This window comes from Pseudomonas sp. C32, from assembly GCF_030417915.1.
In the GTDB taxonomy this organism is placed as follows: domain Bacteria; phylum Pseudomonadota; class Gammaproteobacteria; order Pseudomonadales; family Pseudomonadaceae; genus Aquipseudomonas.
This window is the reverse complement of the sequence record NZ_JAUHUK010000030.1, coordinates 1-54,731: the sequence shown is the minus strand read 5'-3', so window position 1 is coordinate 54,731 and position 54,731 is coordinate 1. Positions and strand designations below refer to the sequence as shown.

Below are 54,731 nucleotides of genomic sequence, written 5' to 3'. Positions count from 1 at the left end.
GGCTTGGCCTTCATTGCCCTATCTGTAATGTTGGCCATGCACTTACTCTTGGTAGTGAATTGGTAGTGAATTGAGATGCGCTTTAGGGGGATGTTAACGGATGCCAATGGACAGTGTAAGCAAGTAAAGTCAATAAATACGGGGTTTTAGGCAAGTGTCTTGGATCTTGAAGGACGTTGCTGGATTATAAATCACCTTTATGGGGGGCTAGGGGTAGAGTGTTCGAATCACTCCGTCCCGACCATATAATTCAAAGGGTTGCGAGATTTTATCTCGCGACCCTTTTTTATTTTTTATCGTTTTTACCCCTACAAAACGACTGGCTCTGGGTGGAATCTTTGGCTGATACAAAGTGTGAGTTCACGCCGTTTTTGGCCCTTTTTCGCGCTGCCTTTGGCACCAATCCTGTTTGATAATTCTCTTCCTTTCTCAGCTTTTTCGCATGTCAGATAGCCTTGGAAAGCGCACTGTTTCCGGGCGATTAGGGCGTTTTTCCTCAGGGCTCCGCGGCGCTAAACCCTGGAAGCTCAGTTCCGATTCTTCGTTCTTAAAGGTCACCATCCTAAATCAGCGAAACCGGCTGTACGTCACGCGGGCCGTGCCTTTGAAGACAAACGGAAGCAGCGAAAGCCGGACTTCCGATTGTGCGCTAGGGAAACGGAACAGAGCGCGGGGAGGGCGCATCCTATTCGAATTGATTGCTGACGGGCTGTGGGCCTTCTGACGACCCTTTGATCACAAGGCCCAGGGGCCGATTTGGAATCAAACCATCGCGTCCGAGAGCCTGACCTATACCTCCAAATTCGACGTTTTTGGGCCCCAACCGCAGTGCCAAACAGACCGCAAATTCACCCGACTTCTTGCTGTTTTGGTGACAAACCATTTTGCAGGTAGTTGGCACCGATTGAGTGCCGCTGAACCCTCGAAAGATCCGTCGGCCGCGGCTTCTAGCGGTCAGCTCGGAATCTCTTGCAAGGTCCTGGTCGGTGCCAAATCCGCTGCTAACTCACAGGACAACGGCATTGAGCGGCGCCGCTACTGCGGTGTGTACCGGACGCTGGTTGTCGACCTGGACGCCCAGGCCAACTCCACGTATTACCTCACCGGCCTGACCGGGGATGATATTTCGGTGGGTATTGCGGACTTTTTCAAGCAAACGCTGTCTTCTGGGCCGGCAGCCAAAAAATGTCGCGCTCATATCGTTGAGACACCCTACGACAATCTTCACCTCATCACTGCCAGCCACGAGCTTTCGGATTTACAGCCCAAGCTGGAAGCGAAGTTCAAGATAAACAAGCTGCGCCGGCTGTTGGATGACATTTCACAAGACTACGACCGGATTTACATCGATACGCCGCCGGCGATGAATTTCTATGCGTTCAGTGCGCTCATCGCCGCCGATGCGGTTTTGATTCCATTTGATTGCGATACCTTCGCTCGCCAAGCGTTGTACCAGGTGCTGGCACAGGAAACCGAACTTCAGGCTGACCATAATGAATCACTGGCCGTTGAAGGAATTGTCATCAATCACTACGTCAGCACCACTGGCGTTCACCGCAATCTGGTCGAGGAACTCATCGGGGAAGGGCTGCCGATTCTTCCGGTGTATCTCAGCAGCTCGGTCAAGATGCGTGAATCTCATGAGCGGTGCTTGCCCTTGATCTACCTCGACAGGCATCACAAGCTGACAGGCCAGTTCGTTGATCTCTTGCATGTGCTGGAGGCGGCAACTGAGTGAACGCTACTGTTACGGCCGGCGGCTGCCGAGAATTGAAAGATCTGGAAATAATGCATTCTATCGACTTGAAGGTGGGCGATCAAAACGCTGCTTAACTGAACAGGGCGTTTTCTCGGATCACTGTTCGAGCGAGGAGAAAGAAATGGCTGACAAAATTCGGGTGCTGTTTGTCTGCGCTAAAAATGACGTCCGTTCGTTGCTGGCCGAGGCTATGCTTCGCCACACTGACTCTTCAAGCTTCGAAGCTTTCAGCGCTGGCCTTGAGCCCGGTGAGGTTGATCCTCGAACCGTAGAATCTCTCGAACATATCGGCATAGAGACCAACGGTCTGCGTAGCAAATCGATTAATGAATTTGACGGGCAGCAGTTTCACTACGTGATCACACTGTGTGATAAATCCTCGGAAGACGCTTCACGGATGCCGTCCTCCGGTGAGGTGATCGTGTGGTGTTTTGAGGACCCGACGACCAGTGAGAAACATGAGCCTTTCCGCCATGCACTCCAAGAGATTCACGACCGCATCAAAATGTTTGTCACAGTGAAGACAAGGCAGTGAGCTTGGATTCAGTGAAAACGACTACAAACTGTTGTTAGACTTGCATTCCAATGACCGCTATTGGCATGTGGATTCAAGCGGCCAGCAGCGGACTGAATGAGTTTCTCGATTCACTTTGAAGGAAAGCTTGCGCTCACTCATAAAACTTACCAGCAAGCAAAATTGCTGCACAACGCAGCCATACGTTTAGCTTTTGCTACTGGCGGTCGCTCCAGTAGCCGCTGCATCAAAAAACGTATCCACAGATCCATTTTCCGATCCCCGGCGCCTGGTCCATAGGGAGATAATGACATCGTCTGCTCCAAGATACGCTCACTGGTAAAATCAGAACCAAGAGCTCCGATAAACCCGATGAACGATTGCTCATTGTTTACACCTTCCAACAACTTATAGGTACAGACTGGAAAAAAAACAATGGTGATCCCATGAGCTGTCTTATTTGTGCAGGTGTCGCTGAACGCATTCGGTGCCGTGGCCCGTGGGAGGAAAGAGATTGTCCCGCCTGTGGCCACTATCGAGTTTCCGATGCGCTCGTGTTGGCACTGATGGAGCAGGGGCAAATTTTTGATGTGAGCAAAACAAGGATTTGGCTGGCCAGTAAACGCAAGGAAGTAGCCATTCCATCTATTGAGATCGACCAAGCGCTTTTGGTGCCATGAAGTGTCTATTGTCTAAAGCTGACTGCCCTCGCTTGCATTCGCCTTTATATCCGTGAGTTACGCGTCGTAGTAAGTCACGTTCTGGACGCTCGAATCACGTGGATATATAGACTCAGTGAGCTGTACCTTCTAGCTCTTTCGATATGTAGTCAGCGAAGGCACAATGCCTATCCTTTTTTGGCTGGCCTTGCAGGAGGCCTTGAAATGATCAAAACGCCGTACTACCTCATCGACAAACAGAAGCTGCTGGTCAACATGCAGAAGATCGCCTATGTGCGCGAGCAGTCGGGGGCCAAGGCCCTGCTGGCGCTCAAGTGCTTCGCGACCTGGTCGGTGTTCGACCTGATGCAACAATACATGGACGGCACCACCTCGTCGTCCCTGTACGAGCTCAAGCTCGGTCGTCAGAAGTTCGAAGGCGAGACCCACGCCTACAGCGTGGCTTGGGCCGATGACGAGATCGAAGAGATGCTCGACAACAGCGACAAGATCATCTTCAACTCCATCAGCCAGCTGCAACGCTTTGCCGAGCGCTCGCAAGGCAAGGTCCGCGGCCTGCGGGTCAACCCGCAAGTAAGCAGCTCCGACTACCTGCTGGCCGACCCGGCGCGCCCGTTCAGCCGGCTGGGCGAGTGGGACCCGGTGAAGATCGAAGGCGTGATCGATCAGATCTCTGGCTTCATGTTCCACAACAACTGTGAGAACGGCGATTTCGGCCTGTTCGACCAAATGCTGTGCACCATCGAAGAACGCTTCGGCGAGCTGCTGCACAAGGTCAACTGGGTGAGCCTGGGCGGCGGCATTCACTTCACCGGCGAAGGCTACGCGCTGGACGCGTTCTGCGCGCGGCTCAAGGCCTTCTCGCAAAAATATGGCGTGCAGGTTTACCTGGAGCCGGGCGAAGCGGCGATCACTAACAGTGCCTCGCTGGAAGTGACCGTGCTCGACACCCTGTACAATGGCAAGCACCTGGCGGTGGTGGACAGCTCCATCGAAGCCCACTTGCTGGACCTGCTGATCTACCGCCTCAACGCCAAATTGGCGCCGAGCGACGGCGAGCATACCTACATGGTGTGCGGCAAGTCGTGCCTGGCCGGGGACATCTTCGGCGAGTATCAGTTTGATAAACCGCTGGCCATCGGCGACCGCCTGTCGTTCGTCGATACCGCGGGCTACACCATGGTCAAGAAGAACTGGTTCAACGGCCTGAAAATGCCGTCCATCGCAGTGAAACAACTCGACGGTACCGTCGAGGTGGTTCGTCAATTCGATTTTGAAGACTATCTGTCCAGCCTTTCCTGAAACGGACAGATAAAGGAGAAGTAAAGCAATTGAAAAAGAACGTTCTTATCATTGGTGCAGGAGGTGTCGCCAAGGTGGTGGCCCACAAGTGCGCGCAGCACAACGACGAACTTGGTCGTATCGCTATCGCGTCGCGCAACATCTCCAAATGCCAGGCCATCATCGACAGCGTCAAGGCTAAGGGCAGCCTCAAACAGCCCGCCGAAATCCAGGCATTCTCGCTGAACGCCCTGGATGTCGAAGCGACCAAGGCGCTGATCCGCGAAACCGGATCGCAGATCGTCATCAACGTCGGTTCCGCTTTCCTAAACATGTCGGTGCTGCGCGCCTGCATCGATGCCGGCGTGGCCTATCTGGACACCGCCATTCACGAAGAACCGGGCAAAATCTGCGAGACGCCGCCCTGGTATGGCAACTACGAGTGGAACCACCTGCAGGAATGCCAAGAGAAGAACATCACCGCCATTCTCGGTGTGGGCTTCGACCCGGGTGTGGTCAACGCCTATGCGGCGCTGGCACAACAACAGTATTTCGACCGCATTGATTCGATCGACATTCTCGACGTCAATGCCGGCTCCCATGGCAAGTATTTCGCCACCAATTTCGACCCGGAAATCAATTTCCGCGAGTTCACCGGACAGGTCTGGAGCTGGCAGAACAGTCAGTGGACCAGCAACACTATGTTCGAGGTCAAGCGTACTGATGACCTGCCGGTCGTAGGCGCGCAGAACCTGTACCTGACCGGCCACGATGAAGTGCACTCGCTGTCGAAAAACCTCGACGTGCCCAACGTGCGTTTCTGGATGAGCTTCGGCGAGCACTACATCAATGTGTTCACCGTACTCAGGAACCTTGGCTTGCTCTCCGAGCAACCGGTCAAGACCGCCGAAGGCCTGGAAGTCGTGCCGCTGAAAGTGGTCAAGGCCGTGCTGCCTGACCCGAGCTCGCTGGCGCCTGGCTACACTGGCAAGACCTGCATCGGCGACCTGATCAAGGGCACCAAAGATGGGCAGCCGCGCGAGGTGTTCATCTACAACGTGGCCGACCATGAAGAAGCCTACGCAGAAACCGACAGCCAAGGCATTTCCTATACGGCTGGCGTGCCGCCAGTGGCTGCAGCGCTGCTGGTCGCCCGCGGCGAGTGGGACGTGCAACGCATGGCCAACGTCGAAGAGCTGCCGGCTATGCCGTTCCTCAGGGCGCTGGACGTGATGGGCCTGCCGACCCGCATCAAGGATGAGAATGGAGACCGCCCCTGGAGCGGTAACGCCGAAGGCTCGTAACATACAACTGAGCTTCATTGCCTGCTGCAAAAACGCCGCTCAATAAGCGGCGTTTTTGTTTGTACGTGACTTTTTTGAATACGCCGAAGAGAGCTCACAACCTATGCTTTTGTTCCGGCTCTTCGTACTGGAGCGGCATCTAACACCGTTCTTAAAAACTGTAGATACAGGCAGAAGGCCAAAGACTGCCTAATGCTGACTGGTTTTTTTCATCGATTCCAATTGAGCTCAACTACGCCCAGTGTGAATTGGTGATCGCTCAGCGAGCGATCTAAATATTTCAGATGTACTAAAAATCAGGAGGAAAAAACTTCCGAGCGTTGTTGCGCTGGCGCCTTGTGTCTGAGCGGTTGCTGCCAAGCTAGCTGCGCCTGGAGTTCAGCTACTGCATCCAAGACTCTCTGTGCCCAGCGCTCGTCTTCCGGATGTACGACAACCACGCGAAAACCGTGGTCATGACCTTCAATCTGCACACCTTCGGAATCATCGACATGCAAGTCGATATCGAATGCTGGCGGAAATTTCGAAGGGGAGTTCGACAGCCCATGCATCGTCAGGGCATGGTTATGCCGCACACTGTTGACCACGCCGTCGACGCGGATACCGTAAAGTAATAGCCAACGCCGGATGTAGGAAGGCGTGCGACCCGATGACGTGTAGACCCAGATACTGCAGCCCTGGCGACGTAACTCTCGGGTCAGGGAGCGTGTTCCGATACGCAACGGCTCACCCAGCCAACGGTGGACACAGGCCGGCAGCTGGTTTTTCTCTACTGCGCACTGGTGGAGTTGGCAGGCCAGCGTGTCATCGATATCGAACGAAATCCGTATGCGCGGACGCCTGAACACGGGCATCGGGATGGCACACTGGATGGCTTGCCATACACGGCTGCCGAAAGTTCGGCATTTAGCGAGCATTGGATGCCAGCTCATCAACGGCCTTCCTGATGGACGGGCAAGGGCTTGTCTTTGAGAAAAAACTTCATTGGATCAGGCGCCTGTTCTTCCAGGAAGGCTGCATATTTTTTCTTGATCTTGGGCAGTTCGTACAGCGCCTTGATTCCATGCTTGGCGGAGTTGCGTATGACTGAGGATGGGTTGAAATAGCCCTCGGCGTTTTCCAGCGTCAGCACGAACGGCGGTAAACCTGCGCGCATGAGCAAATAGCTGACGATGAGCGACCCACTGCGGTTGTTGCCTTCTATGAACAATTGCGGCTTGCTCAGGATGCGCACGTACACACCCGCGGCACGCTTCCAGACTGATTCACTGCGATACGCGCTGTACCAATTGAACAAGTCTTTGATTCCACCCTCCACGTTGTTGAAGAAGTGTTCCTCGGTGGCAGCAAGGTGTTGAGCGAATTCCAGCCGGCGCGCCGGGTCTCGACCGCACAGGACCGTGGCATTGATCTCCAGCATCAGATTCAACTGCTGAAGATCAAACAGGTCGACGCCACGTGCAATGTAGTCGTCAATCAGGGCATAGCCATCAAGCACGTTCTGAAGCACTTCGTCCGTCAAGGGATCTCGTGGCTCGGTGAAGTGCCTGCTGAGCTCAGCAAAACGACTTTGCACCTCACGCAGCGCACGTTCAATCGCAGACAAATCAAGACGACGCTTTGCAGACATTGGCAATCCTGATGAAAGAGGGGTGGGAAGGTAAAACGACCAAATGCATGCCAATGTCGTTTGGCCCTTGGCTGCATTCGGTCTGACCGGACGGTTTTTGCCTAGCTGAATTTTCCGCTGATGTAATCGCTGGTCATTTGCTCGCGCGGATTGTCGAATATCTGGGCCGTGGGACCCATCTCAACCAGATAGCCGGTACGCGTGCCCTGTGAAATATCCACCGAGAAAAATGCCGTCGTGTCAGCGACACGGATCGCCTGCTGCATATTGTGGGTGACCAGAGCGATGGTGTAATCCTTCTTCAACTCGACCATCAATTCCTCGACGCGGCGGGTGGCAATCGGGTCGAGTGCCGAGCACGGCTCATCCAGCAACAGGACTTCCGGTTCGGTGGCGATGGCGCGGGCGATACAGAGTCGTTGCTGCTGGCCCCCTGAGAGGGACAGACCGCTGACCTTGAGCTTGTCCTTGACTTCATCCCACAGCGCGGCGCCCTGCAGGGCGTGCTTGACGCGGTCGCCCAGATCGCCCTGGTAGCGATTGAGGCGTAGGCCAAAAGCGACGTTATCGAAGATGCTCATCGAGAACGGGTTTGGTTGTTGAAACACCATCCCGATATAGCGGCGCACGACCACGGGATCAACGCCCTTGCCATAAACGTCTTGCCCGAGGAAATGCACATGACCCTCGAAGCGAAAGCCTTTGACTAGGTCATTCATCCGGTTGAGGCTGCGCAGTACGGTACTCTTTCCGCAGCCCGAAGGACCGATGAATCCGGTGATCTTGTTTTTTTCGATCGGCACATGGCTGTCACGCACCGCCATGAAATTGCCGTAGAAAATCTTGTCCAGCTTGCAGTCCATGACCACAGGGACCTGTGTCTCGAGCGGGGCAACTTTTTGCGCAGATAATACATTCACACTATGTGCTCCCATTCTTAAAACTTTGGCTTGCCGAAGATTCGGCTGACGATATTCACGATCAGCACGATCATCACCAACACCAGCGAGGCCGCCCATGCGAGCTCAAGCTGATTGTCGAACGGCATGCCGGAGAAGTTGTAGATCAGTACGGCGAGCGATGCGGTCGGATTCATCACCGCCAGGCTGCCGTCGTGGTAGATCCAGTAATTGCTGAACAGGGCGGTAAACAACAGCGGCGCGGTTTCGCCGGCTGCACGGGCCACCGCCAGCATCACGCCGGTCAGGATCGCTGGCAGGCCGGTAGGCAGTACGATTTTCCAGATCACCTGCGATCGGGTGCAGCCCATACCGTAGGCAGCATCCTTCATGATCTTGGGCACCATCCTCATCGATTCTTCAGCCGTCAGCACAACGATGGGCAGCATCAATACTGCCAGCGCCACGCCACCTGCCGGTGCCGAGTAGGTGCCCGTGGTCATCACCACCAGGGCGTAGGCAAAAACCCCCGCCAAAATCGAAGGCAATCCGGTGAGCATCTTGGCGGCAAAGCGCGCGGCGTTGGCCAGCTTGCTGTCCGGCCCAAGCTCAGCCAGAAAGATGGCCGCCATGATGCCGACCGGAACCGCGATGGCAGCGGCGATACCGACCATAACGAAGGTGCCTGCCATCGCGTTGCCGAAGCCGCCACCCGTCTCGAAGCCGGTCGGCGGCAGTTCGGTGAACACCTCTACGCTGAGGCGGGCACCACCACGTGTGATCAGCATGTAGAGCACGGAAATCAGGGGCACGCTGGCCAGCAGGGCGCCAGCCCAGACCAGCGTAGTTAACACCAGGCTGCGCAGGGCGCGTCCTTCAAACTTGCGCTGCAGACTGGGCAAAGCGGCTGTCGAAGAAGTGATGTCAGTCATCATTTAGTACCACGCTGGGCATAGACCATGATCATGGAGCCGATGACGTTCACGATCAGGGTGATCAGCATCAGGACCAGTGCTGCATACATCAACACCTCGATCTCGGTCGGTCCCGCCTCGGGGAAGTTCAGCGCCAACAAGGCCGCGAGCGTGTTGGCGGGTGCAAACAGAGAAAGGGAAATGTTGTTCGAGTTGCCTACCAACATGGCCAGGGCCATCGTTTCACCCAAGGCCCGACCCAGACCCAGCACCAGCGAGCCAAAAATGCCGGTGGCAGCGGAGGGCACCATGACCTTGAGAATCGCTTCCCAGTGGGTGGTTCCCATGCCATAGGCCGCCTGCTTGGTTTTCATCGGAACGCCGGTGAGGGCATCCTGCGAAACAGCGGCAATGGTCGGCAGAATCATGATGGCAAGCACCAGCGCGGCAGGTAACAGCCCCGGGCCACTCAAGGTCGTGCCGAAAAAGGGGATCCAGCCAAGTTCACTGTTCAGCCAATCCGTGAGGGGACGAATGGCCGGGATCACCACGTAGATGCCCCACAGGCCATAAACGACGCTGGGAATGGCCGCGAGCAATTCGACAATGGTGCGAAAAACGGCCGCCAGTTTCGCGGGCAGGAAATCCTGGGTCAGGAAAATCGCCATGCTGACGCCGAAAAAGCCTGCGATCATCAAGGCGATGAAGGCGCTGTAGAGCGTGCCCCAAATGGCCGGCAGGATGCCGTACTTGCCCTGGTTCACGTCCCACACGGTTCCCAAAAGGACGTCAAAACCGTGTTTCTCCATGCCTGGAAGTGCTTTGCGTCCCACCTCGAACACCAAGGCAAAGACCAGCGCCAGAACGAGAACCACACCGATGCGCGCCAGTGCGCGGAAGGTGCGATCAACCAGAAAATCCTTTGCAGACGGTGGACGGCAGGCGGAATCCGGATTGACCGGTACGACAAATGGCTTGTTCATGGGCTATTCCGGCGTAGGGGAGAACGCTCTCGGCGAGGCTGGAAGCACACGCCGAGAGGTCTCGCGAGCGTCACTGGATGTTGGCGGAAGCTTTGCGAACCTGATCGACGACCGATTGCGGCAGGGGGATGTAGCCCATCGAATCGGCGATTTTCTGACCTTCAGTCAGGCTGTACTCAACCATTTCACGCATGGCTTTGGCCTTGGCCGGGCTTTCGTTCTGCTTGCGGAAGATCATCCAGGTGTAGGAAGTGATCGGGTAGGACTTGGCGCCATCCGGATCAGGCAGCCAGGCCACCAGGCTTTCAGGCATCTTCACCGCAGCCAGAGCTTCGGCACCGCTCTCGGCATTCGGCACAACGTAGTGACCGGCCTTGTTCTGCAATTGGGCAAAGTCGACCTTGGCCAACTTGGCGAAGCCGTACTCGATGTAGCCAATGGCGCCCGGGGTCTGACGTACGGTAGCGGTCACGCCATCGTTTTTAGGCGATTTGATGAATTTGTCGCTGGCTGGCCAGTTGACGGTGTTGCCTTCACCTAACTCCTGCTTGAACGCCGGGTTGATTGCCGCCAAGTGCTTGGTGAATACCGCGGTGGTGCCGCTGGAATCTGCACGCACGACAACGGTGATCGGTGTAGCAGGCAGTTTCAGCTCCGGGTTGGCCGCGACGATCTGCGGGTCATTCCATTGGGTGATCTTGCCCAGGAAGATGTTGGAGTAAACATCGCGTGGCAATTTCAGCCCTTTAGGACTGCCTGGCAGGTTATAGGCCAGGACGATTTCACCCGCTGTCATCGGCAGCAACTGCGCGCCTTCGGCAACCTTGGCGATGTCCTCGTCTTTCATCGCCGAGTCGCTGGCGGCGAAATCGACCGTTTTGTTCAAAAAGTCCTGCACACCTGCACCGCTGCCCTTGGATTGATAATCCACGGTGACGCCAGCGGTTTTCTTGCTGAAATCCTTGAACCAAGTGAGGTAAATCGGAGCCGGAAAACTGGCGCCGGAACCTGTCAGTCGAACGCTTTCAGCAGCGAAAGACACTGAGGTTGCACAAAGAGAAACCGTAATGGCGAGCGCAACAGACTTCATCAAATTTTTCATCGAAGGAACTCCTTGTGATAGCGGGCTCCGAAACTCTGCAACAATCTTGTTACGCCTTTATGAAAGTCCGATGGCACAAGATCTCGCTGATTGACTTGTCTGCCAGCTCGATATCGCCTTGCACCCGTAGCCGCCCTTGATACGGGCCTGCTTTGAAGCAAAAGTTTTTGTAATTACTTCGTAACCAAGTACGACTAACACTGAGTCAGGCCCTTCCCGACGCGAGTTGCTCCTATGCTATCAACCGAAGACACACTGATACAGCGCATCCGCCGCGAGCTGCTTGATCACAGTGACGAAGAGCTGGAACTGGAATTATCCGAAGACGGCACTGACCTGAATGCTCTGTTCGATGAGCAGGTAGAGGAAGGAAGTGAGAAGGAAGCTCGAAGAGTTTATTTCAGCGAACTATTCCGCCTGCAAGGCGAATTGGTGAAGCTGCAAAGCTGGGTGGTAAAGACAGGCCACAAAGTAGTCATTCTGTTCGAAGGTCGTGATGCCGCGGGCAAAGGTGGTGTCATCAAGCGCATTACCCAACGGCTCAATCCTCGCGTGTGTCGAGTTGCCGCGTTGCCTGCACCCAATGACCGCGAACGTACTCAGTGGTACTTCCAGCGCTACGTCTCACACCTGCCGGCAGCGGGTGAGATCGTGCTCTTCGACCGTAGTTGGTACAATCGCGCAGGCGTCGAACAGGTGATGGGTTTTTGCAACGCCGATCAGTACGAAGAGTTCTTCCGCACTGTGCCAGAGTTCGAAAGAATGCTTGCACGCTCCGGCATTCAGCTAATCAAATATTGGTTCTCCATTTCCGACCAGGAACAGCACCTGCGCTTTCTCAGTCGCATTCACGACCCGCTCAAGCAGTGGAAACTCAGCCCAATGGATCTGGAGTCCCGTCGGCGCTGGGAAGCCTATACCAAGGCCAAGGAAGTAATGCTGGAACGCACCCACATCGCCGAAGCGCCATGGTGGGTGGTGCAAGCCGATGATAAGAAGAAAGCAAGACTTAACTGCATCCACCACCTGCTCGGGCAGATGCCCTATGAAGAAGTAGAGTTACCGGTGATCGAACTACCGCAACGCGTAAGACAGGAGGATTACTCCCGCAGTCCGACGCCACCGGAACTCATCGTTCCTCAAGTCTATTAAAGAGAGGCTGGAGCGAGGCGCCCTTCGATTGGAGAGCAGCATTTTTTCGCATGTCAGATGGTCTTGCCTGACGCCTTGTTTTCGGGCCGTTAGGGCGTTTTCCCTCACTCGCTCCGCGACGCTAAACCCTGGAAGCAGACCCAGCGCGACAGCCGTATCGCAATGATTTACGAGGGTTCTGACCGTAACTAGCCTTTTGGACGTGACGTTTAAGGAAAGCTGAAGACGATTTTGGAGTAAAAAATCCACAGATAAAAGGCATTGAAATAAATACTCCAGTGATTTACTCTCGTCCCTAGTTGTACGAGATCAACCGCTGTTAGCACCTAAAAAACAAACAATCGGGAGCAAACATGAAAGCGAAAGTGATGTTGGGATTGTTCATGACCGCCGCAGTTGCACTGCCAGCCTGGGCCGCGGACTGGACCGTAGGTGCTAACGTGGGCAACGTGCCTTGGGAATTTCAGGATTCCAAAGGTGAGTTTGTCGGCTTCGAAGTTGATGTCGTAAAAGAGGTCGCCAAACGAGCCGGAAAAAGCGTCGAGTTCGTCAATATTCCCTTCAACGGCCTGTTCAGTGCCGTGCAATCGAAGCGTGTTGACATCGCTATCTCATCCATCACCATCACCCCGAAACGCCTGGAATCGGTTGCCTTCGCACAGCCTTACTTTGACAGTGATCAGTCCCTCACCGCACTGACCACGTCCAAGGTCAAGAGCCTGACCGACATGAACGGCAAAGTGGTTGGCGTCGATACCGGCTCGACCGGCGACATGTGGATCGGCCAACACAAGGACGAATACAAGTTCGCCGATGTCTCGCGATACGAAGGGCTTTCGCCAGCGATGCTTGACCTGGCGTCCGGGCGCATCGATGGCTACCTCAGCGATATTCCGGCGCTGCTCTACTACATCAAGGACAAGCCGCAATACACCATCGTCGCGCGTATTCCCACCGGTGAACGTTACTCGCTGATGCACGCCAAAGGCTGGGCAATGACTGATCAGGTCAACGACATCATCAGCAAGATGAAAGAAGACGGCACACTTGGAAAGATCCACAAACAGTGGTTTGGCACCGAAGCCGATAAGGATTCGAGCACCATGAAAGTGACCGCGGTCCTCAAGTAAGCCCTGCCGATGCTGCATGTAAGTGGCGACACCTGTTCGCCACTTGTAATGACCGAGGTATCCCATGGATCTTTTGCAGACATTTTTTAACTGGAACGTACTCGTCGAGTCGCTTCCGCTGATGATGCGCGGTCTGGGCGTGACCATTGTGCTGGGGGTGGTGAGTATTGCCCTGGGCTTGGTGGGCGGGCTTTTGCTGGCGTTGCTGCGGTTGTACTCCTACGCACCTGTTCGAGCACTTGCGCGCATCTACATCGATATCATGCGCTCCATTCCGTTGCTGGTTTTGCTGGTGCTGATCTATTACGCGCTGCCTTTTGTCGGCATTCGACTGTCGTCTTTTGCTGCTGCTGCCAGTGCACTCTCTTTGGTCTCATGCGCCTACAGTGCGGAGATTTTTCGTTCGGGCATCGAAGCCATTCCCCGTGGCCAGTTCGAAGCATCGGCTTCTCAGGGCATGAGCTTTTTCAACACCATGCGCGACGTCGTTTTGCCGCAGGCCATTCGCATCGTAATGCCGCCCATGACCAGCAATTGCATCAACGTCATGAAAGACACCGCGCTTGCCTCGGTGGTTGCGATGCCTGACTTGCTAAAGCAGGCCACCCAGGCTCAGGCACTGGCGGCCAACCCGACACCGCTGGTAGGGGCTGCCTTGCTGTACCTGTTGCTGCTGTTGCCGTTGGTGCAGATGGTCAGCTGGGTTGAGCGGCGTAATGCCTCTGGAGGAAAAACTGCATGAGCACGTTGATCGACATTGAAAAACTCGACAAGTACTACGGCAACTTCAAGGCGTTAAGCGATATCAACCTGCAGGTTGAAGAGGGTGAAGTGGTGGTCATTCTTGGCCCGTCAGGTTCGGGAAAATCGACCTTGATTCGCTGCATCAATCTGCTTGAAGACTACCAACAAGGCGATATTCGTGTAGGGGGTGAGCGGGTTGAAAACGGTCCGCGACTGAGCGCCATCCGTAGTGAAGTGGGCATGGTGTTTCAGAGTTTCAACCTCTATCCGCACCTCACTGTGCTCGACAATGTGTCGCTGGCGCCGATCCGTGTTCGCGGGTTGAGTCGGCGTGACGCGCACGCCAGGGCCAAGGAGCTATTGGTGAAGGTCGGTATGGGCGATCACGCGCACAAATACCCGAGCCAATTGTCTGGCGGCCAACAGCAGCGTGTTGCTATTGCCCGCACCATGGCCATGGAACCTCGCGCAATTCTATTCGACGAACCGACGTCGGCACTGGACCCGGAAATGGTTGGCGAGGTCCTCGATGTCATGCAGAACCTTGCTCGCTCCGGCGTCACGATGGTCGTGGTCACTCACGAAATGGGCTTTGCCCGTCGGGTCGCCGACCGGGTGATCTTCATGGAAAGTGGACGCATTGTTGAGCAGAACATCCCGGAACCGTTTTTTACCGCACCTAAGGAACCTCGCACACAAGCGTTCCTTCAGGCCATCTTGCACCATTGACTCAGGCTGGAGAAAGTAGAGTGAATCCTCTCGATATCGATTATGTTCGCAAGCAATTTCCAGCACTGGCCGATGGTTATGTCTACATGGATAACGCCGGTGGTTCGATGGTACTGGGCACCGTGGCTGGGCGGGTCTGTGATTACCTGCTGAACAACAGTGTGCAACTGGGCGCTTCTTACCAGCCTTCCGTTGTCGCTGGCGAGCGAGTGATGCAGGCGCGCCACTCGGTCATGCAGTTGATCAATGCTGAACATCCCGAAGAAGTGATCATGGGCGGCTCGACCACCCACTTGTTGCAAATTTTGTGTCGCGCCATCGCCCCGTCAATCGTTCCGGGTGATGAAATTATCGTCACCAATTGCGATCACGAGGCCAACATCGGCCCATGGGTCAAACTGTGCGAAAGCCGTGGTGCGACCTTGCGCGTGTGGCAGGTCAATCTCGACAGTTGTGAGCTGGAGCTCGATGACCTGCAGGTCTTGCTCAATGACAAAACCCGCTATGTTGCGATGACCCACACCTCGAACATTCTCGGCTCGGTCAATCCCGTCGCCGAGGTTGCGCGGCGTGTCCATGCGGTGGGCGCCAAGCTGTGCGTGGACGCCGTCGCTTATGCGCCACACCGTCTGGTCGATGTTCAGGCCAGCGACGCCGATTTCTACGTCTATAGCTTCTATAAAACGTTCGGCCCGCACTTTGCCGTGCTCTGGGGGCGCCGTAATTTGTTGCTGGAGTTGCCGAGCCTCAATCACTTTTTCATCGGCCAGGACGTTGTGCCTTACAAATTGCAGCCGGGCAACGTCAACTACGAGTTGTCATTCGGCTGCATTGGCATTACCGACTACTTGCTCGACATCGGCACCCGGCTTGGAGCACAAGGCAGCGAGCGCCAGTGCATGCAGGCTGCGTTCGATGCCTTCGAGGTGCAGGAAGATTTGCTCGCCGAGCGTCTACTGGCGTTTTTGCGCCAGCGCGAGGGTGTTCGGATCATTGGCAAAGCGCATACCCCCAATCGAGTGCCAACCATCAGTTTCGTGGTTGAAGGCATTCGCTCGGAGTTTGTTGTGCGCAGGGTCGATGAGCACCGGATCGGCATTCGTTTTGGTGACTTCTATGCGCGGAGCCTTATCGAAGCCCTTGGGCTTGCCCAGTTTGGTGGGGTAGTGCGGGTGTCGTTGGCGCATTACAACACGCTGGAAGAAGTCGACCGCCTCATCACGGCGCTGGATCAAACCATCAATGCGTTGCGTTGACCGGCGTACACACTTCCATTTTGACGAGCCTTGATCATGGCCTTACCTGAAACCCTTGCAGAGCTGCGTGACAGTATTGCGGCCCAGCACGAACAACTGACAGGTCGCCTGCGCGATGCTGCACGATTCCTGATCGACAACCCGCATGAGGTTGCACTCAATACGGTGGCCGAACTGGGTAAGCGTTCAAGCATCGCGCCTTCCGCTTATATTCGGCTGGCTCAGGCCCTTGGGTTTTCAGGTTTCAAGGACTTGCAACGATTGTTTCGCGCACCGCTGCAACAGGTTGCCGACACCCACAGCGAACGTATTCGGCACTATGGCGGTGAGACGTTGCTGGAGGACCCGAGTGACGTCGGCGGGATTTTGCGGGAGTTCAGCCAGGCCAACATCGTTTCTCTGGAACACCTGGCTGAAGGCGGCGAACAGGCCAATATCGAAGCCGCGATCGCCCATCTGCAAGTGGCTCGTACCACCTTCGTGATCGGCATGCGTCGCGCGTTTCCGGTGGCGGCGTACCTCAGTTATGCATTGAGCCGCATTGGTCAACGTACCGTGCACATCAGCGGTGCTGGCGGCACGTTGCCGGAGCAGGTCAGTGCCATAGCCGATGATGATTTGTTGATAGCTATAAGCTTCCCGCCGTACGCCCATGACACCGTTGAAGCCTGTCGCCAGGCACGGGAGGCGGGTGTGACGCTGGTGGCGATCACTGACAGCGTTCTGAGTCCTATCGGGCAGATGGCCGATACGGTGATTGAGGTCAACGACGCCGAATTGCTGGGCTTTCGTTCTCTCACAGCTTCGTTCTGCATTGCCCAAACCCTGGCCATGGGGCTGGCGTTTCGGGAGTGGGGTTCCCTGAGTCATGACCGGTTGAACGATATCGACTGTTAAACCCCTGTTTTTACCCTTGATCCAATAGTCAGAATTTCAGGAGTACATTCCGATGGTTTCACCTGCCCGCGATTTGATCGGTTACGGTAAAAAACGCCCTCAAGGCACTTGGCCAAATGGTGCGCGTTTGGCCGTCAGCCTCGTCATCAACTACGAAGAAGGTTCCGAGCGTTCGCTGGCCATGGGCGACCCGGACCAGGAGTCGATGACCGAATGGGGCAGTTACGCCATACCCGACGGCACCCGCAATCTGGCAATGGAATCGATGTACGAGTACGGTTCCCGCGTCGGAATCTGGCGAATTCTGGATATTCTCGACCAGCAATCGGTTCGGGCGACGTTTCATGCCTGCGCAGTGGCGTTTGAGCAGAACCCCGATGTCGCCCGTGCGGCGGTAGCCGGTGGTCATGAAATTTGCAGCCACGGATATCGCTGGGAGGAAGTGTTTCGCCTGACCGAAGAACAGGAGCGTGAGCACATGCGCCTGGCAATCGAGTCGTTCGAGCGCACCTGTGGCAAACGCCCTGTGGGCTGGTATTGCCGCTATGGCGCCAGCGTCAACACCCGACGGCTGGTCGCGGAAGAGGGCGGTTTTCTCTACGATTCCGATGCCTACAACGACGACGTTCCCTACTTTGTCGAGGTTGAAGGTAAGCGTCACTTGGTGGTGCCTTACACCGCCGACGTGAACGATTTCCGCTACTGGAATTCTCCGGGGCTTTCGCAGGCATCGGACTTTTTCGAATACATGAAAGAAAGCTTCGAGGTCCTTTATGAGGAGTCGGCTGACGGACCCCGCATGATGTCGATTGGACTGCACCCACGTATGGTGGGCCGTCCCGGGCGGGTAAGGGCGATCAAGCAATTTATCGAGTTTGCCAAGCAACACGGCGGTGTCTGGTTTGCCACGCGCGAAGAAATTGCCCGTGCCTGGCTTGAACGAGCGTGATTGCGTGGCAATCACGCCGGATCAAAAAATGATGCTATCCCCACTGTGGTGAAAGAGTTCAGGGGGAACAGCCAGCCGCTCGACAGAAGTCGCCATTCAATCCCGAGCAATCTTGTCATTTGCCAAGGCTTAGGGCAGGGTCGATACCACTGACATCTCTGCCAAAGGAGTCACCCCATGTCAAAGCTATATCCCAGTATCGATCCTGAGGGGCTGGTCGAGTACTCCGTGGTCTACACCGACCGCTCGCTCAACCACATGTCGCAGTCCTTTCAAGGTGTGATGAAGAACATTTCCACGACCCTGAAACAGGTCTACAACGCCCAGGCTGTTGCGGTGGTCCCGGGCAGCGGCACATTCGGCATGGAAGCGGTGGCGCGACAGTTCGCCACCGACCAGCAATGCCTGGTGATACGCAACGGCTGGTTCAGTTATCGCTGGAGCCAGATCCTTGAGATGGGCAACATCCCGGCGGCCACTACGGTGCTCAAAGCCCGACCGATCGACACGGGTCGCCAGGCTGCCTACGCCCCACCCCCTCTGGACGAAGTGCTGGCAGCCATTGCCGCTTCGAGGCCGCAGATTGTCTTCGCCCCCCACGTTGAAACCTCATCAGGGATTATCCTGCCCGACGACTACCTGCGGGCCGTCGGCGACGCCGTGCATGCGGTGGGTGGCCTGTTCGTGCTGGACTGCATCGCCTCAGGCACGATCTGGGTTGATATGCACAAATGCGCAGTCGACCTGCTGATCAGCGCACCGCAGAAAGGCTGGAGCGCCTCCCCTTGTTGCGCCCTGGTGATGTTCAGTGCTTTGGCACTCGAGCGCATTCAGCAGACGCAAAGCAGCAGCTTCGCCTGCGACCTGAAAAAGTGGCTGCAGATCATGCAGGCCTACGAACAGGGCGGACATGCCTACCATGCGACCATGCCCAGTGATTCCCTTGCGCGATTCAACGAAGTGATGAAAGAGACCCAAGCCTACGGTTTCGACAAGGTCCGCGGCGAGCAACAGGCACTGGGCGATCGGGTGCGCGCAATGTTGACCGGCAAAGGCTTCAAAAGCGTGGCCGCCGCCGGCTTTCAGGCCCCTGGCGTCGTGGTGAGCTACACCGATGATGCCGACATCAAGAGCGGCAAGAAATTTGCCGACCACGGCCTGCAGATCGCCGCTGGAGTGCCGTTGCAATGCGACGAGCCGGCCGACTTCCAGACCTTCCGCATCGGTCTGTTCGGACTCGAAAAGCTGCACAATATCGAGTGCACCGTCAGCACCCTCGAGCAGGCGCTGGACGAGGTGATGGTTAGCTAAGCGGGTATTCGACACCGTTACCACCGTGGTCCCGGACATGTTGAAAAGCACGGGCGTAGACATGCGCCGCCTGACCGGCCGGGGCCGGTTACTTCTGGAGGAGGGCTGGTATGCAACCTTTTGATACGGTGATTCGCAACGCCCGCGTGGTAACCGCCGCGGACACGTTCACCAGCGATATCGGCATTCGTGATGGGCGCATCGTCTCCCTTGGCCTGGATCTGGCGCATGGTCTCCAGGAAATCGACGCGGCAGGCCGGCATGTCACCCCCGGTGGCATCGACAGCCACGTGCACCTCGACCAGCCAACGGGCGACGGCTCGGTGATGGCCGATGACTTCTTCAGCGGCACGGTCTCGGCGGCCTGCGGCGGCACCACCACCGTCATCCCGTTCGCCTGCCAGCAGAAGGGCGAAAGCCTGCGCTCTGCCGTCGATGACTACCATCGTCGGGCGGGCAACAAACCGGTGATCGATTATGCCTTCCACCTGATCGTCACCGATCCTACCCCGCAGGTGCTGCGTGAAGAACTGCCGGCCTTGATTGCTGAAGGCTATACCTCGTTCAAAATCTATATGACCTACGATGCGCTGAAACTGGGCGACCGGGAGATTCTCGAGATGTTGTCGGTCGCGCGTCGTGAGGGCGCCATGGTGATGCTCCACGCCGAGAACAGCGACTGCATCGCCTGGCTCACCGAGCGACTACTGGCGGCCGGGCTGACTGCACCGCGCTACCACGCCGCGTCGCGGCCGATGCTGGTGGAGCGCGAGGCGACCCATCGTGCCATCGCCCTTGCCGAGTTGGTGGATGTGCCGATCCTGATCGTGCACGTGTCGGGTCGCGAGGCCGTGGAACAGATTCGCTGGGCCCAGAGCCTGGGGCTGAAGGTGTACGCCGAAACCTGCCCGCAGTACCTGTTCCTGACCGCTGACTCGCTGGGGTGTGACGACAGCTTCGAAGGTGCCAAGTGCATCTGCAGCCCGCCGCCGCGTGATGCCGCAAACCAGCAGGTGATCTGGGATGGCCTGGAGAACGGCTCGTTCGAGATTTTTTCGTCCGACCACGCACCCTTTCGTTTCGATGGCCCGGATGGCAAGAAGGCCCACGGTGAAGAGGTGTCGTTCGACCAGATCGCCAACGGCATTCCCGGTGTCGAAACCCGCATGGCACTGCTCTGGTCCGAAGGCGTGCGCAGTGGGCGCATCACCGCGCAAAGCTTTGTCGCGCTGACCTCCACAAATGCCGCCAAGCTGTATGGGTTGTATCCGCGCAAGGGCAGCATCGCCATTGGTGCTGATGCCGACCTGGTGATCTGGAACGAAGGTGAGTCGGTTCACCTGAGCAACGAAATGCTGCACCACAACGTCGATTACACGCCTTACGCCGGCATGACGCTGAGCGCCTGGCCGGCCATGACCCTGTCTCGCGGTGAGGTGGTCTGGGACGGCGAGCCGCGCGGTGAGGCGGGTCGCGGCCGGTTTCTGCCATGCGAGCGCCCGGCGCCCGCGCAACTGCGCCGACGCAAGACCGAGCTGGATTTGTGAGTGCGGTCGCGCAGGTGGCCGCCAGCCTGATTCGTGGTTGGCGTGAGGGTCGCCAACAACCGTTGCCAACCCTGGAACTGGCTAGCGAAGCCGAAGCCTATGCCGTGCAGCACCAGGTAGCGGATGCCCTCGGCTGGTTCGCCTCCGGGCCACCAGTGGCCTGGAAACTGGGTGGCGCGCCCGGAGGGCTGATCAGCACCGCCGGAGTACCTGCAATGGCGGTACACCCGTCGGGTTGGCAGGTTCCTCCGGGCGATGCCTTCGGTTTCGGGATCGAGGGAGAACTGATCGTGCGCCTGTCCCGCGACCTCGACGAACACACTGATCTGGCCATGGCCTGTGCGGCGGTCGATGTGTGGATGCCGGGCATCGAGCTGTGTGGCACGCGCTGGCTGCAGGGTGACCAGGCCGCGCCACTGCTTCGGCTGGCCGACCAGCAACTCAACCGCGCGCTGATACTTGGTGCACCGCAAACGTTGGGGGAAATACCGGATTGGTCAAGACAACAGGTGACGTTGCGGGTGGCCGGGGAGCCTGAGTTCGTCGGCGTAGGCAGCCATCCATTCGGTGAGCCGCTGAGTTCGCTGCCGTGGCTGGCGCGTCACGCTGCAGCAATGGGCAGCCCGTTGCGAGCCGGTGATCTGGTGGCTACTGGTAGCTGGACCGGCATCTACTGGGCATCGGCCGGGGTGCAAGTGGAAGTTGAGTTTGCCGGGATAGGACGGGTTGCCTTGTCGACGTGATGCGTTTCAACGGCTTGCTGATTTCCAGTTTACGGAGCGAGCCGACGTATTGCTCCTGCTTAAAAGGCGTGGATTTTTGAGGCTTGCCTAGGGGCACTCCTTCAGGCTCCTCTCTCGACCTCCGCCGTGCGATGAGCCGGTGTGGGTTCCACATCCAAGATGACGCCTTGCTCGGTATCGATCAGATATTCGTGGAGTAAGCGTAGAACGCGGGCCCACCTGGAGCTGCGGTCCAGCAGGCTTGTGGATCATTCAGCGACAAACACTTCGGCAGTGTTTCGGCCAGAGCCTCTTCGTCGAGTGCCTCAAGATATTCACGCACAGCGAGGCTGCTCAGGGCCGGATCGCTCCCGTTGATCTGTTCATCGCCCGGTATGCCGCGCTGCCGACTCTCATCCGCCTTGATGATGCAGGCGTCCACAGCACAGCCTTCACCCTTGACAAGGCCAGCGTCCATGCAGCGACGCAGCACTTCATTGAATAACCAGCGAAACAGATCACTGCCCAGAAAACGGCCATGGCGGTTATTGGAAAAGGTCGAGTGATTGGGTACTTCGTCTTAAAGGCTCAACCGGCAAAACCAGTGATACGCCAGGTTCAAATGGGCCTCTTCGCGTAACCGCCGCTCTGAGCGAGTGCCGTAGTTGTAATAGATCCGAGGTCTCTGCTTCATCTGCAACACTCCTTCTGCTTACACAGAATTTAGTTGTGTTGCGCCCACCGGTTGAATCCACACTAAAAACCGGTCCACCGGCGCCCATGCTAGAAATTCACTTTTCGCAACATATGTCATGAAATGAAATGCCATTGTCGCCTGATGAAAAGCGACTGATCAGGCCCTCGGCTTACAGTCCAATCAGCCAACATACCTACCCTGTCATCGCAAGATGGAACGCGCCACCATAATCGGCACCAAGCCTTGCTGACGTTCCGCTCAACAATAATAAGTATTTTAGAGACCCCTATATGAACTTCCTTGATGGCCACCTCTTTGTCGAGAACCAGCAGCCTCTGATCATCACTGCAGCGCCGTATGCACCGTCGTGGCAGCCTTCAGATTTCCCCGAGGACATTCCGGTGTCCATGGCCGAGCAGGTGCAGAAGGCCGTGGATTGCTACAACGCTGGGGCTACCGTGCTGCATTTGCACGTGCGTGAACTGGACGGCAAGGGCTCCAAGCGCCTGTCGAAGTTCAACGAACTGATCGCCGGTGTGCGTGAAGCCGTTCCAGAGATGATTATTCAAGTCGGCGGCTCGATCAGCTTTGCGCCGGAAACCGAGGGCGCCGCGGCCAAGTGGTTGAGCGACGATACGCGCCATATGCTGGCCGAACTCGATCCCAAGCCGGACCAGGTTACGGTCACCGTGAACACCTCGCAGATGAACGTCGTCGAGCACTGGGATGACGCCGACATCAAGGGCACCTCGATGGAAGACCCTGCTGTCTACAGCGCCTACAAGGAAATGACGGTGCCGGCGCAGCCGGGCTGGGTGGAAGAGCACGTGCGACGCCTAACGGCCGCGGGCATCCAGAGTGCCTTCCAGTGCTACAACATCAATAGCTTCGACTCGGTCGAGCGCCTGATGCGCCGCGGCATCTACAAGGGCCCGCTGGTCATGAACTGGGTGGCGATCGGCGGCGGGATGGACGTGCCTAACATCTACAGCCTGGCCAACATCGTGCGTGCCGTGCCGGACGGCGCAGTGCTTACCGTGGAAAGCTCGACGCGTAACGTGCTGCCGGTCAACATGATGGGCATTGCGATGGGCCTGCACGTGCGCTGCGGCATCGAGGATAACCTCTGGAACCAGGCGCAAACGGATAAAATGTCCACCGTTGAGCAGATCGAGCAACTGGTGCGCATTTCCCGCGAGTTCGGTCGCCCGATCGCCACCGCCCAGCAGGCGCGCGAGATCAGCAAGATCGGCGTGTTCTATGACACTGTGGAAGAAAGCCTGGAGGCCAATGGCTTCGCGCCTAACCGCAACGGTGCCCAGCAAGGGTTCTTGCGCAAGAAGGTCTGAGCCATTTTGTGAGGGCGCGAATATGGGGCTGGACTGGATGGATGAGTCCGGCCCCATTCGCTCATGAACTATGAACAAAAGGTGGGAGTTGTCGAGCCCCAGCCAGGCTGCGATGGGGCTGGCGTGGCAAACATAGATGTTGCCTTGCCCACCGCTATTGCAGCCTCGCTGAGGCTCGACAACTGCCACAAGGGTTTCACTTCGCTTACCGGATTCAATCCTTAAGCGAACAGCATTGCGCTTATTGAGCGGCCTTGGTGATGGCGTCAAAGGCGACCATGTCGTCGATGACCTCGCCACCGGTGGATTTGGTCTGTGCTTGCCACACCACAATCACCACATTGTGGGTTGGATTGATGTAGACGTACTGACCAAAAATGCCGGCAGCGGTGAACGCTTTATCTGCCTTCGAAGCCTCTGTCCAGGCAGGCCACCACATGGAAGCAAAGTCGCCATATGCCGCATCCGCGCCAGTGGTTGTACTGACGAAACTCATCCAGTCTTTGGGCAGTACCTGCTTGTCGCCGGCCTTGCCGCCGCTGAGTACGAACTGTCCGAAGCGCCCGTAATCTTCAAGCGTCGCACTGATACCGCTGCCGCCCACCTCATTGCCATTGGGGCCGTCGAGCCACCAGTTGGCGTCGCTTTGCATGCCATACGGTGCCCAGATTTTTTCACTCAAGTAATTCGCCAATGGCTTGCCCGTGGCGGCGCTGACCAATTGCCCCAGTACTTGTGTTTCCCCGGTGCTGTAGTTGGTCAGCGTACCTGGGGTCGCGATGCTTGGCCGTGTGGCCATGTACTTGAGTGCCGAGCCGGGTACTTGCGCGATTTGCAGCTTGAGCATCATTCGCCGGTCTGAGGTCGGATCCGCGTATTTCTCACTCCACTTGACCCCAGAGCGCATGGCCAGCACCTGGCGTACCGTCGCCTGTTCGTAACCACTGCCAGCCAGTGAAGGCAGGTATTTGGTTACTTTGTCATCCAGGCTTTTGATCGAACCGTCTTGCAACGCTGCGCCCACCAGCGTCGAGGTGATGGACTTGGCCACCGACATCGACATCCACCGGGTGTCCGCGGTATTGCCCTTTTCATAGCGTTCAGTAACGACTTTACCGTCCTTGAGCACCAACAGACCCGTTACATGGTTAAGCGTGACGTAGTCATCGAGGCTGTATTGCTTACCTTTGTAGTCAAAGGCAACTGGCCCGAGCGGCTGGCCGCTGCGCGGTAATGGAAAGGGATGACCGCCGGCCTTGATGGTGCGCACAGGGAACAAGCGATCAATGTTGCGGAAGGTGTTAACGGCCATGTCTTCGCTGAGCTTGCCGTTGTACATAGTCTCGACGTCACCAATCGGCTCCTGTGCATGGCGGTAGGGCTTCGTTGTATCCGCGTGGCTCGAACAAACTATTAACGACAGCACCAGTGCCGAAACGCACGTCACCGCCTGAACACGGCGTCGCTCAGCGATTGATGAATGATCAGAGTGCAACATGAAAGATTTCCTTATTATGGTTTTTGTGGTTGAACAAATAACATCCGCAAGTAACATGCTAAAAAACGCTTCCCCGGCGGCCTGCGGACCCTGGGATCACGTCGTCAAGGGGCGACCGCGGACCAGTGATGCAGTTGACGCTCCGCGTTCCACATAGGATGGACTCGCGCAAAATAGAGGGCGTAATAGGGACGTTTCATCTGTACATTTTCAAAATATGCTCGACTACTCCATGTTTCAACGAGTAACACATGATGGGGACAATCCTCGCTCTGCAGCACGTCAAACCCCAGGCAGTCAGGCTCACGTTCGATCAGCGTGCGCAAATTCGACAGCTCGTGCAGAAAGTCCGCGAGACGCTCAGACCGGATCTTTAGCTCTACCGTGAGAACATACATAACTGTTCAACTCAAAGTGAGTCAGTCAAGCCGCCATCGGTCAGGAGCGTGCGCCCCGTGATCCAGCGCGATTCGTCCGAAGCAAGGAATACGACCACGTCCGCGATGTCCTCGGGCTCACCGATACGCGCTGCGGGTGTCGCTGCGATCACCGCTTGCCGACGCACGTCGGGCGTCGCCGCAGTCATGTCCGTGCTGGTCATCGAGGGCGCTACCGCATTCACCGTGATCCCACGCGCGCCGAGTTCCTTTGCAAAACCATTTGTCAATACGGACACTGCCGCCTTGCTGGCTGCATAAATGGCCGTACCTGGACGGGGGGAATAGATCAAGTTAGTCGAGACGTTCACAACGCGCCCGCCGGTGGACGGAAAATGCGGAACCGCTGCCTGCATCATGTGCAATACGCTACTCATGTTGACGGCAAAGAGCCGGCTCACATGGTCCGCATCGATGTCCGCAAAATTGCGTCCCTCGAAAATGCCGGCGTTGTTCACCAGAATATCGATGCGGCCAAAACGCGCGACGATCATGTCGATAGCACTGCGCACAGCGGATGCGTCCGCTACATCCGCAGCAAAAGCCTCTGCCGCTCCCCCCGCCGCCCTGATCGCCCGAACCACCGACTGTGCCTGATCGAATCCGGATTGATAGACAACCGCAACGATTGCGCCCTCAGCTGCGAGCTTTCGGGCGATGGCAGCGCCGATGCCACGTGAGCCTCCGGTAACAACCGCAATTCTGTTTACAAGCTTCATCATTTGCTCCTGAAGATAGGTTGCTTCTGGCTCATCTATGCGCTGGATACAACCAAGACCAAGGGGCCAACGGAATGGCTAGCGCATCGGGAATTCACCGGACTTCAACGGCGATGACTCTATGATCCGCCGGCATCCAGAATGAAAGAGCCCGTAGGGTACGTTTGAACATGTAATGGGAATAAGACGGGGAAACGAGAAAGATTTTTTCCCTAGGGAAGAAATCTCCCCCGATTTGACATTACGGCTACGGTCCTTCAACCGCGCTGGGCAAACGCTCGATCAGAAAATCGGCAAAGGCCCGAACCGCTGGCATCAGCCCTCTGGCGGAGGGCAGGATCAAGCTCAATGTTCGTCGAGAAACCTCCCATTGGGGAAGGACCCGCACGAGCGTTCCATCGGCCAGTTCCGTCCGGCAGGTATGCAGTGGCACGACGGCAACGCCCTGGCCTGCAATAGCTGCTGCCTTGAGCAGCGAAACATCGTCTGAGCCGAGACGGTTTTTTAACCGTACCGTGGCCTGTTCTTCGCCCGGCCCCCGCAACGTCCAGACGCTTAAGCTGCTATGCGTCGCCAGGTGAAGACCGTCGACTCCATCTACATCTGTAGGATTGGCAGTCCGACGCTCGCCAAAGTAGTGGGGGCTGGCTACCAGCACCATCTGCAAGGTGGCCAGTTGGCGCGCGACCATCGACGACTCGACCAGGTCCTGTTCATGCGAACGCAGGCCAAGATCAAAGCCGTCTGCAATTAGATCGGTGTAACGGCTGCTTGCGATGATGTCGACGCTGACTTGGGGATAGCGGGCAAGGAATTCCGGCAGCAGTGGCGCAAGCAGCGAACGCAGGACCCCTTGCGGGCAGGTCATCCGGACACGCCCTGCGGGTTCGCCCAACACGCCGCGCAGATGAGCTTCGGCCGACTCGGTCTGTTCGACAATTTTCCGGGCGTAGAGATAGAGCTGTTCGCCGGCCTCGGTGAGAGCGAACCGGCGAGTGGTGCGGTCAATCAGGCGCAGGCCGAGATGGTTTTCCAGGGCTTTCAGCCTGCGGCTTAGTGTACCGGTCGGTATGGAAAGAATTTCCGCCGCAGCAGTGAAGCTGCCACGTTCTGCAAGGAGCTTAAAGTAGTACAGGTCGTTGAGATCAAGCATCGGTATCTCGATAAAAGAATGTAGGTTCAGCAGCCGCTGTCAAAGGGCCCGCACTGAAAGCGATCCTGCGAGTGATGCCTGTCTATGTGAATTGGAGAGGTACTTTTCGGTTGCTGCGCTCTGGCTCTCCTCGTTTGCGGGACCTGCCACGAACGGCTTGCACAAACGTATTGCGATGCACGCGTGCTTGGCAACAGGCATAGGTAATCATTTTGATCGGATATGCACGGGGCCGGGGTAACGCGGTTTGCTCATGGCACCTCCTAATTGGCCTCATTTTGAGGCGTGGAGGTGTCTACGAAACCCGGGGCGATTCAGTCTGAACCAAGCCCCGGTGGGCTGTGAGACAAGTAAGGGGCGGCGTTTAAAGGGGGCCTTTCATAAATTTTCAGCGTTTTTCATCGTTCATCGGCGGGCGACTCAACCTATTTCAGAGCGGTTTTGTTGAATAGATGCCCTACTATGGCAGCTCTTGGCTAAGCCGACGCAGAACGGTAAGAGGAGCGCGAGAATTGTGATGTCAGCTGACAGGTTGTGGCCTGCCGCAACGTCTGTTTACGTCTGATAAACGCCGTCTTGGTTTGGTGGTTTGCTGGCTAAGTGCTATATCTATTTTCAGTACCTGTTTCTGGCTCATAGGGATGAACGAACTGCCTCTCAGGTGCTAGTCCAGCCAGCTTGAGAACGAGTCAAAAAAACATGACAGAAGAACTTAAGCCCAGCCCTTCCAGCCCCTCCACCGTGCCCCGTTTTGGACTTGGCAAGAAAATCGGGATTGTGTTCCTGGCGCTGCTGATGCTCGGGCTTGGCAACATCCTGGTCGTGCACGCCATGTTCGCGGAATTCACCGGTTTTGACGAAACGATGCGGGTTGCGGGCAAAATGCGTTACCTGGGTCACCGGATGGCGCTCAACACCAGCAGCTTTTTGAACGGATGGTCTCCCGGCAAGGAGGCTGCGATGTCAGACATCAAGAGCTATGAGGATGCGGTCAGTACGCTGATGCACCGAGGAAACACAAATAGCGATCAGATACGGCAAATGACACCGCCACAGCAGCTCAAATTAGAAGAGATCAGCATCGCCTGGCAGCGCTACCGCGAAGATATCGAGTCGGCGCTGCTGCGCGACGGTAACTTCCCTCCGGAGGCAAGGCAGATAGGCGCGCTTGCCGAGAATTCACAACGTTTGCTCGACGATGTCGATCAGCTGATGATCTCACTGATAAAGGAGATGCACCGCGAGCAGGAAGTCGAGCTGAATATAGCTTATCTGCTGTTGGTGATAGACATACTGTTCCTGGGAGGGACGTGGCTGATTGTCCGGCGAAGCTTCGTTCGTCCGGTGCTGAGGCTCGCGCAGGGCAGTCGCGAACTGGCAAACGGCAACTATCAAGTCCATATCGAACACTGGCCCAATGATGAGGTGGGTCAGTTGGCGGATGCCTTTAATGACTCCGCAAAGCGGATCGGTACCCTGGTTGGCAACCTCGAGCAGGAACACCTGAACCTCATGCGTGCTGAATCGATGTTTCGCGGCGTGGCGGAAACTTCAGCAGTCGGCATCTACATCATCCAGGATCACAAATTAGTGTTTGCCAATACACGAATCGCTCAGATGTTCGGCGTTGAGCAACATAAACTCGTTGAATCGCTGAGCGTGTTCGATCTGGTGGCGGAAGGTGATCACGATCTACTCAATGACAATCTGCAAAAACGCTTGAGCCCAGATGGCGGGATCGAGGGCCTGGCCAGCGAATACCGAGCCCGCAGGATAGATGGATCGTTGTTCGATCTGGCGGTATACGGATCGAGTATGTCTCTTAACGGTCGACCCGCAATGATTGGCATCGCCATGGACATCACTGAGCGTAAGGTTGCTGAGGAAGCCATCCGCAAACTGGCTTTCTACGACCGAATGACCGGTTTGCCGAACCGCCGAATGATGGAAGATCGGCTGGGACAACTGATCGCGCTCGCCAAGCGGGAAAAACGCAAGCTGTCGTTACTGTTTATTGACCTGGACAAGTTCAAGGCGGTCAATGACCAACACGGGCATGAGGCCGGAGATTGGTTATTGGCCCAGGTCGCATCCCGTATGGGGTCTGTGCTGCGCGAGTCTGATACCGCCTCGCGCATTGGCGGTGATGAATTCGTCATTCTCCTGCCGGATGCCCGAAATGCAGAAGATGCCGTTGTGGTCGCCGAGAAAATCCGCCTGGTACTTGAACAACCTTTTGTCATGGATAACGGTGTAACACTCTCCATTTCATCAAGCATTGGCGTGGTGATATTTCCCGACCTGGCTGACAATTTGCGCGATTTGCTGCGCTATGGCGACGAAGCCATGTACCGCGTCAAGAAGGGCGGCAGGAATGCCGTCGAGGTGTTTGCCCCTCTGCCGCCGGAAGCAGCATAGGATGTGGTGCAACGGCATGAGTCTGTGGGCGCTGCCCTTTGATCTTGATAAAGACCTCTTGCTGGATGCGGAATACCGCCAGTATTCCCCTGAAGCAAAAAAGCACCTGAAGGGCGATGGCGATACCCGCTGGATTCATCGTGGCGCCGACGATATTGCGGTCAGTCGGCAGATAGCCCCCCCGGCGCTGCGTATCGTCAGCAGTTCGCCGATGATCTAGGCGCGGGTGGTGCTTGCGGCGGACTGTTTGACGCCCTTGGCGGTTTTTGGCGCTCTCATCAGCAGCGGGCCAAATGTTGCGAGCAGGCCAAGCATGATCAATGGGAAAAACATCAGTGACTCCAGGCCGAAATGGCTGACGATCACGGTGATGGCGGCGGGTCCCACGAGCATGCCGGAGAAGCCGATGCAATTGACGATGCCGATGTTGCGACCGGCATGTTGTGGGTCCCGGCGTCCGGCTGCGGAAATCATCAGCGGCGCGATGCAGGAAAGTCCGAGACCGAACAACGCAAAGCCGAGAATGCCGGTAACGACCGTGCCGCCAACGATGGTGAGGGTCATGCCCAGTACACAGACTGTGCCGCAGGCGAACACCACTTGAGCGTTACCAAAGGCCGCCGCCAGCCGGTCGCCGAACAGGCGCCCGATGAACGCCGCACCGACGAATATCGACACCGCCATGCCTGCGGTGGACGTCGAGGTCGAGAACTCGCGGCGAATGTATTCCTGGCCCCAGTCGGCAATCGCGTTTTCACCCATCATGCTGCCCAACAACAGTGCGCCAAGTGCAATCATCACCAACAGCGTTTTGGTCGATGGACCCTTGCCGATTTCCTCCGCTGACTGAGCGTCTGTTTGCCAGTCGCCTGAAGCCGCGTCGGGAACGTCATGCTTGCCCAGCAGCCAGCGGCTGAACACACAGCCGACGATCAGCATGGCGATGCCCAGCACGGTAAACGGCACCTTGACGCTGTCGGTGTAGAAACCCGTCAGCCAACTGCAGGCCATCCCGAGCAGAAAACCACCCAGCGAATAGAACGCGTGGAAGCCGGACATGATCGAGCGCCGATAAAACCGCTCGACTTGCACACCATGGGCATTCAACGCGGTATCCAGCGCGCCGCGCAGCAAACCCAGCACCACGCCAAAACTCATTGCAAACCAGAAACCGCTGACGAAACCCAACGGAATGATGGACAGAGGGTAGGCAAGGGCGCAGAAGGTGATCACCGGTTTTGCACCGAAGCTGTCCAGCAAACGGCCGACCAGCAGGGCTCCCGCCGCTGAGCCGACGCCGACCCCGAGCGCGATCAGGCCGAAGTTGGCATCACCCAGCTCACCGGTAAAACCCAGTTGTGTCCTGAAGACACTCACCCCGGTCGACCAGATGTACATCATTGCGCCGATCATCATGAAGCCGAGGAAGGTCGCAATACGCGCCTTGCGGATGCGTGTGGGGATCGGTGTTTTTTGAACGTTATTCATCACGCTGCATTTGTCCCTGTTGTTTTTGTGGGGGGTGTTCATGCAAAAGCTGAGTCGTACTAGAGTTATACGTATAACTCATTCAAAAATAACATCGGTGACGGCATTGATGTCAACTGTTTCTGGGAGGCGATTGCCATTCAGGTGACATCTGGCATGCAGATATGCTCGGCGGGGCGATCAGTTTTTAACGTGGCCTGTGGTCGAACAGGTCAATTTGGGTTATACGTATAACTTGAATTGATCCGAGCACAGAGGTTTTCGTGTCGTCTCAAGAATTGCTACTGCCGTGCGCCATGCCTCATATGTTGGCCTATCGATCGACGTTCCTGTTGTCAGGGCTGTGTATGGGTGCCTGGGCGCCCCTGGTGCCCTATGCGCGCAGCCGGGCTGGGGTTGACGACGCGGCCCTGGGGCTGCTGTTGCTGTGCCTGGGCTTGGGCTCGTTGGTGATGATGCCACTGGCCGGCATTCTCAACGCGCGCCGGGGCTGTCGTTTTACGATGCACGTGGGCATTGCGCTGGTGCTGCTGACCTTGCCTTTGTTGGCGACGACTCATTCCTTTATCGGTTTGATGTTCGCCTTGGTGGTATTTGGGGCAGGGTGCGGGTCGGTCGACGTGACCATGAACGTTCAGGGCGTGATGGTCGAGCGCGCGACGGGACGTTCACTCATGTCCGGTTTCCATGGCCTGTTCAGCCTCGGCGCGATTATCAGTGCGGCAGGTATTACCGCGTTGTTATGGCTGGGCGCCACGCCGTTGATGGCCAGCAGTGCGGTCATGGTAATCCTGGTCGCCTTCGTCCTGACCCATGGCCGTCAGTTGCTGGGGCGCAGCGGTGACGAAGGCAGCCCGATTTTTGTCCGGCCGACCCGAAAGGTTTTACTGCTGGGCATGCTGTGTCTGTTCGCCTTCCTGGCCGAAGGGGCGATTCTCGACTGGAGCGCGGTGTTCCTGGCTGACGAGCGAGGCGTCCAGCATTCTCTGGCCGGCCTGGGTTACGCCGTGTTTGCAGTGATGATGGCGCTGGGGCGATTGAACGGTGACCGGATACTGCTGAAGCTGGGGGCACGGGTGGTGCTGATTGGCGGTGGACTCGTGGTCATGTTGGGGTTCGCGATGGTCGTGTTGGCCAATGACTGGCTGTTGAACCTGGTGGGGTTTGCGGTGATTGGCGCCGGTCTGGCCAACATCGCTCCGGTTTATTTGTCGCTGGCAGGTGCGCAAAAGACCATGCCTGGCGAACTGGCCATTGCCGCTGCCACCAGCCTGGGTTACCTCGGGATTTTAATGGGCCCGGCCGCCATCGGGTTTGTCGCCCATGCCAGCAGCCTGCCCCTGGCGCTGCTCGTCGTTGCCGCGCTGATGATCGCGGTCCTTGTCACTGCCACTCGACTGGTTCCGAAGGTTTCGCCTCAACAGTTACACTGAGCGCGTGGCGTTTTTTATCACTGACCTCGCACGAGGTTTTCAACAAGGTTGGGAAGCAAGCGATGGCATCCGTTTCAATGAAAGATGTAGCACTGGCGGCGGGGGTGTCTCAGCCTGCGGTGTCTTACGCTTACAATCGCCCATCCAAGCTGTCCGAGGCCCAACGTGAGCATATCCTTGCCGTAGCCGCGTCGCTGGGCTACCCGGGACCCAATGTGCTTGGCCGGAGCCTTCGCTCGGGCAAGATCGGGGCGATCGGGTTGATGATGATGGACAAGTTGTCCCTGGCGTTCGCCGACCCTTGCACCGTTGCCTTGCTGCGCGGGATCAGCGAGGTGGGCGAACTGGAGAACGTTGCGCTGACGTTGTTCCCTCTCAACAACAACCGGTTGGTCGGTCGGACACCGGCAGCCAATCACGGCAGCCTGGCGCTGCGAGGGTTGGTTGATGGCTTGATCATCTCGACCCTGCCCGATGACCACCCTGCGGTACTGGCGGTGGTGAAACAGAACATTCCGTTTGTGGTGATCGATTCGCCGCTGGTGGAAGGTGCTTTTTTTGTCGGGATCGATGACCGTGGGGCCGCCCGCACTCAGGTGCAGCACTTGCTGGATCTGGGGCACCGCAAAATAGGGATCATCATTGACCGTTTGAACCCTGATGGTTATCGCGGTCCGATCGATCCGCAGCGTTTCAAGCATGCCAGTGAGCGCATTGTCAGGGAGCGGCTGACCGGCTACGTCGAGGCGGCGAATGCGGCGGGCCTGGCATTCGAGGACCTGAGCATTATCGAAGCAGGTGGACTGGATTCGACGTCCGGGCAAGCGGCCGCGTTCACCCTGCTGACGTCCAGCGACGTCACGGCGGTGGTGGCCTGTTCCGATGTGATGGCGATCGCTTGCATGAAGACGGCTCACGCGCTCAATCGCAAGGTTCCGCAAGACCTGTCGGTGATCGGTTTCGACGACATTCCCGAAGCGGTGCAATTGGGCCTGACGACTATTGGCCAACCCATGGTGGAGAAGGGCGTCTACGCCGCGAGGCTTTTGACCGAGCAGCTCAATGCACCGGCCGACACCCGGCTTGAGCCTGAGCAGAAGATTTTCGCCACCAAACTGATCGTGCGTGGTTCAACCCAGAAGGTACCGGGCGTTTAACCGCGCTCATGGCATCAGGCTGCGGTGTAATCACTACACCGCAGCGCTTGCCGCTCAGGACACTTCGTGTTTGAAGTTCGCCGCGACCCGCAGGGCGTTGGCGGCGATGGTGAGTGCCGGATTGACCGCGGCCGAGGACGGGAAGAACGAACTGTCGACCACCCAGACATTGTCCAGGTCGTGCATCTTGCAGTTGAGGTCCAGCACGCTCGACGCCGGGTCCTTGCCCATGACCGCCGTACCGCATTGATGCGAGTTGGTGGCAATGCCCATGCGCGCCTTGAGGATCAGCGGATAGCCCGCGGCTCGCATGACACGGCTGGTCTTGTTCACCAGGCCTTCATGGGCTTTGAGGTTGTTGGGTGTCCAATGGACCTTGATCGCACCCCGTTGCGCGTCATAGGTGACCCGATTGTCTTGGGTGGGCAGGTCTTCCGACGTCAGGTACAGGTCGACACTGTGATCGGTGATGTATCGCGAGGCGAATTTCGGCAGCCACGGACGCATGGAACTGATCATGGGTTCGCGAATTTTCCCCAGCATCTGCACATTACCCAGGGGGAACACATTGTTCGCACCGGCGCTGTACCAGTCGTTGAGGGCCAGGGTCTTCTGGAAGACCACCTTGTTCTTGCGTCGGGGGTCTACCGCCAGCATGAACGTGCTGTTGTGCACCATGTAATTGCGACCCACTTGCCCTGAGCTGTTGCCCAGGCCTTCGGGGTGCTGATCGTTGGCCGACTTGAGCAACAGCGCCGCGCTGTTCACGGCTCCGCAGGCCAGTACGAAGCGCTTGGCACGCAGCGTCACGGCACGACCCTCGATCAGGCCGTGGGCCTCAGTGACCGTCCGCCCGTCTGCCACTGTCTTCAGTTGGTTGATCGTGGTGCGGGTCAACAGCCTGACGGTTGCACTGCGCAAGGCCGGTCTCAACGCGCTGGTCTCTGCGTCAGCCTTGGCGTCCAGCAGGCAAGGGTACCCATCGCAGGTTGAGCACAGTACGCAGTCACCGCCATCGCCATAGTCCACTGCCGCCGGCATCACAAAAGGCTTGAGCCCGGACCGGCGCATGCTCTGCTCCAGGGAGGCCAGGGCAGGGTCATGTTTGAGCGCAGGTCTTGGATAGGGGCCTGAGCGCCAGGGCTCGCTGGGATCTACGCCTGCCGCGCCATGCACGCGGTAGAGTTTTTCCGCCTCGGCGTACCAAGGCTCCAGGTCCGCATAGCTGATCGGCCAGGCCGGGGAGAGGCCTTCGGCGTGCTGGATTTCGGCAAAGTCGGCTTCGCGAAACCGTGGCAGCATCGCGCCGTAGAATTTGGTGTTGCCGCCGACGTAATAAAAAACGCCTGGTGAAAAGGGTCGGTTGGATTCGTCCAGCCATTGTTCGGCATTGCGATAACGGCCTTGGCCGAAGACCGATTCGGTGCTCCAGTTCTGTATTTCTCGCGGCAGGAAATCACCGCGTTCAACGATGACAATGTCCAGTCCGCTGTCACGCAGCGCATGGGCAAAGGTCGAACCGCCCATGCCCGAGCCGATAATCACCACATCACAATTGATATTGCCATCTGCATCAGGTGTCACCACGTCGAGGGCGCGCGGTTCGCGCGACGCCCCCGATTGTGGATTCAGCTCTGCATGATGCGTAATCAATGCATCACTCATTTGAGCCGCTCCAGTTCTTATAGGTGTTGTTCGGAGTTGCGCAGTTCCCGGTATTCGTCCTGGCGCTCATCGGTGATGTACTCAGGAATCGGGAAGTCCCACCAGCCCGGTACCCAAGGGCCCGCGGCGTCGCGGTCGGTCGGGACCTCGATCAGCACCGGCACGTTCAAATCCAGGGCTTCCTGCAGGATCGGCTCGAGGTCTTCCGGGCGCTCCACACGGTAGGACTTCAGGCCGAAGGCTTCGCCCACCGCCTTGAAGTCCGGGCTGTATGGCGTGCCGTCCGGATGGTTGAACTCGGTGCCGATATGGCGGCTGGTCTGCTTGCGCTGGCCACCGCGAATCGACATGTACCCGGCATTGTTCTGGATCATGAACACGACTGGAATGTTATTGGTCACGCAGATCGCAATTTCCTGCGAGGTCATCAGGAAGTCACCGTCACCCAGGATGCACACCACCGGCTGGTTCGGTGCAGCCAGCTTGGCGCCGATGGCGGCAGGTACGGCCCAGCCCATGGAGGAGAACCCGCCGGAGGTCAGGTGAGTGCGAGGGGTATAGACCGGGAAGGTCTGCTTGACCGCGCCCTGGGTATTGCCGGAGCCGACTACCACGATGGTGTCCCGCGGGAAAATCTTGCGCAGCGCACCCAGTGGACGTTGAGAGGTGAACGGGAAACGGTCCGAATCACGACGACCGGCCAGCTTGGTTTCCCATTCATTCTGATAGCCACGCAGATCGCTAAGGTACGCTTCGCGATCGACGGTCTGACCCTTGAGGCCTTCGACGATGGCGGCGAGGGCGTACTTGGCGTCGGCGCAGATGCCTACGGTCACCGGGTAGTTCTTGCCGATTTCGTGCGGGTCGATGTCGATGTGAATCAGCTTCGACGGCGGAATCGCAAAGGTCACGCCCTTGGCGTAGCTGGACGATGACCAGTCGGTGAAGCGGCAACCCACGGCGATAATCACATCGGCGGTGGACGCCACTTTGTTGCCGCACATCGTGCCGGTCTGGCCGACGCTGCCGGCGAACAATTCATGGTCCTCGGGGAAACCGCTTTTGCCGTTCCAGGTGGTGACCACCGGGATTTTCCACGCTTCGGCCAGGGCCAGGATCTCGGCGTGCGCTTCACCGGTAATCACACCGCCACCGATCACGAGCACCGGGCGTTGGCAGGCTTGCAGTTCTTGCACGGCACGGGCGGTGGCCGCCGGGTCTGGGAACGACTTGCCGATCGGGGTGCGCTCTTCGAGGTCATGCAACGTCACTTCAGCCGCTTCGGCTTGCACGTCCATCGGAATTTCGATGTGCACCGGGCCAGGACGGCCGGTGACCATCGCGCTCCAGGCGCGGTGCATCATGAACGGCAGCTCTTCGACGCGTGTGGCGACCCAATGGCGCTTGGTGACCGCTTCGGCGATTTTCGGGAAATCGTTATCGGTGTAGCGCTCCAGTTCTTGCAGCAAACCGTGGCCGCGCATGTGGGTGGGCGGCCCACCGGTGATCAGCATGAGGCTGGTGGAGTCGGTGAAGGCCGTGGCGAGACCAATGATGGTGTTGGTGGCACCGGCGCCGATGGACGTGACAGCCGCCATCGGCTTGCCGCACACCCGGTAGTAACCGTCTGCCAGGTGCACGGCACTCTGCTCGTGGAAAACCTGGATGAACTTGAGTTTCGAGTCTTCTTCGAGAAAGGCGTCGGTGAGTGTCCAGATACCGTGGCCGGGAATGCCGGCGACATACTCGACGCCGTAGTTTTTCAGGGTTTGTGCCACGATCTGGCTGCCGGTCAATTTGCTCATGACAGGACTCCTTGGGTTGATGAAAGCGGGGTGGTTTTGCCAGTGATTGCTGCGCGGCCGCGGGTTGCCCAGTTCAGGCCCTGCTTGGTCAGGCGGCGGATGTTCGGGTCAGCCAGGTTGCTGGTGTCGTGGCCGATGGAGTGATAGAAAACGCGCCCCTGACCCCACTGGCGTACCCAGGCGACGGGGCTGCGGTGGCCCTTGATCCATGGGAACGGGTTGCCGTCGAAGGTGGTTTCGGCGAGCACATGGATGTTCGGATCCACCTGCATGTAGTACTGCTCGGAACGGACCTCGAAATCCTCGACGCCTTGAGTGACCTCATGGGTGTGGTCGATGACGTTGACCTGGTAGGGATGGGGAAAGCCTTCGCCCATCGGATGCTCGAGAAAGGAGCCGCCCAGTACCCAGTGGTATTTGAGGCTTGCACGAAAGGCCGCGCCCGCACCGTGCCAACCCACCAGGCCGGTGCCGCTTTCGATCGCTTCGAGCAAGCGGTTTTCCTGCGAGGCAGTCAGCGTTTCAGTGGTGACCGCGTTGTTCCAGCCAATCACGATCAGGTCGTAACCGGTCAAATCCCTGTCCAAGGTGAAGATGTCCGTGGACTCTTCAACGTCGAAATCCAGCTCCTGGAAAACGGTCCGGGCCCAGGCGGCAATTTCATAAGGGAAATGGCCGGGCCAGCCACCGTATAGATACAAGACTCGACTCACGGTTGGTCACCTCTTCGGTTGGTTATGATTATTAGGTTATACGTATAACTGCTTATTTAAGCTAACACTCAAAATGGCGCTGTCAATGCCTTGAATGTATTTTTTATGGAAGTGGCCAATCAGACCGGGAGCTTCATGGGGATCGCGAGAATAGCTACAGACTACAGAACGGTTTTGTTGGCGGCACTTTTGATATGAAAAGGTTATACGAATAACGGAATGGCCTGTGCCAGAGCGTCAGTGCTGTCCCCAGTGCTTCAACTTTGCGTCTGTGCTGCGTCAGATCGCGTCAGCAATAAAGCCGCTGCGAAATTGCCGGGAGCAGGGGGGTGAGAAAAGATGTTTGCCAAGGCTGAGTGCATGTTGCGTGCATCAAGAACCACCTGGAGCAAATTGATGATTCGTTATCTGAAAAAAAGTAAGCCCGTCGAAGCCCAAGCCGAAATCGCTTCGCAAGTGCGCGATACGGTCGAGCAGATCATTGCCAATGTCGCCAAAAACGGTGATGCAGCCGTTCGGGAGTATTCGAAGAAATTTGATAAGTGGGAGCCTGCTACCTTCCGCTTGACCGACGATGAGATCGCCGCGTGCGTCGCGAGTCTTTCGGAACAGGAAATCGGCGATATCAAATTTGCGCAGGCACAGGTCCGTCGGTTTGCCGAAGTGCAGAAAGCCTCGATGCACGATGTCGAAGTCGAAACACTCCCGGGTGTGATCCTTGGGCATCGCAACATTCCGGTGAACTCGGTGGGCTGCTACATCCCCGGCGGCAAGTACCCATTGCTGGCGTCGGCACACATGAGCGTATTGACCGCCAAAGTGGCGGGCGTGAAGCGTGTGGTGGCAGCGGCTCCGCCGTTCGACGGCAAGCCTCATCCGGCCATCGTGACGGCTATGTTCCTCGCCGGCGCCGATGAAATCTATTGTGTGGGCGGGGTTCAGGCCATTGCCGCGTTGGCATTGGGCACCGATGACTTCAAGCCGGTCGATATGATCGTCGGCCCGGGCAACGCCTTTGTCGCCGAAGCCAAGCGCCAGCTGTTCGGCAAAATCGGCATCGATCTGATTGCCGGCCCGACCGAAACACTGGTGATCGCCGATGACAGTTCCGACGTTGAAATCATTGCCGCAGACTTGCTGGGTCAGGCCGAGCACGGCGTCAACTCGCCAGCGGTGTTTTTGACCAACAGCGCTGAACTGGCAGAAACCTTGCCGGCGGAAATCGAGCGTCAGTTGGCTATCTTGTCGACCGCGCCGGTCGCCTCCGTTGCCTGGCGTGACTATGGCGAGATCATCCTGTGCGACACCGTGGACGAATTGGTCCAGGAAGCGGACCGCATTGCCTCCGAACACGTCCAGGTCATGACCCGCGACCCGCTGTATTTCCTGGAGCACATGACCAACTACGGTGCGCTGTTTCTCGGCCAGCGGACCAACGTCTCTTACGGCGACAAGGTGATCGGCACCAACCACACACTGCCTACCACCGGGACGGCGCGTTACACCGGCGGCCTGTGGGTCGGCAAGTTCATCAAGACCTGCACTTATCAACGTGTCTTGACGGACGAGGCCTCTGTGCTGGTGGGCGAGTACTGCTCGCGCCTGTGCGGCATGGAAGGCTTTGCCGGGCACAAGGAACAGGCTGATATCCGCATTCGCCGTTACAAGCAGCCAGTCTGATGTCTGCCGTTTATAGAGCGCAACGTTTGTCTGGGTGAGAACGTTCGTTCTCAAACATCGAACCGACGGATCTCACCGGGTCACGGGTTATTTGCAACACTTGGCAAGTGGGTAGCGGGAAAAAGGGTCGTTTCTCGGTACTACGGGTCACTCTTACCGCTTGCCAAGTGTTTTCAGGCTCCCCAATCGGGGAGCTTTTTTTTTGGGTTCTTCACGGATTACCGGGAAAGACGCTCTTGATCTTCATGAAAAAGACGGCAGTAAATCTTTAGCCGTTTGGCGAACTGGATCAGAGCAGGTATTTCGCTTTCATGTGCGTGGCGCAGCCATTGCTTCCAGGCTGAGCTCCAGTCCCAGGCGGTGCTCGGCGTGCAGAGCGTTTTGAGTTCAGCCTCCATCAAATAGACCGTCATCAGCGATTGGTTGGCCGCTACAGGGTCTGATCAGCACGCTGAATGTGATCAGCCGCTTTCTCGCCGATCATGATTGCCAGTGCATTGGTGTTGCTGGAGCACAAGCTCGGTGCGATGGAGTTGTCGGCGATCCGCAAGCCATTGATGCCGTGTACCCGCAGATCGTTGTTCACCACCGCCATGGCGTCCGTACCCATCTTGCAGGTGCCCACCGGATGCAGCGCGGCGTGGGCGTGCTGGCGCACGAAGCGCCGATAGTCGTCACGTGTGCGCAAGGGTTCTGCGGGCACGTGCTCGCGCAGAATGTGGCCGGCCAATGCAGCCTGGGACATGATGTGCCGACCAAACTCAGTGGCCTGTGCCATGCACTCCACGTCGAGCGGGTCGGTCAGGTAATTAGGCTCGATGCGGGGCAAGTCCATGGGGTCTGCGCTGCGCAGTTGCAGGAATCCGCTGGAACGGGGGCGGGTCTGACACACGTTCAAGGTGCAACCGTTGCCACCGGGGACGGAACCTACACCGGCCTCGACGCCGGCCCCGGCCATGAAACAGTACTGGGCGTCCGCGCGGTTCTCGGCCAGAGATGTACGCCAGAACGCGCCACCTTCGACCACGTTGGAGGTCACCGGGCCTTGCCGAAACAAGGCGTACTGCAAGCCGGCGGCGATCTTCCAGTGCGGCGTCTTGTACTTGTCGTAGCTCAAGGGGCGACGCAGTTCATTGATCAACGACACCTCGATGTGATCCTGCAGGTTTTGACCGACCCCCGGCAGGTCATGGATGCACTTGATGCCCTTGTCGTGTAGGTGAGCCGCGGGACCAATGCCCGACAGCATCAACAGTTTTGGTGTGTTGATCGCCCCGGCGCTGACAATCACTTCGCAATCGGCCCGCAGCACATGGCGACGGTTTTTCTCAAGGTATTCAACGCCAGTGGCCCGACCGTTCTCGACCAGGATTCGCAGCACCCGGCAATTGGTCTTCACCGTCAGGTTGGAGCGCCGCCGCGCGGGTTTGAGATAGGCCACCGAAGTGCTCGATCGCAGGCCGTTGCTGGCGTTGATCTGATACAGCCCGCAACCGTCCTGCACCCCCGACCACGATGTATTGGACCATTGTTGTTCACCGTTCAGGTCAAAAAAAACGCCGGATCAGACTCTTGGTGAAGAGGTGATCCAGCGTTGGCGTTACTGGCAGACCCTGCGTGAAATGCAGCAGGGATTGTCATTCAAACGAAAGCTGTTCAGGCGGGTATCACCACGAAGCTGTCCGGTTTGCAGGTCAAGGCGACATCCGCACCCGGCGGCAGTGTGAGGCTGCCGGGGGTGGGCAATTGCTGGCATTTGAGGTCAATGGTTCCGCCGGCTACGGCGACGCGGTAAATGACCCGATTGCCGATGAACGAGGTGTCTTTGACCTTTCCGATAAAGGCCCCGTTTGCCAGCGGGTTGCCCTTGGCTGGCTCTAGGCAGATGGTTTCCGGACGGATCGAGACATTGACCGGCCCGGCACTCAGGCTGTTTTTGGCTGTGTGTGCGTAGCGCCCGAACGGCAACTCGACATAACCACCGCTGGTATCGCTCGGTCCATAGGTGCCATTGACGATATTGGTGTCGCCGAAAAATTTTGCCGCGAACAAGGTGCGGGGTGACCAGTACATCTCCTGCGGACCACCGATCTGCTCGATGCCACCCTTGTTCAGCAGCACGACGCGGTCGGAGAGAATCATCGCTTCGTCCTGGTCATGGGTGACGTAAACGAAGGTGGTCGAGGTCTCTTCGTGGATCCGTTTGATCTCGTTGAGCATGTGGTGGCGAATCTTCAGGTCAAGTGCTGCCAGTGGCTCGTCGAGCAACAGCACGGCGGGGCGATTAACCAAGGCCCGAGCCAGGGCGACCCGTTGCGCCTGGCCGCCACTGAGCTCGGAAATCCAGCGATTCTTGAAACTTTCCAGTTGCACCAGTTCCAGTGCCTTGGTCACTTCACGCTTGATTTCATCCCGCGGTTTTTTCTTCAGGCGCAAGCCGAACGCCACGTTGTCGAAAACATCCAGGTGCGGGAACAGGGCGTACTTCTGGAACACCATGTTGACCGGGCGATGTTCCGGCGCCAGCGCCGTGGAGTCCTTGCCATCGATCACCACTTTGCCGGTGGTGGGCTCTTCGAAGCCGGCGATGATGCGCATCAGTGTGGTCTTGCCGCAGCCACTTGGGCCCAGCAACGTCAGGATTTCGTTGCGCTTTACGGTCAGGTCGACTTTGCCCAGGGCCGTCAGATTACCGTAGCTCTTGGATATTCCGGTCAGTTCGATGCTGTTGGTCATGGCGATTACTCTGCAGTTTCTGCGCGTTCAAGTTCGAGGCGGCGACGGCGCAGGGTCATGACCAGGCCGGCGATGACAATGATGGCAATGGTCACGACCAGCATGAATACCGAGGCGGCATTGATGGTTGGGCTGACAGCGCGGCGCATCATCGAAAGAATCATGAGTGGCAACGTGGTGTCGCTGCCGGTGACAAACACGGTGATCAGGAATTCGTCCAGGGACAGTGCGATCGCCAGGATCGCGGCACCGGCAATCGTCGGGCCTATGATGGGCAGTGTGACCAGCCAGAACGCCTTGAGCGGTGAGGCACCCAAGTCGCGAGCGGCTTCTTCGAACGACAGATCGAAGTACTCAAGACGAGAACGTACGGACTCGACAAAGAATGGGAAGGTGAACAACGTATGGCCGATGATCACCGTCAGCAGTGAGCGTGGCAGGCCGATCAACGAGAAGAAAATCACCAGCGCAATCCCCAGGAACAAACCGGGCAGGGCGATGGGAGCGAAGTTCATGAAGGCGAAAATGGATTTGAACCGACCCTTCATGCGCATCAGCGCCAGGGCTGAGAAGGTCCCCAGCAAGGTGGTCAGAATGGTCGAGCCCGCGGCGACGATGGCACTGTTGGTCAATGCCGTCATGAAATCCAGGCTGCTGAACAGCGCCTCGTACCATTGAGTCGAAAAGCCCTCGAACGGGAACGACAGCGAAGCCGACGAATGAAAGCTGAACAGCGCGATGATCGCGATGGGCGCATAAAGAAACAGCATGTAGACGTAAGTGAAGAGCCTGATCATGGCGAGTTACCTTTTTTATGGGCGGTCATCAGTCGTGGTAACGCTTGCCGGGTGCCAGGTTTGCAGCCCGCAACACACCCAGCAACAGCGCATAGACCAGCATGAAAACCAGCAGCAGCAAGTAGGCCATCGCAGCACCCAGTGGCCAGTTGCCGACCGAGCGAAACTGGTTGGCGATCACCAGGCCCGTGGTCATCGCGTCTCTGCCGCCCAACAGTTGGGGGGTGACATAGTCACTGGCGGCAAGGACGAAGGTGAACATGAAGGAGCTGACGATGCTCTTGTGCGCCATAGGCATGATCACGCGCCACAGGATTGTGGCGCCGCCGGCACCCAGGTCCGCCGCGGCCTCCAGGTAGTCCTTCTTGATATCGCGCAAGCCCGATACCAACAGCAGCAGGGTGAAGGGCAGCATGATGTGCACCAGAGTCAACACCACCGAAAACTTGCTGAACACCAGCCATTCCAGCGGCTGATCGATCAGCCCGAGGTGCATCAGGGTGGAGTTGATCACGCCGTTGGTACCCAGAATCGAGCGCCAGGCGTAGACCCGTACCAGGTAGCTGGAGAACCAGGAGACCAAGGCCAGGTACAGAACGGCATTGGAGCGCGTCCGATAGACAATGTAGTAGGCCACCGGCGCACTGATGACCGTCGACAGCACGGCGGTCCAGAAACCGTTCTGCAAGGCGATCCACAGCGAGTCGTAAAACCCGGTGGCACTCAAGGCCTTGGCGTAGTTGGCCAGTGTTGCGGCGGGTTCCATGCTGAAGGTTTTGGCGGTCCAGAAACTCGCGACCAATAACAGTAGCGACGGAATGAGGAAGAACACCACCAGAAAGAACAGTGGAGGCGACGCCAACAGATACCCGCTGAGGGTTTTCTTGTCGATTTTCATGTGTTTGCCAGCCTTGGAATCCCTGTCATCGAGGAGGATGGGCTCGCTGTTGTTGACTACGTTCATTATTTTTGTGCCTTTGCTTTTTTGTTTCGATAACGAAGGCGCCTTGCCGGGCGCATGCACGTTGTGACCTGTGCTCTGCCTGAGCGGTACGGACAGCATCCGGCATCGAGCAGAGGAGTGTGTGCCCGCAGGCACCCACTCACTCGTACAGTCCTCTCAAGCCGTTCTTTCACCCCACCGGTTTGCCGCGGGGGTTAGAACGAGCCTTTGAAGTTCGCCCACTGATCGATCCATTCAGCATAGGTCACGTACTTGTCGGAGCTCAGGGGCGGTTGGCCGTAGAGCTTCGACTTCTCGAAAAAGCTGTCGAGGTTCGCGTAGTCGAAAGTGTTTCTCAGCTCTTCGGGGAGCAGCGGTACAGCCTTGCTGTTGACCACGCCAGAGAACATCGTGGTTGCCATCTTCGCCTGGGTATCCGCTTCAAGCGTCTTGTTGATGAACTCCAGCGCGAGCGGTATATCCTTGGCTGTCTTCGGAATGAACAGGGCGTCACACCAAAGGGCAGCCCCTTCTTTGGGCACCGACAGTTCTGTGACTACGCCGCGCTTCTTGGTCTCGCTGGGGGTGTTGGCCGACGCCGAAAACACCGCGTCGACTTCGCCCGATACCAACAGCGAAACGGCGTCGCCCGAGGAGGCTGCAAAGACTCGGCATTGATCACGATACGGTTTGAGTTTTTCAAAGGCGTCGTCGAATTCGGCGCGGGTCAGGTTAGGAAACTTGTCGCCATAACCGGCAATGATCGCGATGAGTGACCAGTTGGAAGTACCGTCATCGACAAAGGTCAGACGGCCCTTCAATTTCGGGTCAAGCAGGTCTTTGTACTCGGTTGGTTTCTTCACGTTCTTGGGGTTGTAGACGATGGTGTTCATGCCCCACAACAGCGGGATGCCCCACTGCTTGCCATCCCAGTACCAGCGGCTGCCCTTGTAGAACAGCGGGACGGTATTCTCTGCCGAGTAGTTCGGGATCTTCGAGGTGTCGATCGCCTTGAGCAGGCCCATTTCCTGATAGATGGTCTCGTAGCCCAACGCATACATGGTCAAGTCAAGCTGCACAGGGTCGGAGCCGGCCAGTCGCGCGGTGATGTCGTCCTGGTTGCTGGCATAGCTTGAACGGACGGTAATGCCCCGCTGTTTACGCCAGTCGGCCAGCTCCGCATCACCGGTTTCACCTTCCCAGCCAAGAATCTCCAGATGGCCGGAAGACGCGGCGAACGCACTTGGCACGAACGAACTGATGTACAACCCCGCGGCAGATGCTGCTGCCCCCAGCATAAAGGTGCGCCGGTTCAGGCTGATCGAATCCAGGTTGATGCCGGTTGAGCCATAACCCGTCTCTTTTTCTTTTTTCATTTTGAGTTCCTGCCTAGGGTGGTTGTTAGCAAACAATTTGCGACCTGCAAGTGGCTTGGGCTCGGCGGGTTTAGCCGGGCACATCCTTATGCATGCAGTCCTGTACATCGGCAGAGTTATGGCCAGCATTGTTTCCATGCTGCTGGGGAGGTTGTGGCGCTTTGCTGCCTGGTAAACAGAGCATTGCGCAGTTGGCCCCCACTGGTCCGATTGACTCTTCCCTAGCTGGTTGCGCGCCGCTTTCCTCAGGTAGCAAGGTGAAGGCTTCACGTGGCGCGCCCAGCGCTTGATAGGCTCGGCTTGTTGTTTTCATGGGTCGAGTATTGGCCTGGCGGGCAGGGCACTCAATTTCGCAGCCCCTTTAAAAGCGACGCACTCTGACGCATCAAAGTGACCTAATCGGCGCAGCAGGCTCCTGATAACCATAGCCCCGCCTGAACGGGAGACGGGCGGTGTTCACCTGCGTCAACGTGCGTCTCTTTTGCGGGGGGTGCGAAATTGAGCCGTGTTTGTTCCAGGCGAATACTCCGATGACGGTCTTGAGACGAAGCAAGGTGCATCCGCCCTTGCGCCAGCGTCTATTCGATGGGAGTTTTTTTCTGTGAAGCTCACGGGTGGTCAGATTGTTGCGAAAGCGCTGAAAGCGAACGGTGTCGACTATGTTGCCGGTGTGCCGGGTGACGGTTCGTGGGCCTTGGTGGAAGCATTGCTGAGGACAGGCTCCGACATCCCGTTCATTCATGTCATACAGGAGCAAAGCGCAGTCCATCTTGCGGACGGCTATTTTCGTGCCTGCGGTCGTCCGATGGCTGTTCTCCTGCCGGCGCCGCTAGGCATCTCGAAAGCCCTGGGCGGGATCGCGGTTGCGTTGGCGGATTCCTCGGCCATGCTGGTGATCAGTGGCGGCGACTCCGATCGCGGCGATGACTGGCCTGAATTCACCGCCACTGGCATCACCAAAGAGCATGTGCGAGTTTCGTCGATTGAGCAGTTACCGCAGACCCTGCGCCAGGCCTTCGATACGATGTTCAGTGGTCGCATCGGCCCTGTCTGCCTGGATATCTCGACGGCTGTTCAGAACGCCCGGGTTGACGCCAGTTTGCCACCCGCCACCTTGCGGGCGAACGGCGCCAGCGAGATCCCGCCACTGATGGTTCCCAGGCCCTTGGCGCAACTGAGCTCGGTCCTGGAAGGCGATGCGCTGCTGATGGTCGGGACGCAGAGTCTCCAGGAGACCGTCGGTGAGATGTTCCCGGATTATCAACACCGAGGTCATTTCTGCACCGCTAACGTCGGTACGGTGGGTTGGGCAGTTCCAGCGGCCATTGGCGCGAAGCTCGCCATGCCGGCACGTCAAGTCGTGTGTGCCATCAGTGACGGGGATTTTTTGCAGTCGATGCAGGAGATGGCGGTCTGCGTCATGCACAGTCTCCCCGTGGTGTTCCTGGTGTTCAACAACAGCGGGCCTGAGTCGTTGAGCGATGTGCAAGTTTCGCTCGTGGGGCAACATCGGACCGGGGAATTCAATTTGCCGGACGGCAAACCTTACTCGCCTGACTTCGCGGGCATCGCCAGAAATTTTGGTCTTGACGCGTGGAGAGTCGAACATGCTTCGCAACTCAATCCAGCCTTCATCAAGGCGCTGAACAGCAAAGGGCCTTCGTTGGTCGAGATAATTACCGCCCGCGGTTCACGGGTAAATTAATCAAGCCTTCAGCAGAGGAATCACAAAATGGGCATTTTTGACTGGAAACACTGGATCGTCATTCTGGTGGTGGTTGTGCTGGTCTTCGGCACCAAAAAACTGAAAAACCTGGGCACCGATGTCGGCGAATCCATCAAGGGTTTTCGCAACGCAATGAATGACGAGGGCGCGGACAGCGAACGCCCGCCGGCCTCGGTGCAGCAGGCCAGCACTGCTGTTGATGCGCCGCCGGTCATCGACGGCCAGCATCGCCAGGCCTGAGCAGCGCGCAGGCAGCCTCAGCCGCCTCAGTCCTGACCGCCCCAGACAATAGTGGCGTTGTCGCCGGTCATGTACTCGCGCACTTCCAGCGGTAACGACTGATCGCTGGGAAGCACAGCGGTTGCATTGCGTAAGTGATGTTTACGGATCTTGCCTTTGTCCACCAGCCCCAGCGCCATACGGGTAGAGAAGGGCTGACGGAAAGAGGACGACGCCACGCCGGTGACTAACCCATAAAGGAACCGGATCGGTCGGCGATGCTGCGGCGTGAGAATCGAAAACGTCATTTCATTGCGTTGCTTGCCCTCAAAATCGACCATGAACAGGCGATCGCCCAGCAACAGGCAGAAACCGTGATAAGTGAACGAATAGCCGATCTTTCCACTGCCATCGAGCAAGGGGAAGCGTTCTACGGTGACGTACTGGACCATCGAATCGGTCCGATACAGGCAGGTGACCGAACGCAGGATTCGGCCTTTATAGATAGATGAGTTGTGGTACCGGTAATAGACGCCCAGGTAGTCTTCGAGCAGATCCGCTGACTGCTTCGCCAGGGGCAGGAAATGATTGAATTGCGCCGAGGCACGCAAATCTGTCGGCAATTCGTTTTCGTAGCCTTCATAAAACTTCTTGAACTCGGCGGGCGGCCGGAAAAGATCTTCGGCCTCCATCATGAAATACCGGCCGATTTTCTGCAGGATTTTCTGTGAGGGTACGTGCTGGCCCACCAGGTACTTGTTGAACTGCTGGCGATTGACATCCACTTTGCGGCACATGTCTGCAACCGAGCGGCAAGACTCAACCAGCGTACTCAGGTTTTTTTGCACGTTGGCTTGCAAGTCACTGCGAACCTGTTGTCGCTCAGGGTGAGAGGTGGCAGCAGTTAATGACATGGGGGACGAATCTCCTCGGCTGGGCATTTTTTATCTCGATGTTGGCCTGGATTTAAGAGCGGAAGGTTATATAGGTTATATAAGTTATAAATCAGTTATCGAAATAGCTGTTTGTATAGCTCTGTGCCGAGAAACACTTGAGTATTCAATGTTTTGAATAAGCATGTTCCATGCCCAATCATGATATTTAAGTTCAACCTGTCAATATCAGTCAATGCGTCAGATTGTAAGCGCTTTGACGCATGCCCCCGTACCGCCCGGAAAGTAACACTTCACCTGGCCCCGGTAACAACTGTAGCCGTCGGTGTTGAACGGGAATTTCCAGATTACGAACATGACCCTTGCTTTCTGGTGCAATTGGCGACTGCGTCAGTCCGCGTCATGTATCGATAGTGTGCGAAATGGTGCAGAGAAAAGCCGCCGTCGATACTTAGCGCCGCGCATTCGAAAGCTGGAGATGAGAGGGGCTCTCAATCTGCAGGTCGTGCGCGAGTGAGCGTTAACTATTGGAGTCTTTAAGCGATGGCAAGGTTGACCGGCGACATTCCAGGGAAAAGGCGATTCAAGGTAGGCATGGTTGGCGGTGGGCAGGGCGCTTACTTCGCCAGTTATCACCGGGCGGCCATGCGCCTTTCAAATCGCTTCGACATTGTCGCCGGGGCCTTCTCGTCGAGCCCTGACAAGTGCCGGGAAGCGGGCGAGGCACTTGGCCTCCAACCAGAGCGGGTTTACTTGTCATTCGAGGAAATGGCCGCTGCCGAGTCGCGTCGCTCCGACCCCATAGAGGCGGTCGTCATCGTCACACCCAATCACCTGCACTTTGAACCTTGTCGCTTGTTTCTGCAGGCGGGAATCCCGGTCATTTGCGACAAGCCATTGGTCAACAGCCCACAAGAAGCCATTGAGTTGGCGAGCATTGCCGATCAGAACGATACGTTCTTCACGCTTACCTATACCTACCAAGGCTACCCCATGGTCAGGGATGCTCGCAGCCGTATTCAGGCTGGAGAACTTGGCGACATTCGTTTCATGTATGTCGAGTACTTGCTGGAGTGGTTGGCGCCGGGTGTATCGACGTTGAGCAAAAGCCTTGCCTGGCGCGGTGACCCGCAGAAGGCTGGCCCGACCGGTGTCGTGGGGGATATCGGGACGCATGCCTTCAACATGCTGGAGTTCCTGTGCGGGCGTCGCTGCACAAGCCTGAATGCCAAGTTGACCACGGTCGTACCCGGCTGGGGACTGGACGATACCTGTGTGGTGCAACTGGAGTTTGAAGGCGGCGTAGACGGTTTGCTGTGGGCCAGTTTCGCAGCGCCTGGTCATCGTAATGGCCTGCGTTTCAAGATCATCGGCAGCAAGGCCTCGCTCGAATGGTGTCAAGAGTCCCCGGAAATACTCCGGTTTACGCCTGTCGACGGCGCCGAACGCCTCTACCGCCGTGGGCAGAGTGATAACGCCGCCCAGACGCTGAACTTCACCAGTTTGCCCGCCGGCAATACCGAGGACTACCTGGAAGCGCTTGCCGTTCTCTATGCCGATTTCGCCGAGGCACTTGATGCCGGCGCCGGTTGGCGCTCGGCGACCACCATCGCGCTACCTGACATCCACGAAGGCGTGCGCGGCGTCGCCCTGTCCCAGGCGTGTGTCGAGTCCAGCCGACGGCGTGCCTGGGTGCCTTTTCCATACAGCTGACACCCGTAACTCGGCAGCGGGTTATCGACTCGTTTGGCGACACAAGGGTTTTGCACGCAGCAAAAAAGTGAGCGTTGTGCTCAACACTACGGAACTGAGGACAATCAATGTTTAGCGAACTCTATAGAGCTGCCTATTCGGTGCTACTGCCCGCGTTCGGGGATTTGAACCTGGATGACAATGTCCGTCGTTATCTGAGCCGAGGTGGCGTTTCCCTTTTGCTGGGCGAGACACGGGACGAGTACGTGGGCAGAGCCATGAGCGAGGCTCGAAAGGGCGCGGAAACCCCGGCAGACTTTATCAACATCGTGCGGCAAGCAGCCGCTTTGGCGGGTGCGCCTTTGCTGATTGCAGTGGATCAGGAACTCGGCGGCATCGAACGCCTTCATCAACTGGTCCCTGCAATCGCGTCGAGAGAGCAACTCAAGGAATTGAGTTCGCAGGACATCGAACATCGATGCTTCGAGATGGCCAAAGCGGCCCGAAGCCTGGGCGTCAATCTGTTTCTGGCACCGATTGTCGACGTGGTGACCGGTCCCAACCCCTGGCTGCTCGATCGGCACCTGGGTGCCGATCCGGCTGAGGTCAGTCGGGTGTCCTGTGCCTTTATCCGTGGGGTTCAACGTGCTGGAGTGATTGCGACGGCTAAGCACTTTCCTGGCCATTACGTCACTGAAGAAGATCCGGCGATTGCTGAAGCCACGGTTCCCGGGCCACTGGAATTGCTGCATGACAACCTTGAAGTGTTCCAGAACGTCATTGCCACTGGTGTAAAAGCGGTGATGCCGGGGCCAGCAGTTTTTCCGGCGATCGACCCTGAGCATTCAGCCTCTACCTCGTCAAAAGTCATTGGCATTCTGCGTGACACCCTGGGCTTCGATGGATTGATCATTTCCGATGATCTCGATGCGGTGTCCATCCTCCGCGGTAACTCCATCACGGACACGGCCGTTGCTTCACTGAAGGCAGGCGCGCATCTATTGCTGGTGTCCAGTGAGTCTGGTCTTGATGCCATCGCCGAAGCCATTGTTGCGGCCGTCCATGAGGGGGGGCTGGACCGCCAGGTTCTATTGGTCGCCGCGTTCAAGGTACGGGCGTTGGCCTCACTGGCGGACGCCTGAGGGGCAGCCATCGAAAGCTGACGCAGTGACTGCGTCAGTTCGCGCCGTATTTTACGTGACTGCGAAATCTCTACCTGAACCTGATCTCTCTACAATGAATGACAACGGTAGGAGCGTCCCATGAACACTAAAAACAATATCCTGGCCCTGCATTCCACGGTTGCAAAGCACTCGACCCTTGCGATGGACATCGACATCGCAAAGGCTGTGGGTTTCGATGCGCTGGAGATCAACAGCGCAAAACTGGAAGCCTGGCTGCAGGCGGGGTATAGCGAACCGGAACTGAAACACCTGCTCAATGATGTGCCGGTCACGGGCATTGGTTACCTGAGGGATATAGAACGCCAGGGGGCTGAGCGCGATGACTTGCTCAAGGAGGCCGAGCGACTTTTCCAGTTGGCCAACCTGGCAGGCGCCAAAGGCGTGCAGGTGCTCACCGGACCCATCAACGTTCAGGCCGTGATTGATTTTCAGCAGCACGGCAAGAGCCCCTTTTACTCGGGCCTGCTGGGTTCAGATGAAGCGACACAGTACGTGTTGACCGCAAAAAACCTCGCCTTGCTGGCTGATCTGGCGAAGCAGTACGACGTGCTTCTCTATCTCGAAGCGCTGTCCTGGACTCCGCTCAACAGCCTGGACCATCAACTTCAGCTCATCGATCGCACCGAGCGCGATAACGTCAGGATGGTCATCGATTACTGGCATTGCTTTACCTCCGGCGTGCAGCCGCAAGACATTGCCAGGATGAACAAGGACCTCATCTACGGCGTGCATGTGTGTGACTCGCTGCCGTTTGAAGGGGGGATCCCCAACGAAGAAATTCTCAGGGATGTGCCGACGGGAAGTGGGGTGTTGAACCTTGCCGAGTGGACGGCTGCGGTGAAGGCCACCGGTTACCAGGGCTGGTGGAGTTGCGAGTTGTTTTGCAAGAAGCAGCAACAGCAAAACAGCTACGAAGTCGCCAAGGAGCTGAAGTCACTCTTGACCCGGCTTGTGGGTCAATAAGCAGCTTCTTCAACAAGCACACGTTTTCAAGTTTGATTCCGTCCTGCGCTTTTTTGTGCAGGGTTACGTCAATGCTTGCAATGGTTATGGGCTGCCATCGCTCGGCAGCCTTGTTCTCAACCCTAAAAAGAAACTGAGGTCGTCATGGTGGATTTCATCGTAATCGGAGGTGGATCGACAGGTTGCACCGTGGCTTCAAGACTGAGCGAAGACGCTACGGCCTCTGTCGTCCTTTTCGAAGAGGGACCTCGCGATCGCAACCCCTATATCCACATTCCTGGCGCCTACTACAAAACGGCGCAAGGCCCGCTGCTCAAACGCTATGCGTGGGAGCCTACCGAAGATCAACGCCGGACCGAGACGCCCACGATGGTTCAGGCCAGCGTGCTGGGGGGCGGAAGCTCGGTCAATGCCATGATCTACATCCGCGGTGTCCCGGCCGACTACGATGGCTGGGCCGAGCAGGGTGCGACCGGCTGGTCTTACAAAGACGTCCTGCCGTACTTCAAAAAAGCCGAAGACAACGAACGCTTCTGCAACGACGCCCATGGCGTTGGCGGGCCGTTGGGGGTTTCCGATCCGATCAATGTCCATCCGTTGACCAAAGTCTGGTTGCGCGCCTGCCAGCAATACGGCCTGCCGTACAACGAGGATTTCAATTCGGGTACGCCTGAAGGTTGCGGTCTGTACCAGATCACCGCCAAAAACGGCTTTCGCAGCAGTGCGGCTGTGGCCTACCTGGCACCCGCCAAAACGCGCAAGAACCTGACGGTGAAGACGGGCTGTCGCGTCATCCGCATCTTGACCCAAGGCAACAAAGCCATCGGTGTGGAATACATCGAGAAGGGCGTGCGTCACGTGATGCACGCCGACAAGGAAATCATTTTATCGTCCGGCGCCATCAACTCGCCGCGATTGTTGATGTTGTCCGGTATCGGTCCGGCTGCACAGCTAACCAAGCATGGCATCAACGTGGTCAAGGATTTGCCCGGTGTCGGCCAGAATCTCCAGGATCATATCGAGGTGTCGCTGGTGTATGAGCTGACGGGACCGCATAGCTACGACAGGTACAAAAAGCCCCTTTGGAAAATGATGGCCGGTTTGCAATACGCGTTGTTCAGGCAAGGCCCGGCGGCGTCGAACCTCATTGAAGGCGGGGCTTTCTGGTGGGGCGACAAGGCAGCAGCCCATCCGGATATCCAGTACTTCATGGTGGTGGGTGCCGGCATTGAAGAGGGGGTTGACTCTGTTCCGGGGGGCAATGGGTGCACGTTGAACCTGGGGCAGATACGTCCAAGGTCCAGAGGGTATGTAGAACTCTACTCAGCCGACCCGATGTCACCTCCACGGATCGTGCCCAACTATTTCTCTGACCCATACGATATTGAAAGCCTGGTGGACGGTTGTCTGGTGGGTGAGCAAATCATGTCCCAGGCCGCTTTCAAGCCGTTCATTGCAAGGCGTCATGTGCCGGACGGGGCGGTCAGGTCCCGGGAAGAGATGAAAAAATTCTGCCACGAAGAAGCACACGCCGCGCTGCACCCCTCCGGCACCTGCCGCATCGGGGTGGATGAGCTTTCGGTCGTAGGTCCGGATCTTCGTGTGCATGGTATGGAAGGGCTGCGCGTTGCCGACGCATCGGTCATGCCCACGCTGATTTCAGGCAACCCTAACTCGGTGTGCATCATGATTGGCGAAAAGGCTGCTGACATGATCAGACACGGGCACTAGGTCGCCATGCAAAAAGGCGTGGCAGTAACGGGGCAACCTTTGACTGCCGCGCTTTTTGTGTTCGGTTCTAGCTGTCGAGTAACCACAGCGAGAACGAAATCCCCATCGCGAAAAGCAACATCCCGGTGCAAATGCTTGCCTGAAGGTTGAGCAGCGATGTCCTTGCAACGCGAGGCTTCTCCAGCAAATCAACGGGGCGTACACGAATTCTGGTCATATGAGCTGTTGCATAAAATAGGCTATGCATGGCGTATACCCTCGGGTCGTTTTTGCTCAATCAGGGGGGTAAAACATCCCCCGGTTTCTGCGAGGCAAGCTCCATGCCATTCAGTCTGCGCCGGATGCCCCGCAATCAGCAGATAATGGGGGCCGTAAAGGGCTCAATCGACCGAGTGCGGAGCGACGAGTTCGACGCTGGTAGCAGGAAGACGTATTGGAGGAGAGCAGCTGCGGCTGAGCAAGGCACCAGAGATGATGCGAGTCCGAAAGCGGACTGTTGCATCCCTTCGGGGCACTCAAACATCTGGGTAGCCTGCTGCCCTGATGTTTTGTACCGACCTTGGAAGTTTTCACAGTGGCAACCTGACTCTTTGATAAAGGAAAAAACTTCTAGAGGGGGGGTTGACCATGTATTTTAATACTGTACTATTCGCCTCCCGCTAACGAGCAGCGTGATGTCGCTCTTGGCTTAAGTAGTTGATTTTGTTGAAAGATCAAAAACTTTTAAGGTTGCAATTTGAAAAGGTGCGCTGTAAG

General features: G+C 57.3%; 46 protein-coding genes and 2 pseudogenes. 27 read left to right on the top strand and 21 right to left on the bottom strand.

Annotation, left to right across the window (positions count from 1 at the left end; genetic code table 11):
• Window positions 1-1,021 precede the first annotated feature (1,021 nt).
• The 5 genes from QYH43_RS25395 (at window position 1,022) to QYH43_RS25375 (ending at window position 5,538) form a co-directional block, all read left to right on the top strand.
• Window positions 1,022-1,738: a ParA family protein gene (locus QYH43_RS25395; protein ID WP_367316918.1), complete on the top strand. Its 717-nt coding sequence runs from the start codon at window positions 1,022-1,024 to the stop codon at window positions 1,736-1,738.
• Window positions 1,739-1,880: 142 nt separating this feature from the next.
• The gene (locus QYH43_RS25390; RefSeq protein WP_090454558.1) at window positions 1,881-2,294 is read left to right on the top strand and encodes an arsenate reductase ArsC; all 414 of its coding nucleotides are present in this window, start codon (window positions 1,881-1,883) and stop codon (window positions 2,292-2,294) included.
• A 425-nt stretch (window positions 2,295-2,719) separates the two neighbouring features.
• Window positions 2,720-2,953 carry a hypothetical protein gene (locus QYH43_RS25385; RefSeq protein WP_095058098.1) on the top strand — a complete coding sequence of 78 codons (234 nt, stop codon included), beginning with the start codon at window positions 2,720-2,722 and terminating at the stop codon, window positions 2,951-2,953.
• A 204-nt stretch (window positions 2,954-3,157) separates the two neighbouring features.
• Window positions 3,158-4,255 (top strand): carboxynorspermidine decarboxylase, encoded by a 1,098-nt coding sequence (locus tag QYH43_RS25380; protein WP_090454561.1) that lies wholly within the window; start codon window positions 3,158-3,160, stop codon window positions 4,253-4,255.
• 29 nt (window positions 4,256-4,284) lie between these two features.
• The gene (locus tag QYH43_RS25375; protein ID WP_095057975.1) at window positions 4,285-5,538 is read left to right on the top strand and encodes a saccharopine dehydrogenase family protein; all 1,254 of its coding nucleotides are present in this window, start codon (window positions 4,285-4,287) and stop codon (window positions 5,536-5,538) included.
• A 296-nt stretch (window positions 5,539-5,834) separates the two neighbouring features.
• On the opposite strand, the gene QYH43_RS25370 is transcribed toward QYH43_RS25375, so the two are convergent.
• The 6 genes from QYH43_RS25370 to pstS all read right to left on the bottom strand — a co-directional run bounded on the left by QYH43_RS25370 (window position 5,835) and on the right by pstS (window position 11,066).
• Window positions 5,835-6,470 (bottom strand): hypothetical protein, encoded by a 636-nt coding sequence (locus QYH43_RS25370; protein WP_095057974.1) that lies wholly within the window; start codon window positions 6,468-6,470, stop codon window positions 5,835-5,837.
• Window positions 6,470-7,168 (bottom strand): hypothetical protein, encoded by a 699-nt coding sequence (locus QYH43_RS25365; protein WP_090454566.1) that lies wholly within the window; start codon window positions 7,166-7,168, stop codon window positions 6,470-6,472. Before QYH43_RS25365 ends, QYH43_RS25370 begins: the two co-directional genes overlap by 1 nt.
• 101 nt (window positions 7,169-7,269) lie before the next feature.
• Window positions 7,270-8,031, bottom strand: a complete 762-nt coding sequence (gene pstB / locus QYH43_RS25360; RefSeq protein WP_218232072.1) for a phosphate ABC transporter ATP-binding protein PstB — start codon at window positions 8,029-8,031, stop codon at window positions 7,270-7,272.
• Between the two features lie 74 nt (window positions 8,032-8,105).
• A complete protein-coding gene (gene pstA / locus QYH43_RS25355) occupies window positions 8,106-8,999 on the bottom strand; it encodes a phosphate ABC transporter permease PstA (RefSeq protein ID WP_095058097.1) in 894 nt (297 codons plus the stop codon).
• Window positions 8,999-9,964, bottom strand: a complete 966-nt coding sequence (gene pstC / locus QYH43_RS25350; RefSeq protein ID WP_090454569.1) for a phosphate ABC transporter permease subunit PstC — start codon at window positions 9,962-9,964, stop codon at window positions 8,999-9,001. The genes pstA and pstC overlap by 1 nt, the downstream gene beginning before the upstream one ends.
• A gap of 70 nt (window positions 9,965-10,034) precedes the next feature.
• Window positions 10,035-11,066: a phosphate ABC transporter substrate-binding protein PstS gene (pstS, locus tag QYH43_RS25345; RefSeq protein WP_090454571.1), complete on the bottom strand. Its 1,032-nt coding sequence runs from the start codon at window positions 11,064-11,066 to the stop codon at window positions 10,035-10,037.
• A 234-nt stretch (window positions 11,067-11,300) separates the two neighbouring features.
• Here pstS and ppk2 point away from each other — a divergent pair, with 234 nt between their 5' ends.
• From ppk2 to QYH43_RS25295, 10 genes are all read left to right on the top strand, one after another.
• Window positions 11,301-12,218 (top strand): polyphosphate kinase 2, encoded by a 918-nt coding sequence (gene ppk2 / locus QYH43_RS25340; RefSeq protein ID WP_090454573.1) that lies wholly within the window; start codon window positions 11,301-11,303, stop codon window positions 12,216-12,218.
• A 353-nt stretch (window positions 12,219-12,571) separates the two neighbouring features.
• Window positions 12,572-13,348 carry a transporter substrate-binding domain-containing protein gene (locus tag QYH43_RS25335; RefSeq protein WP_095057973.1) on the top strand — a complete coding sequence of 259 codons (777 nt, stop codon included), beginning with the start codon at window positions 12,572-12,574 and terminating at the stop codon, window positions 13,346-13,348.
• Window positions 13,349-13,412: 64 nt separating this feature from the next.
• Entirely contained in the window at window positions 13,413-14,090 is a 678-nt protein-coding gene (locus tag QYH43_RS25330; RefSeq protein ID WP_095057972.1) for an amino acid ABC transporter permease, read from the top strand.
• A complete protein-coding gene (locus QYH43_RS25325; protein ID WP_095057971.1) occupies window positions 14,087-14,821 on the top strand; it encodes an amino acid ABC transporter ATP-binding protein in 735 nt (244 codons plus the stop codon). The genes QYH43_RS25330 and QYH43_RS25325 overlap by 4 nt, the downstream gene beginning before the upstream one ends.
• 20 nt (window positions 14,822-14,841) lie before the next feature.
• Entirely contained in the window at window positions 14,842-16,077 is a 1,236-nt protein-coding gene (locus QYH43_RS25320) for a cysteine desulfurase-like protein (RefSeq protein ID WP_301158363.1), read from the top strand.
• 36 nt (window positions 16,078-16,113) lie between these two features.
• Window positions 16,114-16,974, top strand: a complete 861-nt coding sequence (locus tag QYH43_RS25315; protein WP_095057969.1) for a MurR/RpiR family transcriptional regulator — start codon at window positions 16,114-16,116, stop codon at window positions 16,972-16,974.
• Between the two features lie 52 nt (window positions 16,975-17,026).
• Complete coding sequence (locus QYH43_RS25310) at window positions 17,027-17,923, top strand: allantoinase PuuE (protein ID WP_095057968.1); 897 nt, start codon at window positions 17,027-17,029, stop codon at window positions 17,921-17,923.
• Window positions 17,924-18,100: 177 nt separating this feature from the next.
• Complete coding sequence (locus tag QYH43_RS25305) at window positions 18,101-19,234, top strand: aminotransferase class V-fold PLP-dependent enzyme (protein WP_095151924.1); 1,134 nt, start codon at window positions 18,101-18,103, stop codon at window positions 19,232-19,234.
• Window positions 19,235-19,344: 110 nt separating this feature from the next.
• Window positions 19,345-20,781, top strand: coding sequence for a dihydropyrimidinase (gene hydA / locus QYH43_RS25300; RefSeq protein ID WP_301158362.1), 1,437 nt, complete (start codon window positions 19,345-19,347; stop codon window positions 20,779-20,781).
• Entirely contained in the window at window positions 20,778-21,524 is a 747-nt protein-coding gene (locus tag QYH43_RS25295) for a fumarylacetoacetate hydrolase family protein (RefSeq protein ID WP_301158361.1), read from the top strand. Before hydA ends, QYH43_RS25295 begins: the two co-directional genes overlap by 4 nt.
• A gap of 113 nt (window positions 21,525-21,637) precedes the next feature.
• Here QYH43_RS25295 and QYH43_RS25290 read toward each other — a convergent pair.
• Window positions 21,638-22,179 (bottom strand): annotated as a pseudogene (locus QYH43_RS25290) (transposase); the annotation flags it as partial.
• 311 nt (window positions 22,180-22,490) lie between these two features.
• On the opposite strand from QYH43_RS25290, the gene QYH43_RS25285 reads away from it, so the two are divergent.
• Window positions 22,491-23,549, top strand: a complete 1,059-nt coding sequence (locus tag QYH43_RS25285) for a 3-keto-5-aminohexanoate cleavage protein (protein ID WP_095057964.1) — start codon at window positions 22,491-22,493, stop codon at window positions 23,547-23,549.
• A gap of 241 nt (window positions 23,550-23,790) precedes the next feature.
• Here the strand turns inward: QYH43_RS25285 and QYH43_RS25280 are convergent, their stop codons facing one another.
• The 4 genes from QYH43_RS25280 to QYH43_RS25270 all read right to left on the bottom strand — a co-directional run bounded on the left by QYH43_RS25280 (window position 23,791) and on the right by QYH43_RS25270 (window position 27,356).
• Window positions 23,791-25,047, bottom strand: coding sequence for a serine hydrolase (locus tag QYH43_RS25280; RefSeq protein ID WP_095057963.1), 1,257 nt, complete (start codon window positions 25,045-25,047; stop codon window positions 23,791-23,793).
• A gap of 104 nt (window positions 25,048-25,151) precedes the next feature.
• Entirely contained in the window at window positions 25,152-25,445 is a 294-nt protein-coding gene (locus tag QYH43_RS26950; RefSeq protein WP_095057962.1) for an antibiotic biosynthesis monooxygenase, read from the bottom strand.
• Between the two features lie 11 nt (window positions 25,446-25,456).
• Window positions 25,457-26,203, bottom strand: a complete 747-nt coding sequence (locus tag QYH43_RS25275) for an SDR family NAD(P)-dependent oxidoreductase (protein ID WP_301158360.1) — start codon at window positions 26,201-26,203, stop codon at window positions 25,457-25,459.
• Between the two features lie 247 nt (window positions 26,204-26,450).
• Window positions 26,451-27,356 (bottom strand): LysR substrate-binding domain-containing protein, encoded by a 906-nt coding sequence (locus QYH43_RS25270; RefSeq protein ID WP_095057960.1) that lies wholly within the window; start codon window positions 27,354-27,356, stop codon window positions 26,451-26,453.
• A 699-nt stretch (window positions 27,357-28,055) separates the two neighbouring features.
• On the opposite strand from QYH43_RS25270, the gene QYH43_RS25265 reads away from it, so the two are divergent.
• Both QYH43_RS25265 and QYH43_RS25260 read left to right on the top strand, forming a co-directional pair.
• On the top strand, window positions 28,056-29,774 hold the full coding sequence (locus QYH43_RS25265) for a diguanylate cyclase (RefSeq protein WP_095057959.1): 1,719 nt from the start codon (window positions 28,056-28,058) through the stop codon (window positions 29,772-29,774).
• A gap of 16 nt (window positions 29,775-29,790) precedes the next feature.
• Window positions 29,791-29,994 carry a hypothetical protein gene (locus QYH43_RS25260; protein WP_143498389.1) on the top strand — a complete coding sequence of 68 codons (204 nt, stop codon included), beginning with the start codon at window positions 29,791-29,793 and terminating at the stop codon, window positions 29,992-29,994.
• On the opposite strand, the gene QYH43_RS25255 is transcribed toward QYH43_RS25260, so the two are convergent.
• Window positions 29,991-31,262 carry an MFS transporter gene (locus tag QYH43_RS25255; protein WP_095057957.1) on the bottom strand — a complete coding sequence of 424 codons (1,272 nt, stop codon included), beginning with the start codon at window positions 31,260-31,262 and terminating at the stop codon, window positions 29,991-29,993. The genes QYH43_RS25260 and QYH43_RS25255 overlap by 4 nt on opposite strands.
• Before the next feature lie 305 nt (window positions 31,263-31,567).
• On the opposite strand from QYH43_RS25255, the gene QYH43_RS25250 reads away from it, so the two are divergent.
• Complete coding sequence (locus QYH43_RS25250) at window positions 31,568-32,695, top strand: MFS transporter (protein ID WP_095057956.1); 1,128 nt, start codon at window positions 31,568-31,570, stop codon at window positions 32,693-32,695.
• A gap of 62 nt (window positions 32,696-32,757) precedes the next feature.
• Window positions 32,758-33,852, top strand: a complete 1,095-nt coding sequence (locus QYH43_RS25245; RefSeq protein WP_095057955.1) for a LacI family DNA-binding transcriptional regulator — start codon at window positions 32,758-32,760, stop codon at window positions 33,850-33,852.
• Between the two features lie 54 nt (window positions 33,853-33,906).
• Here QYH43_RS25245 and QYH43_RS25240 read toward each other — a convergent pair whose 3' ends face one another.
• Genes QYH43_RS25240 through QYH43_RS25230 form a run of 3 tightly spaced genes read right to left on the bottom strand, consistent with a single transcriptional unit; the run spans window position 33,907 to window position 38,035 of the window.
• Complete coding sequence (locus tag QYH43_RS25240) at window positions 33,907-35,517, bottom strand: FAD-dependent oxidoreductase (RefSeq protein WP_095057954.1); 1,611 nt, start codon at window positions 35,515-35,517, stop codon at window positions 33,907-33,909.
• Window positions 35,518-35,534: 17 nt separating this feature from the next.
• Window positions 35,535-37,322, bottom strand: a complete 1,788-nt coding sequence (locus QYH43_RS25235) for a thiamine pyrophosphate-binding protein (RefSeq protein ID WP_095057953.1) — start codon at window positions 37,320-37,322, stop codon at window positions 35,535-35,537.
• A complete protein-coding gene (locus QYH43_RS25230; RefSeq protein WP_301158358.1) occupies window positions 37,319-38,035 on the bottom strand; it encodes a ThuA domain-containing protein in 717 nt (238 codons plus the stop codon). Before QYH43_RS25230 ends, QYH43_RS25235 begins: the two co-directional genes overlap by 4 nt.
• A 396-nt stretch (window positions 38,036-38,431) precedes the next feature.
• On the opposite strand from QYH43_RS25230, the gene hisD reads away from it, so the two are divergent.
• On the top strand, window positions 38,432-39,715 hold the full coding sequence (gene hisD, locus QYH43_RS25225; protein ID WP_301158357.1) for a histidinol dehydrogenase: 1,284 nt from the start codon (window positions 38,432-38,434) through the stop codon (window positions 39,713-39,715).
• A 430-nt stretch (window positions 39,716-40,145) separates the two neighbouring features.
• Here hisD and QYH43_RS25220 read toward each other — a convergent pair.
• The 5 genes and pseudogenes from QYH43_RS25220 to QYH43_RS25200 form a co-directional block, all read right to left on the bottom strand.
• Window positions 40,146-41,225, bottom strand: a pseudogene (locus QYH43_RS25220) (GMC family oxidoreductase); the annotation flags it as partial.
• Window positions 41,226-41,371: 146 nt separating this feature from the next.
• Window positions 41,372-42,451, bottom strand: coding sequence for an ABC transporter ATP-binding protein (locus QYH43_RS25215; RefSeq protein WP_301158355.1), 1,080 nt, complete (start codon window positions 42,449-42,451; stop codon window positions 41,372-41,374).
• 5 nt (window positions 42,452-42,456) lie between these two features.
• Window positions 42,457-43,248 (bottom strand): ABC transporter permease, encoded by a 792-nt coding sequence (locus tag QYH43_RS25210; RefSeq protein ID WP_095057949.1) that lies wholly within the window; start codon window positions 43,246-43,248, stop codon window positions 42,457-42,459.
• Between the two features lie 28 nt (window positions 43,249-43,276).
• A complete protein-coding gene (locus QYH43_RS25205) occupies window positions 43,277-44,212 on the bottom strand; it encodes an ABC transporter permease (protein WP_095057948.1) in 936 nt (311 codons plus the stop codon).
• A gap of 194 nt (window positions 44,213-44,406) precedes the next feature.
• Entirely contained in the window at window positions 44,407-45,567 is a 1,161-nt protein-coding gene (locus QYH43_RS25200) for a PotD/PotF family extracellular solute-binding protein (protein ID WP_095057947.1), read from the bottom strand.
• Window positions 45,568-46,168: 601 nt separating this feature from the next.
• On the opposite strand from QYH43_RS25200, the gene QYH43_RS25195 reads away from it, so the two are divergent.
• Both QYH43_RS25195 and QYH43_RS25190 read left to right on the top strand, forming a co-directional pair.
• Window positions 46,169-47,272, top strand: coding sequence for a thiamine pyrophosphate-dependent enzyme (locus QYH43_RS25195; protein WP_095057946.1), 1,104 nt, complete (start codon window positions 46,169-46,171; stop codon window positions 47,270-47,272).
• A 27-nt stretch (window positions 47,273-47,299) separates the two neighbouring features.
• The gene (locus QYH43_RS25190) at window positions 47,300-47,533 is read left to right on the top strand and encodes a twin-arginine translocase TatA/TatE family subunit (protein ID WP_095057945.1); all 234 of its coding nucleotides are present in this window, start codon (window positions 47,300-47,302) and stop codon (window positions 47,531-47,533) included.
• A gap of 26 nt (window positions 47,534-47,559) precedes the next feature.
• On the opposite strand, the gene QYH43_RS25185 is transcribed toward QYH43_RS25190, so the two are convergent.
• The gene (locus QYH43_RS25185) at window positions 47,560-48,426 is read right to left on the bottom strand and encodes a helix-turn-helix transcriptional regulator (protein WP_095057944.1); all 867 of its coding nucleotides are present in this window, start codon (window positions 48,424-48,426) and stop codon (window positions 47,560-47,562) included.
• 522 nt (window positions 48,427-48,948) lie between these two features.
• On the opposite strand from QYH43_RS25185, the gene QYH43_RS25180 reads away from it, so the two are divergent.
• From QYH43_RS25180 to QYH43_RS25165, 4 genes are all read left to right on the top strand, one after another.
• The gene (locus QYH43_RS25180) at window positions 48,949-50,118 is read left to right on the top strand and encodes a Gfo/Idh/MocA family protein (RefSeq protein WP_301158351.1); all 1,170 of its coding nucleotides are present in this window, start codon (window positions 48,949-48,951) and stop codon (window positions 50,116-50,118) included.
• A 107-nt stretch (window positions 50,119-50,225) separates the two neighbouring features.
• The gene (locus tag QYH43_RS25175) at window positions 50,226-51,239 is read left to right on the top strand and encodes a glycoside hydrolase family 3 N-terminal domain-containing protein (protein WP_301158350.1); all 1,014 of its coding nucleotides are present in this window, start codon (window positions 50,226-50,228) and stop codon (window positions 51,237-51,239) included.
• Between the two features lie 120 nt (window positions 51,240-51,359).
• Window positions 51,360-52,244 (top strand): sugar phosphate isomerase/epimerase, encoded by an 885-nt coding sequence (locus tag QYH43_RS25170; protein WP_301158349.1) that lies wholly within the window; start codon window positions 51,360-51,362, stop codon window positions 52,242-52,244.
• 144 nt (window positions 52,245-52,388) lie between these two features.
• Window positions 52,389-53,975: a GMC family oxidoreductase gene (locus QYH43_RS25165; RefSeq protein ID WP_301158348.1), complete on the top strand. Its 1,587-nt coding sequence runs from the start codon at window positions 52,389-52,391 to the stop codon at window positions 53,973-53,975.
• Window positions 53,976-54,731: the final 756 nt, after the last annotated feature.

Coding starts and splice junctions, on each gene's coding strand:
- QYH43_RS25390 (WP_090454558.1), top strand. CDS start 1,881: ATGGCTGACAAAATTCGGGTGCTGTTTGTCTGCGCTAAAAATGACGTC.
- QYH43_RS25385 (WP_095058098.1), top strand. CDS start 2,720: ATGAGCTGTCTTATTTGTGCAGGTGTCGCTGAACGCATTCGGTGCCGT.
- QYH43_RS25380 (WP_090454561.1), top strand. CDS start 3,158: ATGATCAAAACGCCGTACTACCTCATCGACAAACAGAAGCTGCTGGTC.
- QYH43_RS25370 (WP_095057974.1), bottom strand. CDS start 6,470: ATGAGCTGGCATCCAATGCTCGCTAAATGCCGAACTTTCGGCAGCCGT.
- QYH43_RS25365 (WP_090454566.1), bottom strand. CDS start 7,168: ATGTCTGCAAAGCGTCGTCTTGATTTGTCTGCGATTGAACGTGCGCTG.
- pstB (WP_218232072.1), bottom strand. CDS start 8,031: ATGGACTGCAAGCTGGACAAGATTTTCTACGGCAATTTCATGGCGGTG.
- pstA (WP_095058097.1), bottom strand. CDS start 8,999: ATGACTGACATCACTTCTTCGACAGCCGCTTTGCCCAGTCTGCAGCGC.
- pstC (WP_090454569.1), bottom strand. CDS start 9,964: ATGAACAAGCCATTTGTCGTACCGGTCAATCCGGATTCCGCCTGCCGT.
- pstS (WP_090454571.1), bottom strand. CDS start 11,066: ATGAAAAATTTGATGAAGTCTGTTGCGCTCGCCATTACGGTTTCTCTT.
- ppk2 (WP_090454573.1), top strand. CDS start 11,301: ATGCTATCAACCGAAGACACACTGATACAGCGCATCCGCCGCGAGCTG.
- QYH43_RS25335 (WP_095057973.1), top strand. CDS start 12,572: ATGAAAGCGAAAGTGATGTTGGGATTGTTCATGACCGCCGCAGTTGCA.
- QYH43_RS25330 (WP_095057972.1), top strand. CDS start 13,413: ATGGATCTTTTGCAGACATTTTTTAACTGGAACGTACTCGTCGAGTCG.
- QYH43_RS25325 (WP_095057971.1), top strand. CDS start 14,087: ATGAGCACGTTGATCGACATTGAAAAACTCGACAAGTACTACGGCAAC.
- QYH43_RS25315 (WP_095057969.1), top strand. CDS start 16,114: ATGGCCTTACCTGAAACCCTTGCAGAGCTGCGTGACAGTATTGCGGCC.
- QYH43_RS25310 (WP_095057968.1), top strand. CDS start 17,027: ATGGTTTCACCTGCCCGCGATTTGATCGGTTACGGTAAAAAACGCCCT.
- QYH43_RS25305 (WP_095151924.1), top strand. CDS start 18,101: ATGTCAAAGCTATATCCCAGTATCGATCCTGAGGGGCTGGTCGAGTAC.
- hydA (WP_301158362.1), top strand. CDS start 19,345: ATGCAACCTTTTGATACGGTGATTCGCAACGCCCGCGTGGTAACCGCC.
- QYH43_RS25285 (WP_095057964.1), top strand. CDS start 22,491: ATGAACTTCCTTGATGGCCACCTCTTTGTCGAGAACCAGCAGCCTCTG.
- QYH43_RS25280 (WP_095057963.1), bottom strand. CDS start 25,047: ATGTTGCACTCTGATCATTCATCAATCGCTGAGCGACGCCGTGTTCAG.
- QYH43_RS26950 (WP_095057962.1), bottom strand. CDS start 25,445: ATGTATGTTCTCACGGTAGAGCTAAAGATCCGGTCTGAGCGTCTCGCG.
- QYH43_RS25275 (WP_301158360.1), bottom strand. CDS start 26,203: ATGAAGCTTGTAAACAGAATTGCGGTTGTTACCGGAGGCTCACGTGGC.
- QYH43_RS25270 (WP_095057960.1), bottom strand. CDS start 27,356: ATGCTTGATCTCAACGACCTGTACTACTTTAAGCTCCTTGCAGAACGT.
- QYH43_RS25265 (WP_095057959.1), top strand. CDS start 28,056: ATGACAGAAGAACTTAAGCCCAGCCCTTCCAGCCCCTCCACCGTGCCC.
- QYH43_RS25260 (WP_143498389.1), top strand. CDS start 29,791: ATGAGTCTGTGGGCGCTGCCCTTTGATCTTGATAAAGACCTCTTGCTG.
- QYH43_RS25255 (WP_095057957.1), bottom strand. CDS start 31,262: ATGAATAACGTTCAAAAAACACCGATCCCCACACGCATCCGCAAGGCG.
- QYH43_RS25250 (WP_095057956.1), top strand. CDS start 31,568: ATGTTGGCCTATCGATCGACGTTCCTGTTGTCAGGGCTGTGTATGGGT.
- QYH43_RS25245 (WP_095057955.1), top strand. CDS start 32,758: ATGGCATCCGTTTCAATGAAAGATGTAGCACTGGCGGCGGGGGTGTCT.
- QYH43_RS25240 (WP_095057954.1), bottom strand. CDS start 35,517: ATGAGTGATGCATTGATTACGCATCATGCAGAGCTGAATCCACAATCG.
- QYH43_RS25235 (WP_095057953.1), bottom strand. CDS start 37,322: ATGAGCAAATTGACCGGCAGCCAGATCGTGGCACAAACCCTGAAAAAC.
- hisD (WP_301158357.1), top strand. CDS start 38,432: ATGATTCGTTATCTGAAAAAAAGTAAGCCCGTCGAAGCCCAAGCCGAA.
- QYH43_RS25215 (WP_301158355.1), bottom strand. CDS start 42,451: ATGACCAACAGCATCGAACTGACCGGAATATCCAAGAGCTACGGTAAT.
- QYH43_RS25210 (WP_095057949.1), bottom strand. CDS start 43,248: ATGATCAGGCTCTTCACTTACGTCTACATGCTGTTTCTTTATGCGCCC.
- QYH43_RS25205 (WP_095057948.1), bottom strand. CDS start 44,212: ATGAACGTAGTCAACAACAGCGAGCCCATCCTCCTCGATGACAGGGAT.
- QYH43_RS25200 (WP_095057947.1), bottom strand. CDS start 45,567: ATGAAAAAAGAAAAAGAGACGGGTTATGGCTCAACCGGCATCAACCTG.
- QYH43_RS25190 (WP_095057945.1), top strand. CDS start 47,300: ATGGGCATTTTTGACTGGAAACACTGGATCGTCATTCTGGTGGTGGTT.
- QYH43_RS25185 (WP_095057944.1), bottom strand. CDS start 48,426: ATGTCATTAACTGCTGCCACCTCTCACCCTGAGCGACAACAGGTTCGC.
- QYH43_RS25180 (WP_301158351.1), top strand. CDS start 48,949: ATGGCAAGGTTGACCGGCGACATTCCAGGGAAAAGGCGATTCAAGGTA.
- QYH43_RS25175 (WP_301158350.1), top strand. CDS start 50,226: ATGTTTAGCGAACTCTATAGAGCTGCCTATTCGGTGCTACTGCCCGCG.
- QYH43_RS25170 (WP_301158349.1), top strand. CDS start 51,360: ATGAACACTAAAAACAATATCCTGGCCCTGCATTCCACGGTTGCAAAG.
- QYH43_RS25165 (WP_301158348.1), top strand. CDS start 52,389: ATGGTGGATTTCATCGTAATCGGAGGTGGATCGACAGGTTGCACCGTG.